This window comes from Williamsia sp. Y721 (assembly GCF_059683565.1).
In genome coordinates this window covers 172,180-228,834 of the sequence record NZ_JCASNH010000001.1, presented here as the reverse complement: position 1 = coordinate 228,834, position 56,655 = coordinate 172,180, and the positions used below count along the sequence as shown (strand labels likewise).

Below are 56,655 nucleotides of genomic sequence, written 5' to 3'. Positions count from 1 at the left end.
CCGTCTCCACGGATTCTCTTGTTTCGGACATAGACCACTGCGGGCCGTCCGGTGTATCGGTGACTTCGATCCCGGCGCGCGCCAGCCGATCACGAACCTCGTCTGCGGTGGTCCAGTCCTTTTCGGCACGGGCCGTGGTCCGCCGCTGCAGCTCGGCCCGGACGAGCACGTCGAGCGCGGCCTTGGTCTCGACATCGCCACCGGAATCAGCCCAGTTCTGCGCCAACGGGTCGACTCCGAGCACACCCATCATCGCGCGGACGGATGCGGCCGCTTCCACGGCGGCCTGGTGATCGCCCGACTCGAGCGCCGTGTTGCCGATCCGCACCACACCGTGGATCTCGGCAAGTGCGGAAGGCACGCCGAGGTCGTCGTCGAGCGCCGCGGCGAATCCGTCGGTGATCTCGCCAACCGGGACTGTCCCGGCCCGCGAAACCGTCCGCTGCACAAAGGATTCCACGCGCCGGTAACCGGCGGCGGCCTCTTGCAGTGCACCTTCGGAGTATTCGAGCATCGACCGGTAGTGGGCGCTGCCCAGGTAATAACGCAATTCGACGGCGCGCACCCGTTGCAGCATGGCCGGGATGGCGACCACGTTGCCGAGCGACTTCGACATCTTCTCACCGCCCATGGTGACCCAGCCGTTGTGCATCCAGTACCGGGCGAACGGGTCTCCGGCGCCATGGCTCTGCGCCTGCTCGTTTTCGTGATGCGGGAAGATCAAATCCATTCCACCGCAATGGATATCGAAGTCCGAACCCAGAAGAGAGGTGGCCATGGCCGAGCATTCCAGATGCCAGCCGGGACGCCCGCGACCCCATGGGGTCGGCCAGGAGGGCTCACCGGGCTTTGCGCACTTCCACAGCGTGAAGTCGCGGGGGTCGCGCTTGCCGGTGCCGGCACTCTCACCCTGATGGACGTCGTCGAGGCGGTGTCCGGACAGCGAGCCGTAATCGGGCAGGCTCAGGACATCGAAATACACATTGCCGTCGGAGGCATAGGCGTGGCCGCGCTCGATCAGCCGTTCCATGTACTCCACCATCTGCGTGATGAAGCCGGTGGCGCGCGGTTCGGCCGAGGGCGGCAGCACCCCGAGCTGGTCGTAGGCCTTGGTGAACTCTCGTTCGTGGGTGGCGGCCCATTCCCACCAGGGACGACCGGCATCAGCAGCCTTGCGCAGGATCTTGTCGTCGATATCGGTCACGTTGCGCACAAACGCCACATCGAGGCCCTTGTACGCCAGCCAGCGCCGCAGGACATCGAAGGCGATACCGCTGCGGACGTGCCCGATATGCGGAACACCCTGGACGGTGGCGCCACACAGGTACACCGAGGCATGTCCGGGACGGATGGGCGTGAATTCACGCAAGTCTCGGGCGGCGGTGTCGTAAAGGCGCAGGGTCACGATCGGCAATCCTACTGGTCAAGCAACAGCGCAGTGGCGACGGCAGCAATGCCCTCGCCCCGTCCGGTCAATCCGAGACCGTCCGTGGTGGTGGCGGAGACCGAGACCGGCCCTCCGAGAAGGTCACTGAGTATCTGCTGCGCTTCGGCGCGGCGAGGCCCGATCTTGGGCCGGTTGCCTATCACCTGGACAGCGGCGTTGCCGACGACAAATCCCTGGGCTTCGCAGAGTTCGCGGACGTGCGCAAGCATCCGGGCACCACTGACGCCCTCCCACTGCGGCTGCCCGGTACCGAACACCGATCCGAGGTCTCCGAGGCCTGCTGCGGACAGCAGCGCGTCGCAGAGCGCATGGACGGCCACATCGCCGTCTGAATGCCCGGCGCATCCGTCTGCGTCGGAAAAGAGGAGTCCGGCCATCCAGCAAGGCCTGCCGACTTCGATGGGGTGGACGTCGGTACCGATACCCACCCTCATGCGTGGGCCCGATCGGTGAGCAGCCAGGTGGCCAGGTTCAGATCCCAGGCAGTGGTGATCTTGAAGGCCAGCGGATCGCCCGGAATGGTCTGCACGGCGAAGCCCTGGGATTCGACGAGACCTGCGTCGTCCGTGAAATCGGTCTCGGCGGCGGCATAGGCAGCGGTGAGCACGGAGTAGTCGAATCCCTGTGGGGTCTGCACCGCACGCAGCAATGACCGGTCGACGGTCCCGGTGACGATGCCTGCGGGGTCGACGGACTTGATGGTGTCTGCCACCGGAAGTGTGGGGACAACCGCGGACGCGCCCGATCGGACAGCGTCGACAACGTCGGAGAACAACGATGCGGGAGTGAGACAGCGGGCGGCGTCATGCACCAGCACCACTTCAGAATCGGACGGCGCGGCCGACAATGCGGCCTTCACCGAGTCCGAACGCTTTGATCCCCCGGCCACCACGATGACCTCGGGAAAATCGGACCGGACCTGGTCAACCAGATCGGCGGGAACCGAGATGACGATACGATCGACGACCCCGCTGGCCAGCGCACCCTGCACACAGTGGTGCAACATGCTCTGACCTGCGAGATCGACAAACGCTTTGGGTAGACCCATGCCGAGTCGCTCTCCGCGACCTGCGGCCGGGATCAATGCAACCGTAGACATTCAGTGAATCAAGCGACGCGCTCAGGAAGCGGCGGCGAGAACCTCGTCGAGAATGATCGAAGCCTTCTCGTCGTTGGTGTTCTGTGCCAGCGAGAGCTCGTCGACAAGAACGCGACGAGCGCGGGTGAGCATTCGCTTCTCACCGGCGGAGAGTCCACGATCTTGTTCACGACGCCACAGGTCGCGAACGATTTCGGCAACCTTGATGATGTCGCCGGAGATCAACTTTTCCTGGTTTGCCTTGAACCGGCGAGCCCAGTTGGTGGGCTCCTCGGTGTGGGGCGCCCGGAGGACGTCGAAAACCTTGCCCAGACCTTCTTCTCCGACTACGTCGCGGACTCCTACGTACTCGAGCTTCGTAGAAGGAATCTGAACTGTCATGTCACCATCGGCCACCTTCAGAACGAGGTACTCTACGGCCTCGCCTTTGATGGTTCGGGTCACAATGTCTTCGACCAGTGCGGCACCGTGATGGGGGTAGACAACGGTGTCACCAACTTTGAAATTCAATGTTCCATGCCCCTTTCGATTTCTCCAGTCTAGCACGGTGCGTTCCGCGCCATCAGTCAACTGCGCAGGTCAGCGGCATCGCGGCAGGATCCGGAGTCTTGACGACGCCCGAAATGTGTGCTGCCGCACCGCCTGAACTCCGAAGGCTCCGGCACTCGAAGCCCCCGTCTGCCAACCGATTTTGGGAACCTGTTCACCACGCCTGCCGCGGGGGCGGATGCGGTCGGCCGGACCGCCCTGGACCCCCCTTCACCGCCTATGGCATCAAATGTTGCCGAAGTGTGACCGTCGTGAGTGCGAGCACGGTGTCGCCTGCACCCGCGTCGACCAACCGGACATCCACGACACTGTGATCGCCGGCGTCGCGGACGACCTCACCGCGGGCTCGCGCCGGGCCGACCCGAACCTGCGACAGATAGTGGATCTGCATGTCGCAGGCCACCATTCCCGGCCGCATGGCACAGGCCGCGGATTCGGCCAGCACCGCCAGAGCGCCACCCTGGATCGTGCCGATCTGGTTGACGACGAAGGGCGTGAGGTCGAGTTCGAGTACACCTGCACCCGCATCGACGACCCGCATGCCGAGCCTCGAATAAACGGTGCCGTCGACCGGGATCGGCGTGCGTTCCCGGATCGTCCCCACCGTCTTCGCGGGTGAATACAGATCGGCATCGACGGCGGCGGTCCGCGGGATGCGGGCGAACACCACCAGGGCCCGTCCGGCCCGGGTCAGCCCGTGGGCACCGCGATCGATGTCATCGGTCAATGTCCGCAGATCGGTGACACCGCATCCGTCGTAGAGATCGACTGAGATCACCACCACCTTCTTGCCTGCCCGGACCAGCTTTGCGTCTGCCACGATCGGCCCGCGGGTGATCGGGTCGCCGGCATAGAGCGACAGATCCTGGGTTGCGGTCCAATCCGGGGAGGCGGCGATCAACGCCGGATCCGATGCGACGATGTCGACAACGGTCATCAGAACCCCTGTCGAGGCCGCCCCACCGGAGTCCCGCAGTTTGTCGGTCAAGGTCGCCCGGAGCACCGAACGTTCCGGCGACGGCTGAAACGACGTCAGCCCGAAGTCCGACGCAAACGACACCGGGCCCGGCAGGACCATCCCCGGCCGTCCGCCCACCTGGGCCGGACGCGAGGTGGAAATCAGATTCTCACTCATGAGAATCATCATGCCAGTTTGAAGGTCAATGCGAAACGAACCGTTTTCGCGACCCGACCGGGATTTCCCGACGGTCGCCCACTACGCTGCGTAGTGCACGCATTGTGGATTTTGGTGGGCGCTGGTTCGAGTACCTGCGTGGCCGCCACACAAGGCGCGCGTCGCATCAGGACCTATCTCGGAGGAAAACCGGTGTCAGTGCAGAAAGAATCGGCCCGGCGTGGTCGAGTGGGAACGATCCTCGCCACCGCAGCCATCGCCGCAGGCCTGCTGATCGGCACCACCGCGTGCGGCGCGGGCCAGATCGCCCAGACGCCCGATCAGGCGCCTGCCATCAACGGCAACGAGATCAACGCCGGAGCGATGGCGTTGCGCAACGTGCACGTTGTCTACCCGAAAGACGGAAGCACCGAAGAGTTCACCAACGGTGGACCGCTCGAGTTGGCATTCCTGATCGCCAACGAGTCGCCCGACACCTCCGACAAACTCGAGAGCATCTCCTTCCCCGACGGCAAGGGCACGGTGACGATCGAGGGAGAGACCACGATCGCTCCCCTCGGCATGCTGCGGGCGGGCAAACCTGCCGAGGTGCTCGGCACGAGCCTCGACCCTGTCAATCCGAACGAGAAGTGGGTCACCGTGACCGTGCAGGGTGAGTCCAAGACCCTCACGCCCGGTCTCACGTTCCCACTGGTCTTCAAGTTCGAGAAGGCAGGCGAGACCACCATCGAGGTCCCGATCGACGCCGGCCCCATCTTGCCGCGGCAAGACCATCCGCGCGGCATCGACGCGGACCACGTCGAAGTGGGCGGCGACCACTAGCATTCGGTCACCATCAGCATGTGAAAGAGGGCCACGGCAATTGCCGTGGCCCTCTTTCGTATCCGGGTCTGCCGCGGCGTTGTCGGACCCGCTGGCTAGAGTCAGCCGGTGGCCAAACAGAAGTCGACATATCGGTGCAGCGCCTGCGGATACCAGGTCGCGAAATGGGTTGGCCGCTGCCCGGAATGCGGTGAATGGGGCTCGGTGAGCGAAGCCGCCCTGGCAACCGTTGGCAGCTCCGGGATCGGCGGCGGTAAATCCGCCACCGTCGCAACCATTCCCAGCCAGCCGGCTCGGCCCATGACACAGATCGACGCGACCAACGCGGCTGCCTTCCCCACCGGCATCGGTGAATTCGACCGGGTACTGGGCAAGGGCATCGTTCCGGGCTCGGTCCTGCTCCTCGCCGGAGAACCCGGTGTCGGCAAGTCCACCCTGTTGCTCGAGGCTGTCAAACAGTGGGCGCTGCAAGGCCGTCGGGCGCTCTACGTCACCGGAGAAGAGTCCGCCGGACAGGTTCGGCTCCGCGCCGAACGCACCGGCGCCGTCCACGACGAGATCTACCTCGCTGCCGAAACCGACCTCGGCGCGGTCCTCGGTCATGCCGAGGCGGTGATGCCGTCGCTGATGGTGGTCGACTCCGTGCAGACGATGATCGCCCAGAATGTCGACGGTGTGAACGGCGGTGTCACCCAGATCCGGGCAGTGACAACAGCTTTGACATCCCTGGCCAAGAACGCCGGGATCGCCGTCATCCTCGTCGGGCACGTCACCAAAGACGGCACCGTGGCCGGACCCCGCTCACTGGAACACCTGGTGGACGTCGTGCTGTCCTTCGAGGGCGACAAACACTCACCCCTGCGCATGGTCCGCGGAATCAAGAACCGCTTCGGATCGGCCGACGAGGTCGGTTGTTTCGAGCAACGCGAAGACGGCATCCACGAGGTCACCGATCCGTCCGAACTGTTCTTGCACCACCGCGACATCGGGGTCGCGGGCACCGCCATCACCGTGGCGATGGACGGCAAGCGGCCGCTACTCGGAGAAGTCCAGGCACTGGTCTCGAAGTCGAGCCTGGCCAATCCGCGTCGGGCCGTTGTCGGGCTCGATTCGGCAAGGGTGGCAATGATTCTGGCTGTCTGCGCGGCCCGGGCCAACCTCCCGACCTACGACCAGGACGTCTACGTCGCAACCGTCGGCGGCATGAAGATCAGCGAACCCGCCGCCGACCTGTCGGTGGCTCTTGCGCTCAGTTCCATTCTCGCCCAACGCTCGTTGCCGGGCTCGATGGTGGCCCTCGGTGAGATCGGTCTGGCCGGCGAGGTACGCCGGGTGGCCGGGGTCGGACGGCGGGTGGCAGAGGCGAAGCGGCTGGGCTTCAAACACGCAATCGTGCCCGCCGGTTCCCTCGATCTGCCGTCGGGCATCAAGATCACGCAGGTCGCCGATCTTCAGACGGCCATGCGCGCGGCACTCAAAGGTCCGGCCGGTCCGTTCTCATTCTGACGATTCGGCACGCCGTCTGCGCTCTGCCTTACGCGCAAGACTTTCGGCGAACTCGTCTGCCGCGCCGCTGTCCGCATAGCTGTCCTTGAAGTGCTCGGCCGGATCGATCCGGACATACATCGCGTGCGCGGCCGCGACGGGCACGGTGTTGTCGCCGAGATACGCGATGCCACTGGTGTAGATCTTGCGCCGCACGGTCCCGTGGGCCACCGCCTCGATCCGCAGTTCGCTGCCCAGCGGGATCGGCTTGGCGAAGTCGATCTCCAGATGCGCGGTCACCGCCGCGAATCCGATCATCCAGTGCGTCATACCGAGCGCTTCATCGAATGCGGCCGACAGGATGCCACCGTGGATGACGCCGGGGCCGCCCTCGAAACGGGGGTCGACCTGCATGCGCGCGGTGACCGCGGCACCCTCGCCCGCGGTGGCCACCATGTGCAGCCCGTGCGGCACGGTCTCACTGCAGCCGAAGCACATGGGGTAATGAGCGCGCAACTTCTCACCGAACGCCGGGGCGCGGGGCGACCGGACTGCGGCGGCGAGCTCATCGGGCAGAACAAAGGATGTTTTCACAGACAGCTAATCTAGTGTGCACTTGCGTTACTACAGAAAGGCGCCTCATGCCAGAGGTTCCGGCCTCCGATCTGCTCCGCACCACGATCGCCCGGCTCGCACCCGGCACTCCTCTACGAGATGGCCTTGAACGCATCCTGCGCGGCCGGACCGGCGCTCTCATCGTCCTCGGGCACGATCCCGAGGTCGAGAGCATCTGTGCGGGTGGCTTCGACCTGGACGTGGCGTTCGCGCCGACCAGGCTGCGAGAGCTGTCGAAGATGGATGGCGCGGTGGTTCTGTCGACCGACGGCGCCCGGATCGTCCGGGCCAATGTGCAGCTGGTTCCGGACCCGTCGATTCCGACCGAGGAATCCGGTACCCGGCACCGCAGTGCTGAGCGCACCGCCATCCAGACCAGGTATCCGGTGATCTCGGTGAGTGCGTCCATGTCGATCGTCTCCGTGTATGTCGACGGGATCCGGTACGTGGTCGAGGGTTCGGATGCCATCCTCTCGCGCGCGAACCTGGCTGTGGCCACGCTCGAGCGATACAAGACGCGCCTGGACGAGGTCAGCGCACAGCTCTCGCGTTCGGAGATCGAGGATTACGTCACCCTGCGCGATGCGATGACCGTGGTCCAGCGCCTGGAGATGGTCCGACGCGTCTCCGAAGAGATCGAATACTACGTCGTCGAACTCGGCGTGAACGGCCGACAGCTCAGCCTGCAGCTCGAAGAACTCGTTGGCGACAACGACTCTGCGCGCGAACTCGTGGTTCGCGACTACTTCGCCAGCCCTGAACCCGCCAGCACACAAGAGGTCGAACAGGCACTTGCGGCCATCGAAAAGCTCACCGACGCCGACCTTCTCGACCTGACCGCACTCGCTCGCGCCTTTGGTTACCCGGACACGGTCGACGCACAGGACACCGCGATGAGCCCGCGCGGATACCGGCTCCTGGCCCGGATCCCCCGACTGCAGTTCGCGCACATCGATCGACTCGTTCGCAGCTTCGGCACCCTGCAGGCGCTGCTCGCGGCGACCGCGGCCGATCTGCAGGCCGTCGAGGGCATCGGCAGCATCTGGGCCCGGCACATCCGCGAGGGACTGTCCCGGCTGGCCGAGTCGAGTATCGAACGTTTCGACTGAGGTCCTCAGCGAACGCCTCGTCGGCGCATCCTTCGACCCCCTACCCTGGGTTCATGGCCACCATCGCGGACACAGTCGTCGACGTCATCCATTCTTCCGGCGTCGAGCGGGTCTACGGCCTACCGGGGGACTCGCTCAACGGGTTCACCGACGCCATCCGCCGCGCCGGGACCGTCGAGTGGAAGCACGTACGACACGAGGAGGCGGCGGCGTTCGCGGCGGCCGCCGACGCCGCACTCACCGGCGAGTTGGCGGTCTGCGTCGGTAGCTGCGGGCCCGGCAACCTCCACCTGATCAATGGGCTGTTCGACGCGAACCGTAGTCGCGTACCCGTCTTGGCCATCGCGGCTCAGATACCGGCGGCCGAGATCGGCAGTACTTATTTTCAGGAGACGCATCCCGAGCAGCTCTTCAACGAATGCAGTGTCTACAACGAGCTGATCAGTGTGCCGGAGCAGCTGCCCCGAGTGCTGGAGATCGCGATGCGGACCGCGATCGAGAAGCGCGGGGTCGCCGTAGTCGTCATCCCCGGTGAGATCTTTCTGAAGAAGAGCTCCGGGCGCAGGCGTTCGGCTCCCATCCGCCATATCCCCCGCATCACGCGTCCGACCGACGATCAGCTCCACGACGCGGCTTCTGTCCTCAACTCCGCGGAACGGGTGACCATTCTCGGGGGAGCCGGCGTCGAAGGCGCACATGAGCAGTTGCTCGCGATCGCCAAGACCCTGCAGGCGCCGATCGTGCATGCCCTGCGCGGCAAGGAGTTCATCGAATACGACAATCCGTACGACGTGGGCATGACCGGTCTGCTGGGGTTCGCCTCGGGTTATCGCGCGATGGAGAAGTGCGACACCCTGCTGATGTTGGGTACCGATTTCCCGTACCAGCAGTTCCTTCCCGAAAAGGCCAAGATCATTCAGGTCGACATCCGCGGTGAGCAGCTCGGGAGGCGTACCCCGATCGACGTCGGATTGGTCGGCAGCGTCAAGGACACGATCGACGCCCTGCTGCCGATGCTCGCGAAGCACGCCGACACCGAACATCTCGAAGCGTCGGTCGCCCACTACCGCAAGGCTCGCACCGACCTGGACGCCCTCGCGACGAATGACCGCAACCGTCGTCCCATTCATCCGCAGTATCTGGCAAAGCTGGTGAACGACAACGCCTCCGAGGATGCCGTATTCATACCTGACGTCGGATCACCGGTGGTCTGGGCGGCGCGCTACCTGACGATGAACGGGCGCCGCCGCCTCATCGGTTCGTTCGCCCATGGCACGATGGCCAACGCGATCCCCCACGCGATCGGTGCCCAGAGCGCGTTCCCGGGGCGTCAGGTGATCACGTTCTCCGGCGACGGTGGTCTGGCCATGCTGCTCGGTGAGCTGCTGACCATCCGCCAGCACAAGTTGCCCATCAAGATCGTCGTGTTCAACAACTCGTCACTCAACTTCGTCGAGTTGGAGATGAAGGCCGCCGGAATCGTGAACTTCGGGACCGAGCTGGACAATCCGGATTTCGCAGAACTTGCTCGGGCACTGGGCATTCAGGGCATCAGGGTCGAACAGCCCGAAGACCTCGAGGCCGCGGTCAAACAGACCCTGAGCCACGACGGCCCCGCGTTGCTCGATGTGGTGACCGCCCGCCAGGAGCTGTCCATACCGCCGACCGTGACGGCGGCCCAGGCGAAGGGTTTCACCCTGTACGCACTGAGGACCATCCTGTCGGGTCGAGGCGATGAGGTGCTCGACCTGGCTGACACCAACGTCTTCCGGCGTTTGTTCGACTGAGAACATTCGTCCCGGCGCAACTACACGCCCGGAAGAGGCTGGATCTGTCGGCGCTACTGCGCGTTGACCCGGTCGATGTTGAATGTGATTGGTGCGCTGGCCTTCTCGCCGATCCTGGCGACGGCCTGGTAGGCACCCGGAACCACTGGCTCGCGTGGGGACTCACAACCCGGGGTACTGGTGGTGCCCGACCACTGGATGGTGTCCTGCACCTGCTGGCCCGGCTTGAGGAGTTGGTTGTTGACGCCTGCCACCGGGGCGCAGTCACCCGACGCCCAGATCCGGCGATCACCGGCGAGGTTCAGGACGGTCACGCTCTGCATCGCCTTGCCGACGTCCCGGGTGCACTCGGAGAGTCCGGCGTTGGTGACCGCGATCGTGAAGATCGGCTGCTCACCCTCTGTGTAGGCGGGCTTGTCGGTGTAGAGGACCACCGAGATGTTCTGATCGGGGCACAGGCCGCTGGCCGGCACCGGGGCCGGGGTCTCACCGGCCGGAGCACCTGCCGGTGTGCCACCGGGTGCGCCAGGCGCTGCCGAAGCGTCCGGGCCCCCAGGCGCGGCTTCGCCGCCGCCGCCGGAACCCGAACTGGGGCTCGCCGACTCCGAACCCGAATCGCTGTATGCCGACGGAAGGACGTAACTCGACGAGCTGGAGAGGTCGGTGCCGTTCGCGGTGTTCTTGTTACTGTCGTCGCCGCCCGTGACCAAGAAGATCAGACCCACGACGACCGCGAGCACAACCACCAGCACACCGACTGCGAGTGCACGTCGACGCCAGTAAATTTCCGGTGGCAGGGGGCCCTGAGGATCCAACACACCCCGACGCTAATGGGAGTGTGCCACCGGCTGTCTGACCTCGGGCGGCGTGTCGCGAGACGATGCTGTGCGGGAGGTCTCAGTTGACCGCGATCCGCCGCTCAGGAAGCCAGGCTTGGCATGGCCGGATCGTCGCCGAGTTCGCCGAGTGTTCCCCGTACGCTGACCGCACCTTCGGCGAGCTCGTAGGTGAGGCCGACGATACCGACCCGTCCGCTCTCGACCTTTTCGGAGATGATCCGGCTGCGCTGCATCAGCAGACGCCCGGTCTCCTTGACGTGACGCGCCTCGAATTCATCGACGCGGGTGAGCCCTTCACTGCGACCGGCCAGGATGCTCGGGGTCACCCGTTCCACCACGTCCCGAATGAATCCGCCCGGGATCTGCAGGTCATCGAGCGCGTCGAGGGTGGCCTTGACCGCACCACAGCTGTCGTGTCCGAGGATCGCGATCAGGGGCACATCGAGTACCTCGACGGCGTATTCGATCGAACCGAGGACCGCTGAGTCGATGACGTGCCCGGCGGTCCGGACGACGAACATCGAGCCGAGGCCCTGATCGAAGATGATCTCTGCAGCGACCCGCGAATCAGCGCATCCGAACAGGACTGCCTGCGGGTGCTGCCCTGCCGCCAGACGCGCACGATCCTCGATACCCTGACTGGGATGATTCGACTTGCCTGCCACAAAACGTTCGTTGCCTTCGCGCAGGTTCTTCCATGCTTGAGCCGGAGTAGTTGGGGACATGACTGACATTCTGCCCTTGTCCGGTTCTGTTTCGCCGGGCAAGCTCCTTTCCTGGTTCGACCGGGCCGAACGAGACCTGCCCTGGCGGGCGCCGGACGTGAGCGCCTGGCACATCCTGATCAGCGAAATCATGCTGCAACAGACCCCGGTGTCGAGGGTGGCTCCGATCTGGGAACAGTGGGTGGCGCGGTGGCCGGTGCCCTCTGCCATGGCGGCGACCCCGGTGGGTGAGGTGGTGCGGGCCTGGGGCAAGCTCGGCTACCCACGACGCGCGATGCGACTGCACGCCTGCTCGGCCGTGCTGGCCGCCGAACACGGGGACATCGTTCCCGCGGACGTCGACGTCCTGCTGACTCTGCCCGGCATCGGCGACTACACGGCGCGGGCGATTGCGTGCTTCGCATACGGGCAGTCGGTGCCGGTGGTCGACACCAATGTCCGCAGAGTCATCGCGCGAGCGGTGCACGGACGTGCCGAACCGGGCAACCCGGCACGATCAGATCTGATCGATGCGCAGGCACTTTTGCCCGATGACGGCCGGGCACCCAGGTTTTCGGCTGCCTTGATGGAACTGGGTGCGTTGGTGTGCGTCGCCAAGAATCCGAGGTGCCAGAGTTGCCCACTGACAGACTGCCTCTGGGTGGCGACCGGATCGCCCGCCCACACCGGCCCGGTGCGCAAGGTGCAGAAGTTTACGGGCACGGACCGACAGGTTCGCGGACTGTTGTTGGACGTGTTGCGCGACAGCACCATTCCGGTACCTCGGGCCGCACTCGACATCGTGTGGACCACCGATACCGCTCAACGCGACCGCGCCCTCGATTCACTCCTGGTCGACGGCCTGGCCGAGATCACCTCCGACGGTCGTTACGCCCTGGCCGGCGAAGGGACCTGAACTCCCGGACGGCGACCGATCACGGTGCTCTGCAGACCACAAAGGAAGGCTTCCACCGCGCCCCGGTACTCGTCGGGCGCGGAGTCGTGGACAAGGTGGTCGGAGCCGGCAACCTGCAACAGGATCGAATTGGCCGCCGCAGCAGCCATCTTCGCCATCTGACCATCGGGAGTCACACTGTTCTGTGCCTCGATCAACAGGGCCGGGACCTCGACGGCCTGCCACTGTTGCCAGAAGTCCCGCCGACCCCACTCCTCGGCTATCTCGGCCCATACCTCCAGACGGCCGTGTAGGGCACCGTCGTCGAATGCCTCGTAGAAGTACCGGCCGGCGACCTCACCGAACATCTTCTGCGCCTGCTCAAGTGAATCGAAACGCTGCGGCCAGGACGAGAACCACGGCTCCCAGCCGGCGGTGGTACGGCCACGGAAGTCGGGCGCCATGTCCTCGATCACCAACGCCGACACCAATTCCGGGTACTCCGCCGCCGTGCACCACGCATGTAGCCCGCCCATCGAATGGCCGATCAGAACCGCGGGACCCATGTCGATCCAGGTGAGGATCTCGGCCAGATCCGCCACAAAGCGTTCCGTGCACAGTTCCTCGGGACCGGCAGGCAGCGCTTCGTCGGCACCACGGTGACAGGCGGCGTCGTAGGTGAAGACCCGGCCATAGCCGCGCAACCACGGGATCTGGCGCCGCCAGGTCCTCCCCCGGCCCATGAGTCCGTGCAGCAGGACTATGGGCGCTCCGTCCGGCCTTCCGCCGTAGTCGATGAATCCGATGTCAGCGCTCACGAGGTAGAACAGTAGCTGCGATGACCGCTCCGTCAGGGATATCCGTCACCGCCGTTCGCCCGACGGCCTGCTGTGCGTTCACGGGGTTCACTGCCGCAATCGACGGCAGTAGGGTGAGCGACATGGCAATTGTGAAGATCAACGCGATTTCTGTCCCCGAGGGCGCCGGCCCCGAACTGGAGAAGCGGTTCGCCCAGCGCGCCCATACCGTCGACGGCTCCAAGGGCTTTCTCGGATTCCAGCTGCTGCGTCCGGTGAAGGGCGAGGACCGCTATTTCGTGGTCACCCAGTGGGAGACCGAAGAAGACTTCGCGGCCTGGGCGGCCGGCCCGGCCCGTGCGGCCCACGCAGGCGAGAACAAGAATCCGGTTGCCTCCGGCGCGAGCCTCCTCGAGTTCGAGGTTGTCATCGACGCCCGCCCCACCAGCTGAGCGCACCAGACTCCTGCCGCAAAACTGGAACGTGTTCTACCATTGGTCCCCAGAGGCAACCACCAACTGGAGGACCAATGACGGACACCGCCAACGCGGCACCAACCACTTCGCGCGACTACAGCGAACTGCTGATCGGCGGACGCTGGACCCCTGCCCACTCTGCTGACATTCTCGAGGTCTTCTCGCCGGCCACCGGGCAGCGCGTGGGCAGTACGCCGCTGGCCGACGCCACCGACGTCGACACCGCGGTGAATGCCGCGCGGGCCGCATTCGAATCGGGCGTCTGGCGCAACACCTCCCCGCAGGATCGGGCAGCGGTCGTTGCCAGGGTCGCCGATCTGATCGATGAGCGCGGCGCGGAGATCGCCGAACTCGTCGCCTCGGAGATGGGCGCGCCACCGATGGCGGTGAGCACTCTGCAGCAGCTGCCCGCGACCGGTGTGCTCCGCGAATATGCCAAGGCCGCAATCAATTACAACTGGCTCGAGTATCGCGACGGATTGTTCGGCAAGTCGCAGATCACCCGTGAACCCGTGGGTGTGGTCGGTGCGATCACCGCATGGAATGTGCCACTGTTCCTGATCTGCAACAAGCTCGGCCCGGCCCTGTCCGCCGGATGTTCCGTGGTCCTCAAGCCCGCACCCGAAACCCCGCTTTCGGCCAACTACATCGCCGAACTGTTCACCGAGGCCGGATTGCCCGAAGGGGTGCTGTCCGTGGTCCCCGGCGGACCGGAAACCGGAAAGGCGCTTGTCGCCCACCCGGACGTCGACAAGATCACCTTCACTGGTTCCACCGCGGCAGGCCGGGCGATCGCCGCCGCCTGCGGTGAGCAACTCAAACGCTGCTCGCTCGAACTCGGCGGAAAGTCCGCGGCCATCGTGCTCGCCGACGCCAACCCGGCCGAGATCGCAGGCATGCTCACATTCACCGGGCTGATGAACACCGGGCAGGCCTGCGTCGCCCAGACCCGCGTCCTGGTCCCGAGCGCCAAGCGCGACGAGATCGTCGCCGCCATGGTCGAGGCCGCCAAACTCCTCAAGCCGGGTCTGCCCGACGACCCGGAGGCCCAACTCGGACCGCTGATCACCGAGAAGCAGCGCACCAAGGTCGAGGGCTACATCCAGCAGGGTAAGGACGCGGGGGCCACCGCCGTCCTCGAGAGCACCCGACCGGAGGGTCTGGAGTCGGGTTACTTCCTGAGCCCCACCATCTTCACCGGCGTCACCAACGACATGACCATCGCCCGTGAAGAGATCTTCGGCCCGGTGATCTCGGTCATCGACTACGAGACCGAGGACGAGGCCATCGCCATCGCCAACGATTCCGAATACGGCCTCGCCGGGACGGTGTGGACGGCCGACGTCGAACGCGGACTCGAGGTCGCGGCCCAGATCCGGACCGGGACCTACGGCGTGAACTGGTACGCCATCGATCCCGGGTCACCCTTCGGTGGCTACAAGAACTCCGGCATCGGCCGCGAGAACGGACCCGAGGGTCTCGAGTCCTACGTCGAGCACAAGTCCGTCATCCTGCCGATGGGCTACGACCCCACCGCCTAGGCCTTTCCCGCAAACGATCCACCTATACGAAGACGATCCACATATTTGTGGATCGTCTTCGTATTACCGGAGCGTTTGCGTCAGGGGGTGGGTGCCGGGGCAGGGGCAGACGATTCCGTTGGCGCGGGGGCCGGGACCGTCGAGGCACCCGCCTTGTCGGCCTCGGTCGCGAGCTGGGCCTTCACCGAATCGTCGGTGATGATGTCGATGTTGGTGACCAGCCACTTGCCGCCGGACCGCTCCATCGAATACTGCAGCCGACTGGGGTTGATCGCCACCACATCTTTGCCGCCCTTGGTCACCGACTGATTCATGAAGATCAGGATCAGCGCGGTGTCGCGGGTATTGGTGACAACCCCGGCCTCCTGGATCGTCACCTCGGATTTGACCTGCTGATCCTTCACTGCGACAACAAGATTCGAGTCGGTGATGATCTGGTCATATTCCTGTGCAGCCGCACCGGTGACCAGCGTTTTTGCCTGCTCCACCTGCTGCGCGACATTGCCCGGGTCGTATCCGAACATCACTGTTGCCGTATGGGTTCCGGCGTCCAGCGCTTCACCACGGGCATCCTCGGTCGCCGTGGCGTCGCGGTAGTTCAACCCGGCGATCGTTGTGATGACCACCCCGGCTACCAGGATCACGACGGTGAGCACCGAGACGGCCCACCACCAGAATTTGCGGGACATCTACGTCACCCACTCGAAGTTGGTCAGCTTTAGTTGTCCGTTGATACGGGTCATGTCGAGCTTCCATCGGAATGTCTGCAACACGGTCTGCTGCTCAGGAACGTTGGGCTGGTTCATCTCCCAGCTCGACACCAGGATCACCGATCCGGCATTTGGTTCACAAACCGTGGCTGCCTGTGAGATGACGGTGCCCTTCGTCGAGACGTTCTCGGACTTGATCATGTTGACGGTCTGCTCCATCGACTGGCTGGTCTGCTCCATGGCCTTGCCACTGGTGCTGTCCTGAAAAGTCTTGATGGCGCCGTCGATGTTCTCGGGGTTCAGCGTTGTCAGGTTGGTGATCATCTGGCGGGCGAAAGCCGAATACTCGGCGCACAATTCGTTGCGCTCGTCAATCTCGTCGGCCCCCGTGATGAACACGGTCGACGCGACGACCATGCCCGCGATCAGCCCGATAGACACAACGGCCGCCAGCACGATTCCCAGTCCACGCAGATTCCCGCGGCTGCGTGGTGAGCGACCTTTGTCGACCGAGGGCCTGTCACCGGATCGGCCCGGACGAACCCGGCCCGCGCGCAGATCCGACTTGCGGCGTCCGGCACGCCGATTGCGGTATGACTCCCCTGCCGAGACCGACGTCGACCCGAAAGACTGCACCGCGCCCGAATCGGTTTCGGTTCCGGTCGGGGCGGTGTCGGACTCGACGATCTCGGCTTTGGGCTTGTTCAGGTCCACCGATGGCTTCGCGGCCGACGCATCGCTCGACTTCGACTTCGGCTTACGGCTCAGCGGCGACGACTTCACCGGAAGACCGGTCGTCTTGCGAACCTTGCCACTCGGTGAACTGCTGCGCACCGACGACTCGGACGCATCCTGCGGCGGACCGGCGGGCCTGCTGGCCCGACGTCGCTGCGGCTTCTGAGGAGCGGGTCTCTGGCGTGCCGCTTCCTGTTCGGTTGGTGTTTGTTCAGTTGGTGTTCGGGCCGTCACTGGACGGTCCCCGTGATCAGGCTCTGCCATTGACTGTTGTCTTTCTGCTGTTCCCCGCTACCACCTGTACCAGATGTGCCAGACGGTACCGCGGTTCCGGCGTTGTACGTCTTGCCGTCCGGGCCGATGTAGTCACCACTGACGGGGTCGTAGCTGGTGGCATAGACGGCGGGGCTGCCGTCGTCCGCGCCGGGTGCGCCGTTGGTCAAAAAGCCTTGTGGCAGATCAACACCCGGTAGCCCGTTCGGGAAGGGCACGTTCTCGCCGATCGGCGTGTAGCCGGTTCGGCATTCGGCCGGCGTCGACGCGCGGCGGCCGGGTATCTCCACACACGGGAAGTTGCGGGTTCCGCGGACCGCGACGTTGGAATCCTGCGGGACGCGGCACAACATCCCGGGCGGAAGATCACGCGGGGTCTGGGCCGACGCATCGCGTTCCGGGGTCATCGGCATGAAGCCGACCGTGCAGGTGCCGGGATCCTGGAATCCCAGCGCAAAGTCGACGTTGGCGCCGTTGCGGTAGTCCTCGCTGTTGAGCGCGGTGATCAACGCCGCCATCAAGCGCGGATAGATCACCACGATCTGCTGCAGGCTGGGATGGTAGATCGCCAGGGTCCGAGCCGTTGTGTTGAGATTCGAGAACAGCAACGGCAGTGACTGATTCATCGAGGCGAACAGCTCTTGACTCTGCTGCGCAACACTCGGACCCTGATCCAGGATCCCCTGGATCTGCGGGTCGTTCGCCCGGAGTTGATCGGTGACCTGCACCAGATTTGCCGTCCACGCGCGGATGTCATCCACCGTGGTGGTCTGCGTCTCCAGCAACGGGGCTGCTTGGTCGATCAGCTTGACGATCGCCTCCGAGTTCTCGTTGGCATCACCCACCAGCAGGGTCATCGAGTCGAAGAGACGCTGCAGGTCTTCTCCGGTGCCGTTGAACGCGTTGAACGCCTCGTCCATCAACCGGCGCAACTTCGTGTCCTGGATCTGCTCGAGAAGGGCATCGGCCTGATCGAGCAGCGTCCCGACCTCCACCGGAACCGTCCCGTTCTCGACCACCGAGCCGTCCTGCAGATTGCCGGTGGACGGTGTGTCGGGATCGGGCGTGAACTGGAGGTACTGCTCACCGACCGCCGAGACACTGCGTACCGCGGCGATCGAATTGTTCGGGATCTTGGTGTCACTGTTGATCGACAACGTTGCCAGAACGCCGGTCTCGGTCAATGCCACCGTCTGGACCTTGCCGACATCGACACCGCGGAAGCTGACGTTGCCGTTCTGATAGAGCCCACCGGTACTGGGCAAGTCCACCTTGACCGTGTACTCCCCGATCCCGACCATCGAGGGCACTCGGATGTAGAAAACCGCAACGGCGAGCATCGACACGACCGTGATGATGGTGAAGATGATCAACTGCATTCGTACGAACGGTGTGATGCTCATGAGCCTGCCTCCCCGTTCGGCATCGGCGAGGGCTGATTGTTGTCGACCGGCATCTCGGCGGTCAGCGGACCGGTGAACGGATCGCTGCTGCGGGACGCGGCGCCGGCCGGCGAGCCGAGTAGACCCTCGGGACCATAGAGCTGACTCTGCCCACCGAGACTGGCCAGCGCGCCTCGCTCCAACCGCCCGAAGGTGAGGTCGAGGTTGATCTCGCCGTTGAGATAGTCGCCTCGGACCACCTGCGGGATGACCTCCTCGGCAAACGGGAAGGTCAGCAAGATGCCGAGCGACTGGGTCAGGGCCGGGCCGGTGGACTGTAGTTGGTCCAGTACCGGCACCAGGTTGCTGACCAGCACCGTGATGTCTTCCGAACTCGCGTTCAAGATGTCATCGGTGGTGCGGCTCAGCGTGCTCAGTGAACCCAGCGCATCGGTGAACTGCACTCGCTGATCCTGGAGCAGGGAGAGGATCTTCGGTCCGTCGGCCAATGCCTTCTCCACCACCGGTGTCTGCTCGTTGATGCGCGAGGTCATGCGGTCCAGACCCTCCATCGCGCGAATGATGTTGACCCGCTGATCGTTCAGCTCTTCCACCAGCGTGTTCAGGCGCGGAATCAGTTCCCGCAGCACATCTTCGCGGCCGGCCATCGAGTTGTTGAGTTCGGTGACGATGTCACCGACCTGCGCCAGACCACCGCCGTTGAGCACCACCGACAGCGAACTGAGCACCTGCTCGGTGGTCGGATAGGTGCAGGCGGCCACCTGTTGTGCCGAATTGATGTCGGGAATCGGTTGCTGGTTCTCCGGCTCCGGAATGTTCTCCGCCTCGGGGCAATCGGCGGCCGGGATCTCATCGCCCGCTTGCAGAGTGCCCGAATCCGCGTCCTCCGGCTGCACGATCTGCAGGTGCAACGAACCGAGAACGCTGGTCATCCCGACCATCACATGGGAACCCACCGGAATCGAGGTCCCCTTGTTGAGCCGCAGCGTCACCTGCGCCTGCCAGTCGTTCACCGAGATCTTTCCGACACTGCCGACAGTGGCGTCGTTGATCATGACGGGTGCGTTCTGAACCAGGTTGGCGGCGTTGGGAATTATGGTCGTCAGCTCGTACGAGCCGCGACCGGTGCCATCCGCACCGGGAATCGGCAACGAGTTGAGTCCCTCGAACCCACAGCCCGACGCCATCAGCGCCGTACTGATCACGGTCGCCCCGACGATGTTGCGGGCGACCACCTTTCGTCTCAACACTGCGCGCATCATCCCTCACCACCGAACGGCACCAGCAGCTGCGCCAAGCCGGGGTTCTTGTACTGAGAGCGGGTCGCGGCGTCCTGATCGCGAATACCCTGCTGCGCCCGCGCTTTCACACTCGCGTTCTGGTACGAGATCTGATCGGGTGTGGCGTTGATACCCGACACCGGATTGGACAGGAACGGCGGATAGTTCATCCCGATCGTCCCGAAGATCGGACCCAGGACATCGACACACTGTTCGACCAGGTCCTCCTGGCCGGGACGGGCCGTACCCGCCATCGAGCCACACAGAAGGTTGATCAGGTTGCCGCCCATACCCAGTCCGAAGATGCCCGACAACGACCCCTGGAGCGGGTTGTAGATGTTGTAGAAGTTCGACAGCTGGGTCGGGCCGGAATGCAGTAGCCCGCGGATCTCTTCGTCTTTCTGCGCCAGCACATTGGTGGCCTCGGAGAGATCACGGACCGACTCACTGAGGGTCGCCCCATTGGTGTCGATGAACGTCTGGATGTCGGTCAGCGCGGTGTTGAGGTTGGTCAGCGCACCGTTCAGGTTGTCGGTGTTGTCGGCCAGAACCTGGCTCACCGACGCGATACGGCCGTTGAACTGCACCAACTGATCATGGCTCTGCGACAGCGCCTCCGTCAGCGTCTGGAGATTGCGAATCGACTTGAAGAGATCGTCGCTGCCACCGGCCAGCGTGCCGGTGACATCCGAAAGTTGCTGGATGGCCTGGCGGATGGCCGTGCCGTTGCCGTCGAGGTTCTGATCGAAGACGTCGACCGCGCGGGCAACCGAACCGGGGTCGGCGCCCTGCGGACCGACCGCCTCGGTCAACCTGCTCAGCTCCGCCTTGATCTCATCCCACTCCACCGGAACCGCGGTGCGCTCCATCGGGATGTCCCCACCGCCACCGAGCGTCGGACCGCCCTCATACACCGGGGTCAACTGGACAAACCGGCCGGAGACGAGGGACTGCGCGACCACGATCGCCTCGACGTCTTCGGGCAGTTTCCGGTTGCGGTCGACCTTCAGTTCGACCTGAACATCGTTGTCCCGCGGGGTGATCGACCCGACCGAGCCCACGTCGACGCCCAGGATCTTCACCGAGTCACCCTCGTACAGCGCATTCACGGTCGAGAAGTACGCCGTATAGGTCTTGTAATTCGCCTTCTGGAGGCCGTAGTACACCGCCACGACCGCCACCATGACGGCCACGACGACTGCGGTGACCTGCCAGAACCGTTTGCTCAAGCGTCCCATTGTCATCCCCCCGCCGGTCCGGTCGGATACGAAGGCGCCGGGGCCGGTTTGTTTGAGTCGGGCGAGTTCGCCATGTCCGGGCGGGTGGTGATGTCCGGCGGAATCTTGAACGCGTACTTGGTGAATGTCTCGAAGGCCTCCGGGTACTTCTGCTGGAACACCCTCATGAACGTGGCGGTGAGGTCACCGAACGTGGTCAGACCCACCAGTGAGGAGAAGTACGGGCCACTGGACACCGCTTCTCCCACCACATTTGCGTAGGGCCCGAGCTCGTCCAGCGTCAGCGCGAGATTCTCCTGGTTGTCGATCAGGATCGCGAGCACGCCGTTCAGCTGATTGAGGACCGGCGTGAGCTGCGCATTGTTGTTGTCGATGAACAAACTGATCTGCGCGGTGACGTTCTCGGTCCCGGTGATCAACTGCTCCAGCGCATATCGGCGGGCCTGGACCTCGCCGAGCAGGGAGTTCGCGTCGACGAGCAGGCTGTTGATCTGGCCGCTGCGCTTCGCCACCACATCGGTGACGCTGCCTGCCCGGTCCAACAGTTGCGACAGCGACTCGTCACGATCGGCAATCGCCTTGGACAACCGCGCCACCCCGTCGACAGCCGACTGCACCGACTCCGGAGTGTCGGAGAAGGTGTCCGACAACGTGTTCAGTGCAGCGTTGAGCTGCTCGGTATCGGTTTCGGCGATCGTGTCGGTGGCACCTTCAAGGGCATCGATCAGTGAATACGGCGCCACGGTCCGCTCGACGGTATCCCCCGGCATCAGCTTTCCGGTGCCCTCGGACACCAGGGTCAGATTGCGTCGGCCGAGCACGGTCTCGGTCTTGATGATGGCCGTGCTGGCACCTCCGAGACGGACGGTGTCGGCCATGTTGAACGTGATCTTCGCCTTGGTTCCGTTGTCGGTGTCGGCCAGCGAGATCCCCTGGACGGTACCGACATTCACCCCGGAGACGATCACGACGTCACCGGTGGACAGACCACCGGCATCGTCGAAGAGTGCGGTGTAGACGCTGCCGTTCGACAGGAACGGGAGCTTGTCCATCTGCAGGGCCACGATCACCACCAACACGGCGATCACCACACCGATGAAACCCACACGGGCGCGGTCGGGTTCGCCACGCTTACGGCGCCGGGCCTCGTCGGCCTGGTCGGTCGCGGTTCGCTCACCTTTGAACAATGCGGACATCACAGCGGGTTACACCTCCCTCCGGGGTTGGTGTTCGGTCCGGTCGCGTCTGTCGACTTCCAGACGATCTCCTGCCCGTCCGGGCCGGTGAACATGATGTTGATCTGGCAGAGCCAGATCTGCAGCCAGGCACCGTAACTACCGAGGTTGGACAGGGCCTTGAAATCGGACGGCAGACGACCGAGCAGACCCCGGACGTAATCGTCACTCTTGAGCACTTCTTCGGAGACCTGCCCGGTGGCGGTGATCAGCGACGTCAGATCGGACTGGTTCTCGGCCAGCACATCGTTCAGGTCGTTGGTCACCTCGGAGGTGTTGGTGATGGCCTCACCGATCACGTTGCGCTGTGAGTCGAGACCCGAGATCAGCTTCTGCAGCTGATCCAGCGACGTGTCCAATCCCTCGTCGTCGGCCTCGATGGTGCCAAGTGTGGTGTTGAGGTTGTCGATGACCTGCCCGATCAGCTGATCGCGGTCGGCAAGTGAATCGGTGAAAGTTGCTGTGTTGCTGAGTAGTTCACCCAGCGCCGGACCCTGACCCTGGAACACCTTGACCAGGGACGTGGACAGCTCGTTGATCTCCTTCGGGTCGAGCGTCCGGAACAGCGGCTTGAAGCCACCGAGGAGGTTGTCGAGATCCAGCGCCGGTTCGGTCTGTGTGATCGGGATCGAACCGTTGTCCTTCAACAGTGCACCCGGTTCACCGGTACCTTCCTGCAACTCGAGAAAGCGGTCGCCGGTGAGGTTTTCGTAGCGGATCAGCGCCTGCACAGAGGTGGGCAGCCGATACTTCTCGTTGACGTCGAACTCGACAACCGCCTTGTTATCGGGATTCAGGCCCACCGAGCCGACCTTGCCGACCTCGACACCGGCGATCCGAACCTTGCTACCCGACTTCAGTTGGGAGGCACTGGTGAACGTCGCCTTGTAGGCGTAGCTCGAACCACCGCGGTACTGGCTGAACACAACCACCAGGCCCACGAAGATCAGCACCATCACCACTGCGAAAGCACCGAGCTTGATGACGGTGGCGCGAAACGCACGCTCTCTGGAAACTGCCATCTCACACCTCCCCTGGCTGACTGGTCATCGGTTGTTCCTCATCCACGTGGCGCCGGCCCGAACATCACGTCGAACAATTTGGACGCATCCAGCTTGGGTGTGGTTCTCGGCTGATAGGGGACCGCGGCGTTGTCCCCGACGTAGAACCCGGCGTGCTCGCGACTACTCGGATCGCTGAGCCCGTATTCACAGGTTGGCGGCCCGTCCATGTTGACCCTCGGCAGGTCCTCCGGGTAGCGGTACGGTTCCTTACCCGGCAGCAAGCCCGCGTTCAGATGCACTCGCGCGTCGTCGACGCCGAACACCGGTAGCGCTTTCTGGCCGGCACTGGCGGTGGCCGTGATGAAGCAGGCCAGCCCCGGGGCCTGGTATCCGAGCAGTGTCGCGGTCGGGTTCAGGTTCGCCAGCGTCGAGATGATGTTCGCCTTGGACGGCGCGATGACACCGTTGATGGTGTCGGCCATCCCGGTCACGTTCACCAGTAGCGCATCGAGGTCGGATGAGTTGTCCACCAACGTATTACCCGTGGCCGTGAAGTTGTCGACGATCTTGAGCAGGTCGGGCATCACGTCGGCATAGACGTTGGTGAACTCGGCCGTGGCCTCGATGTCGCGGCTGAGTTCGTCCAGGTGCGGGTTGACCTTGCCCAGCAGTTCGGACAGGTCGGCGAACCCCTGACCGATCTGATCACCTCGACCGGACAGTGCGGTGTCGATCGCGCTGATGGTGGCGTTGAGCTTCTCGGGCTGGACCGCCGCCAGCACACCGACCAGCCGCTCGTAGATCGTGTTCAGTTCGACCACAACACGATCGGTCTCGATGGCCGAACCGCCGTGCAGTGTCTCCTCGCTGGGATCCTCCGGGATCTCGAGGTTGACCGACTTGGCGCCGAACACCGTGTTGGATTTGATGTCGGCCCGGACGTTGGCCGGGATGTATTGGAGCTGGTCCGGATTCATGTCGAGGACGAGTTTGACACCGTCCTCCGACTCCGTGATCGCACCGACGCGGCCGACCACCACACCACGCAACCGGACCTTCGCATCCGGGCTCATCACGAGTCCGGCCCGGTCGGCGGTCAGCGTCACCGGCACCGTCGACGCGAACGAGCCGAGGAACTGCAGGGATGCCAACGCGCAGGCCAGTATCAGCGACATCACCAGCACGGTGGCCGCAATCTTCTTCGCCCAAGCGGGGCGTTCGGTTCTCTGTGACATGGCCTACCCCGAGAGGTTGAACTTTCCGTCGACGCCGTAGATGGCCAGTGAGGTCAGCAGGGTGATCACCACGACGACCACGAGCGACGCCCGCACGGCGTTGCCGACCGCGATACCGACGCCCACCGGACCGCCCGAGGCGTTGAAGCCGTAGTACGTGTGGATCATCATGACCGCCACCGCCATACAGATCGCCTGCACGAACGACCACAGGATGTCGGTGGGAATGAGGAAGGTGGAGAAGTAGTGGTCGTACACGCCGGACGATTGTCCGTAGAGGAACACCGTCGCAAAGCGACTGGCGAGGAACGAGGCGACCGAAGCCAGTGAATACAGCGGAATGATGGCGATCAGGCCCGCCACGATGCGGGTGCTGACCAGGTAGGGAATCGACTTGATCGCCATCGCCTCGAGAGCGTCGATCTCCTCACTGACACGCATCGCACCGAGCTGTGCCGTGGCGCCGGCGCCGATCGTTGCCGCCAAACCGATTCCGGCGATGACCGGCACGGCGATACGGACGTTGATGAAGGCGGAGAAAAATCCGGTGAGTGCCTCGACGCCGATGTTCGACAACGAGCTGTAGCCCTGGACTGCGATGGTGCCGCCGGTGAAGAGCGTGAGGAACCCGACCACCACGACGGTGCCACCGATCATGGCAAGTGCGCCCGACCCCATGCTGATCTCAGCGATCAGCCGCAGCGTTTCCTTCTTGTACGCCCGCACCGCGCGGGGGATGTTGATCAGGCTGTCCCAGTAGAAGAATGCCTGATCACCTATGCGGTCCCAACCGGAACCCGCTCGTTTGAACGCCACGCGCGTTGAGCGTAGTCGGACGGTATGCGGAAGGATCATGGCGTCACCCTGCAGTCGCTTTGAGGCCAACCGCGGTGACCACGACGTTCACGACGAACAGCGCCATGAACGAATAGACCACGGTTTCGTTGACGGCATCGCCGACGCCCTTGGCGCCACCGGCCACGTGTAGACCGCGGTAGCAGCCGACCAGGCCGGCGGCGAGGCCGAACAGCGCGGCCTTCACCATCGAGATCATCAGTTCGGGAAAGCCGGTCAGCAGGGTCAGATTCGCGATGAACGCGCCCGGGTTCACATCCTGCAGGTACACCGAGAACACGAAGCCGCCACCGATACCGATGGTGCACACCAGAGAGTTGAGGAGGATCGCGACCAGCGTCGAGGCGATGACCCGGGGTACCACCAGGCGGTGGATCGGATCGATGCCGAGGACCTGCAGGGCGTCGATCTCTTCACGGATCGTCCGGGCTCCGAGGTCGGCACAGATGGCGGTCGCGCCGGCTCCGGCAACGATCAGCACCGTGACGATCGGGCCGATCTGGGTGATGGTGCCCAGTGCGGCGCCTGCGCCCGAGAGATCCTGGGCGCCGAGTTCGCGCAACAGGATATTGAGAGTGAAGCTGACCAGAACGGTGAACGGGATGGCCACGAGGACTGTGGGAACCATCGAAACACGCGCAATGGCCCAGGACTGCTCGACCGTCTCGCGCCACTGGAACGGTGCCCGGAAGAGCTCCCGCGCCGCGCTGACACTCATGGCAACAAAATCCCCGACGCCCTCGAACGGACCTGCCAGCCTGCGGTTCACCAACTCTCCTTCAGCAAAAGACTTCCCCCCGGACCGGACTGAGCTGTCTGATCATAACGTGTTCTAGTTCTGATTTGGGTGATTCGCAGTACTTGCCAACAGGAACTTTTCACTCGAGACGTCCGTCCAGAAGCTTTCATATTGAAACACGTTCTACACCCGCAGCGCCCTACGCTCCCCCAACGGAGGCCTGCCAGTTTGACCGCGAACTTATCACACGTCCAGTTCACCCAACGGGAAGAAACGACCAACCCGAAGGTCTCGAAATGGCTACCCGAACAGGGCTTTACCAGCAGAGAACGTGTCTGCAGGATCGCGGCCGACGAAGTACTCGGCCAGACTCTTCGTGAGATCGCCTCGATCCCAGGCATCACCGCCTGCGACAAAGCTCTGCTCCACCGTCGGCGCCGCCATCAGCGTCACCTTGGGTCCGTAGACCACGAACACCTGACCGTTGACGCCGTCCGATTCCGGACTCGCCAGGAACTGCACCAGCGTGACGACATGATCGGTCGAGAGCGGATCGACCGAGCCCTGCGGCGCATCGCCAAAGGTGCCCTCGGTCATCGCGGTACGAGCTCGCGGGCAGATCGCGTTCGAGCGCACGCCGTAGGCGGCCAGGCCGCGCGCGGCGGTCAGCGTCAGCGACGTGATCCCCGCCTTCGCCGCACCATAGTTGGCCTGCCCCACCGGACCCGACAACCCGGCCTCGCTGGAAGTGTTGATCAAGCGGCCGAAGACCGGCCCGCCGGCCGCCTTCGACTGCGACCGCCAATACGCCGCGGCATTGCGGCACATCAGGAAATGCCCTCGCAGATGCACTCGGATCACCAGATCCCAGTCATCGTCGGACATGTTGAAGAGCATCTTGTCCCGGACCAGGCCGGCATTGTTCATCACCACATGCAGACCGCCGTGCGATTCGGTGGCAACCCGCATGATCTCGGTGGTGGTGGCCGAGTCCGAGATGTCGCCTGCCACCGGCACGCCGACACCGCCTGCGGCCTCGATCTCGGCGAGGACATCACTCGAATCGAGCGCGCCGGCGAGGTCGTTGACGATCACGGTGGCACCGAGGGCGCCGAGCCCGATCGCCTCCGCCCGCCCCAACCCGGCTCCGGCACCGGTCACAACCGCCACTTTCCCGGCGAGTTCCGGCCCGGACCGCGCATCCTGGTCGAGCTCCGCATTCGGCTGCGTCTTCGAGATTGCGCTCACAGATCCTCCACTCGATGTCACCAACCCGGATGAGCCCTGAGGGGCACACTCCGGGTGCGTCGAGACAAATGTAGAACGTGTTCTCGATTTACGGCAACTATCGGGTCTGCGATCCCAGGTTCTGGTATCCGGTGCGCCGCAACTCGGCGCACCGGATCACAACCCTTCAGTCCTCGACGGACAACGCCGACTTGGGGCAGCTACTGGCCACCTGGCGCATCTCCTCGCGCCGCTCTTCGGGCACATCCTCTTGCAATATGACCAGGTAGTCGTCGTCATCGAGATCGAAGACGTCTGGCGCCATACCCACACAGACACCATTGGACTCACACAGGTCGAAATCAGCCTTGATCTTCATCGTCACGAGCTCCCTTCCCTTGCCGTCTCAGACGGCCCCAGTATTGACGGACACCTACCAACAGGTTAGAACGTGTTATAGAACGAGTCGACCGGGATCCCCCCGCCCCGACTCCTTCTTTCCCACCCGCAACCCCCCTGGAGCACCGATGCGCATCGCATATACCGACCAGCAGCAAGAGCTTCGGCGCGAACTCCGGGCGTACTTCTCCCATTTGATCACGCCCGAACGTCGATTGGCACTGTCTTCCACCAGCGGAGAGGTCGGCGAGGGCAACGTCTATCGCGAGGTCGTGAGTCAGATGGGCCGCGACGGCTGGCTCGCGCTCGGCTGGCCCAAGGAGTACGGCGGCCAGGAACGGTCGATGATGGATCAGCTGATCTTCACCGACGAGGCAGCCATCGCCGGTGCACCCGTCCCGTTCCTCACGATCAACTCCGTCGCGCCGACGATCATGCATTTCGGTACCCCTGCGCAGAAGGCAAAGTACCTGCCCGCCATCGCATCCGGTGATGTCCACTTCGCCATCGGCTATTCAGAACCCGGCGCAGGCACCGACCTGGCGTCGCTACGCACCTCAGCGGTCCGGGACGGCGACGACTTCGTCATCAACGGCCAGAAGATGTGGACGAGCCTGATCCAGTACGCCGACTACATCTGGCTCGCGTGCCGCACCGATCCGGAGGCGAAGAAGCACAAGGGCATCTCGATGCTCATCGTGCCGACCGATGTCGAGGGATTCTCGTATACGCCGGTGCACACGATGGCGAGTGTCGACACGAGCGCCACCTACTACCAGGACGTGCGCGTACCCGCCGATTCCCTGGTGGGCGAGCTCAACGGCGGCTGGCCGCTGGTGACCAACCAGCTCAACAACGAGCGGGTGTCCCTGTGTAGCGCGGCACCGATCCAGACCGCCCTGCGCGAGACGATCGAGTGGGCCCAGAACACGAAGACCGCCCGTGGTGGCCGGGTCATCGACTCCGAATGGGTCCAGATGAATCTGGCCAAGGTCCATGCCAAGGTCGAGTTCTTGAAGCTGATCAACTGGAACATCGCGTCGGAAGCAACCGGCGGTGGATCTCCGTCACCGGCCGACGCGTCGGCCACCAAGGTGTTCGGTACCGAGTTCGCCACCGAGGCCTACCGGTTGCTGATGGAGGTGCTGGGCCCCGCGGCCACACTGCGACCGGGCAGCCCCGGCGTCCACCTTCGGGGCCGCCTCGAACGCTTCCACCGTTCGTCGCTGATCTTGACCTTCGGCGGCGGAACCAATGAAGTCCAGAGAGACATCATCGCGATGCTCGCCCTGGGCCAGCCCCCTGCCCGCCGCTGATACCGCCCGCTGATCACGGACCAAAGGAACCTTCACCATGGACTTTCACCGCAGCGAGCAGACCGCCGATCTGGCCGGACTCACCCGCGACATCACCAAGAAGTTGGTCACCACCGACCGACTCGAGGCCCTCGAGCACCGCGGCAGTGCACCCGGCGCCCAGCAAGGGAGTTTTGATCGCGAGTTGTGGACCCAGCTCGCCGCCTCCGGGCTTCTTGCTCTGGAACTCGACGACGATCTGACCGTGCTCGACAATCTGGCGATAGCAGAAGAATTGGGCCGGACGTTGGCGCTTGTCCCGTTCGGTCCGTCGGCCTTCACCGCGGTCCCGGCCATCGCCAGGTTCGGCACCGAGGTGGTCAAGGCGCGCTGGCTCGAGGGTTTGTCGGATGGCACCGCGATCGTCACCGTCGGCCTCGATGAAGATCTGGCAGACGATCCGCTGGCACCGGTGGCATCGGCGACGCCAACCGATGACGGGTGGGTCCTGGCCGGCGCGAAACTGAATGTGCCGTATGCCGAAGACGCCGACGCCATCATCGTCAATGTCGCCGGACCACAGGGTGCGGCGGTGTTCATCGTGCCCACCGATCGCGACGGCCTCACGATCACCCCGGCCTTGTCGACGGGCCAGGGCCCCGGCGCATTCGTCGAACTCGACGGCACCGTGGTCACCACGGACGACCGGCTCGGCGAGGCCGGCACCGCGGTGATCGATTTTCTGCGCGACCGGATGACCCTCGCCCTGTGCGCCGAACAGACCGGCATTCTCGAGCGCGCGCTGGAGCTGACCGCCGAATATGGCCGGGACCGTGAACAATTCGACCGCAAGATCGGGTCGTTCCAGGCCGTTGCGCAACGACTTGCCGACGCCTACATCGACGTACGGGGTCTGAGACTGACCACCCTGCAGGCCGCCTGGCTGCTGTCCGAAGGCCTCGAGGCAGGTAAGGAACTGGCGACCGCGAAATTCTGGGCGGCCGATGCCGGCCACCGGGTCGCGCACACCGCCGTCCACATCCACGGTGGTGTCGGTATCGACGTCGATCATCCCGTGCACCGATACTTCCTGCGCGCCAAGCAGAACGAGTTCAATCTGGGATCCGCGCCGGTGCAACTGCGCCGGATCGGTTGCGCACTTGCCGGCGAACCAGCCTGAGGCGATGACCACCCCGAATCAGATCACGCCGGCTCCGGGCACTGTCGGTGCCCTGTTGGCACCGTTGACCGACACCGTCGACTCCGGCCTCTACTTCGAAGACGAGTTCGTCTGTTGGCGTGACCATCTGAAGTTGTCGGCGACTCGCGCGGCGGCCCTTCGAGGGGTGATCGACACCGACCGTCCGCCGCACGTGGCCCTGCTCCTCGAGAACATTCCCGAGTTCAGTTACCTACTCGCGGCCGCCGTCCTCGGAGAGCTTGTCGTGGTGGGCCTGAACCCGACGCGTCGCGGATCGGCTTTGGCCGCCGACATCGCCACCGCCGACTGCCAGGTCGTGATCGTCGAGAACTCGACGGCGCACCTGGTCGATGCCACGGTCGTCCCGAATGTGTTGGTGTTCAACGTCGAAGATCCACAATGGGAGAAGTTGCTCGACCCACACGCCGGTGTCGAACCTCGTTTCGGCGTCGGCGATCCCGACGCCCTGTTGATGCTGATCTTCACCTCCGGTACGAGCGGCGACCCGAAAGCTGTGCAGTGCAGCCACCGGAAGCTGGCGGCCAGCGGCGTGATGCTCTCGCAACGGTTCGAGTTGGGCCCCGAAGACGTCGCCTACCTGTCGATGCCGATGTTCCATTCGAACGCGATCATCGCCGGCTGGATGGTGGCGGTCGCGGGGGGTTCATCGGTTGCGTTGCGGCGCAGGTTCTCGGCGGGTGCGTTCTTCGACGACATCCGTCGATTCCGCGCGACCTACGCGAACTATGTCGGCAAACCGTTGTCGTACGTGCTGGCCACCCCGGCCCGGCCCGACGACACCGACAATCCGCTGCGGATCCTGTACGGCAACGAAGCCTCGGCGGCCGACATCGTCGCCACCACAACACGTTTTGATGTCCGGGTGGTCGACGGCTTCGGTTCCACCGAAGGTGGGGTCGCCATCACCCGCACCACCGATACGCCGCCGGAGGCCCTGGGCCCACTGGTCGCGCCGAATCAGGTGCGCAACCCCGAGACGGGCGAGGTCTGTGCCGTCGCCCGATTCGATGAGTCGGGACGGCTCACCAACGCCGACGAAGCCGTTGGCGAAATCGTCAACAGCTCAGGCGGCGGACTGTTCACCGGTTACTACCGCAATCCGGCCGCCGACGCCGAACGGATGCGCGACGGCATCTACCACACCGGCGACCTCGGCTACGTCGACGAACACGGATACGTGTATTTCGCCGGACGCCTGGGTGATTGGGTCCGTGTGGATGGAGAGAACATGGGCACCGGCCCCATCGAACGGGTGCTTCTGCGGCATCCATCGATCACCATGGCCGCGGTCTACGGTGTCCGGGCCGAGATCGGAGACGAACTCGCTGCGGCGCTTGTCGCCCCCGGCCTGAGCGCTGAGCAGCTGACGGATTTTCTGTCCGCACAACCGGATCTGGGTCCCAAGCAGTGGCCCAGTCGAATCCACATCGTCGACGATCTTCCGCAGACCGACACATTCAAAATCCTCAAACGCAACCTTGCCGCGGACACCACCGCACCCACCTGGATCCGCCCCGACCGGACCCTCGAATACGTCCCGACACCACCCTGACCCGAAACTGTGCCCTTTTGGCGAACAAAAGCCCAGGTCGGCACCGCCAAAAGGGCACAGTTTCGGGGTGCGGGGGTCAGCTGCGGTTGACCCGGTCGAGGTACTTGGCCCGCTCGGTCTCGTCGAACTCCATGAACATGGTGTCGAAGCCGAAGTACTTGCCGTACAGGTTCTTCATGAACCGCGGCGTCACCATCCAGCCGAGCACCGACATGCTCTGGCGCGGAATCACCACCCGGTCCCGATTGCTCTCGATACTCCGGACGATCTCCCGCGCAACATCAGCGGGCTCGATGGGCGGCATCATCTTGGTGGTCTGCAGGCCGTCGATGAGCCCGGTCTTGGTGAAGTTGGGCATCACCGCGAGCACTCGGACGCCACTGGAGCTCAATTCACCATCCAAAGCCTCGGAGAACGCGATCACCCCGGCCTTGGCCGCGCTGTAGATACTCAGTCCAGGAAGGGGAACCAGTCCGGCAACCGAGGAGACGTTCAGGATCTGGCCCGAACCCCGCGCCACCATGCGACGGGCGGCCAGCCGAGTGCCCCGCACCACCGCGAGCAGATCGATTTCGAAGTTCCGGGTGATCACCGCGTCGGAGAAATCGAGGAACGGCCCGGTCGGCATGATGCCTGCGTTGTTGATCAGCACGTCGAACTTGCCGAACTCGGCGTCGACCCGATCGAGGAAGGCGGCGAACGATTCGTCGCTGGTGACGTCGAGGGGATAGCCCTCGCACCCGAGGTTGGCCGCGGCCTTGGCGACAACTTCTTCGTCGATGTCGCCGAGCACCACCTTCGCACCCTTTTCCTGCAGCTCGGCCGCCGTGGCCAGCCCGATGCCGCGAGCACCACCGGTGATCACAACCACCTTGTCCCGCAACGAGATCGCGGCGCCCTTACGGCTCCGCACCACTGCTCGCAGGTTTCCCGACTTCCCCATCTGGTCCCTCACTTCATCTGCTCGCGGCCACGATCGATGACCGCCTTCCGTGCCGCCTCGACGGACGCCGGATCAAACGCGGCCATCCAGGCAGTGGAGTGTGTTGCCTCGGTGTCCAATTCCGGACCGAGTCCGTGCTGTTGCGCCTCGCGATACGAGGCGAGCAGGGCCGCGACGGCTCTGGTGTTGTTGCCACCGATGTCGGCGGCCAGGGCCAGCGCGGTCGGCAGCAGATCCTCATGCGGCACGACCTCGGTGACCAGTCCGACCCTCAGGGCAGTCTGCGCGTCGACGAAGTTGCCGGTCAGGCTCATCCGGCGGGCAAAACCCCAGCCGACCGCGGCAGGCAGGCGTCCGGTCAGACCCCACGCAGGCACCATGCCCACCCGCGCATGGGTGTCGGCGAAACGGGCCCGATCCGAGGCGATGAGGAAGTCACAGGCCAAGGCCAGTTCCAGACCGCCGGTGACCGTGGCACCGTTGATGGCCCCGATGACCGGTTTGCGGAGCGGAACCCACGGGAAGCCCGTCGGCGGGCCGGGGATGTTGACGTCGTCCCATCCACCCTCTGAACCGAGCCCCTTGAGGTCGACACCCGCAGAAAATGCGGGGTCGGTCCCGGTGAGCACCACCGCGCCGACCGAATCGTCGGCGTCGGCAGCCGCCAGCGCCGCCCGCAACGCCGTGACGACCTCTCCGGTCAGGGCATTTCGCGCTTCCGGCCGGTTGAGCGTGATCAGCACAACGGTCACACCCGCCTCGGTGTCGACCCGCGCCGTGAGCACCACCGGCTCATTCAACTCCGCCATGCCCCACCTCCTGCCCCTGAGATCTTTGCCATGAATTCACTCGACGGCTGTGACCATATCTGATCACAGCCGTCGGCAAAATGGATCTGCGCAGTGACGCGGTACTAGCGGGCCTTCTGCAGTCGTTCCACGGCCACGTCGTACTCGCTGACCAGGTCATCGATCAGGTCTGCCGTGGGAGTGATCGCATTCATGCGGCCGACGATCTGTCCGGCAGGCATGGCCACGACACCGGGGTCGTCAGCGGCCGAGATCCGCGCGTGGGCCTCGGCGACCAGGATGTTCTGCAACGGCATCGGCAACGCCTCCGGGGCATCCGGCGCATCCCACGCGTCGGTCCACTTGGTCTTCAACAGGCGGGCGGGCTTACCGGAGTAGATCCGCCTGCGCACGGTGTCCTTCGACGTGGCGTTCAGGATCGCCTGTTGGATGACCGACGGACCCGCACCGCGTACACCGAGCTGATACTCGGCCGCGGTGAGCCAGTAGGTTCCCATCCACACACCGCTGGTACCCATGGCCAGTGCGGCAGCGATCTGACGACCGCTGCCGACCCCTCCAGCCGCCAGCACATGTGCCGAGTCCCCCACGGCATCAACAATTTCCGGCCACAGGATCATCGAGGTGACCTCACCTGTGTGACCACCTGCCTCATAACCCTGCGCGATCACCAGATCCACCCCGGCGGCGACATGCCGCAAGGCGTGCTCTTTGGCCCCCGCCAGCGCCGCCACCTTCACCCCGTGGGCGTGCACGTTCGCGATCACGTCATCCGGGGGTGAGCCCAGTGCGTTGGCGATGAGCTTGATCTGCCCGTACTTGTCGGCGTGCGCCATCGACACGTCGACGTGGGACCGCGCGACCGAATGCAGCCATCCCAGAACACCGGCGTTGACGCGGTCACCGCCGGGCAGCGGCGGTACACCGAGGTCGTCGAGGGTGCGCTCGACGAAGGCGCGGTGCTCCGGCGGGATCATTGCGTCGAGGTCGATCTGCGAACCCTCGGTGGGGATCTTGGCGGGCATCACCACGTCGACACCAAACGGTTTGCCGTCGGTGTTCTCGCGCATCCAGTCAAGGGTGGCGTCGAGTTCCTCCGCCTCGTTGAACCGCACGCAGCCCAGCACACCGAGGCCACCGGCCCGGCTGATCGCCGCCGCCACATGCTCGGACGGGGTGAACCCGAATATCGGGTATTGGATTCCGAACTCGTCGGACAGTGAAGTACGCACCGGTGTCAGGCCTTTCGTGAGCTGGTTGTCAGATTTTCGTCGGCAGAGCGGGATTCGGCGATCTCCGCCGCCCAGCGATAGTTGGGCTTGCCGGCCGGGGAACGTTTGATCTCGTCGACGAACCACACCGCCCGTGGGCACTTGTAGCCGGCGATGTCCTGTCGGGCAACGGCATTGATCTCATCAAGCGTCGGACGCACGCCGTCCCGGGTCGCGATGATGGCGGCGACCCGTTGTCCGTATCGCTCGTCGGGCACCCCGACCACCACGGTGTCGAAGATGTCCGGATGCGCCTTGAGTGCCGACTCGACCTCTTCGGGGTGGATCTTCTCGCCACCGGAATTGATACTCACCGAACCACGTCCGAGCATCGTCACCGTGCCGTCGTCCTCGACACGCGCCTGATCCCCCGGGATGGAATACCGGATGCCGTTGTAGGTCTTGAAGGTCTTGTCCGTCTTGACCGGGTCGTTGTAGTACCGCAGCGGGATGTGCCCGGTCCGGGCCAGAATCCCGACCTCGCCCTTACCGGGCTCGATGACGGAACCATCATCGCGCAGAACAACTGTCGACAGGTCGGCCTTGACGCGCGGGCCGCCACCGCTGTGCGAGGTCTCCTTCGAGATGACACCCATCCCGGAAAAGCCGGTCTCCGATGAACCGATGGCGTCGATGATGACCGCATTCGGGAACTTCTCGACGAACTGGTCCTTGACCGAGGCCGAGAACAGCGCGGCGGACGATGCGACCGAGAACACCGAGCTGACGTCGTAGTCCTTTTGCTCCAACGCGTCGATCATCGGACGCCCCATGGCATCTCCGGTGATGAAGATGACGTTCACTTTGTGTCGCTCGACGATCTCCCATGTCTGATGGGCGCCGAACTCGGGGTAGACGATGGCCTTGCCGCCTGCGAACAACGCCTGGAACACCGCCCACTGCGATCCACCGTGGATGAACGGTGGGATCGGAAATCTCACCAATTGTCCGCCCTGCGCCCCGGTCTTCGCGAAATGCCACTCGTCGGCGACCGCCTCGCCCGTGTACCAGTCGATACCGCCGCCGAGGACCCGGAACACGTCCTCCTGCCGCCAGACCACGCCCTTCGGATTTCCGGTGGTGCCACCGGTGTAGAGCATGTACAGGTCGTCGTCGGAGCGCGGCTCGAAGTCGCGCTCGATCCCGCCGTCGGCAACCGCCTGCTCGTAGGGGATTCCGTTCACCACCGAGATATCGAGGTCGGAGCCGTCCTCGATCACGATGACCGACCGCAATTCGGGCACCTTCGGTAACACGTTCGCCACCCTGTCGACGTACTGACGCTCGACGACGAGCGCCTTCATGTCGGAGTCGGTGAAGATGTGCTCGAGTTCGCTCTCGACGTACCGGAAGTTGACGTTGACCATCACCGCACGGGCCTTGAAGATGGCGACCATCGATTCGACGGCCTCGATACCGTTTCTGCTGTACAGGCCCACAGAATCGCCCGGACCGACCCCGAGGCCCCGTAGGGTGTGGGCCAGTCCGTTGGCCCGCTGATCGAGTTCGGTGTATGTCTCGCTGCGCCCGTCTGTTTCCAGCGCCACCCGATCGCCCATCGAATCGACGGCATGCTCGATGAGGTCGGCAATGTTGTAAGCCATACCGACAAAACTAGAACGTGTTACCGTTTGATGGCAAGGCCCCACCAGATACAGGTCACGCCGCGCCCACGCGCGCTCTGTCATGCCAAAAAATCACACAGCCGTGCGAGAAATCAGGAGCAAATCATGTCGGACGCTGCCCCCCACTGTCTTGTCGAGAAGCGCGGGCACACGTTGATCGTCACGATGAATCGGCCCGAGGCGCGCAACGCACTCTCGAGCGACATGCTCGCGATCATGAATTCCGCGTGGGATCAGGTCGATTCCGACCCCGATATCCGGGTCGCGATCCTCACCGGAGCCGGCGGCTACTTCTGCGCGGGCGCCGACCTGAAGAGCATGAACAAGAAGGCTCCCGGCGACTCCTTCAAAAAGGGTGGCTTCGACCCGACGATGCTCGACGCACTCCTCAAAGGCCGCCGCCTGACCAAGCCCCTGATCGCAGCCGTGGAAGGCCCGGCCATCGCAGGCGGAACCGAGATCTTGCAGGGCACCGATATCCGGGTCGCCGGACAGAGCGCCAAATTCGGTGTGTCCGAGGCAAAGTGGGGTCTGTATCCGCTTGGCGGTTCGGCGGTCCGGCTGGTTCGGCAGATCCCGTACACCGTCGCCGCCGACATCCTGCTCACCGGACGTCACATCACTGCCGCCGAAGCCCTCGAATACGGCCTCATCGGGCATGTCGTCGCCGACGGCACCGCGCTCGACAAGGCCCTCGAGCTCGCCGACCAGATCAGCGCGAACGGCCCTATCGCGGTGCAGGCGATCCTCAAGACGATCCGGGACACCGAGGGCATGCACGAGCAGGATGCATTCAAGATCGACGCCGATCAAGGCATCAAGGTCTTCATCAGCGACGACGCCAAGATCGGCCCGAAAGCCTTTGCGGAGAAGACGATCCCGGACTTCACCGGCAAGTAGCCCGGCCAGGGGCCAACCGTCGAGCCCCTGCGACTAGGCCGTCGGGGTGCCGTAGCAGAGGAATCCGACCACGGTCTCGACCGTTTCTTCGACGTCGAACTCGGCGGAGTTGTCGAGCAAACGCGGCAGTACCGCGCCGAGAAGGCACGACACCATCGCCTCGCCCGCGAACTCCACGTCGAGGTCCTCTCGTAGGTAACCGTCGGCGACGCCGTGCCGGAAGTACTGTCCACACAACTGGCCGAGTTGAACGTAGCTACCGGTCAGCAGTTCGAGGGACGCCTCGTCGATACCCGGCGCCTCCATCATCACGAACGTGAGCGCATCGGGGCGTTCGTTCACGTGGTCGACCAGCCTGCGGACCAGCGACCCCATCGCGTCGACGAACTCGGCCGCATCACGGGGGCGCGGACGGTGCAACTCGGCAATCGCGGTGAGCTCGGCGAGTTCCCTGGCCAGGACTGCATCGAGCGCATCCCGCTTGTTGTCGAAGTAGTTGTAGAACGTGCCGTGACTGCAGCCGATCCGGGCGACGATCTCGGCGACTCCCACGTCGCTGTAACCATTTTCGATAAAGGTTCGCAGTGCGGCGTCGAGCAGTTGGCCTCGGCGAAGCCTGGTCCGCCGGGTGTCGGGGCGGACCGTCGGTTGAACCATCACTCCCCATCCATCGTCGGTGGACGCTTCATCATTCCGTGGAAGGCCAAATCGGCGGCGCCGCTGACAAACCGCTCACGCTTGCCCGGATCGTCGTCCGCCCGCAGCGACATGACAAGCCCGGGCAGCGCCAACATCATCAACAGCCGGGCAACGATCTGCCGCTGCGGCATGGTCAGGACGAACCATCCATTCTCGACAGCTCGCGTCAGTGCCTTGACCACCAGAGAATTGATCATGTACTCGAGCCCGACAACCCGCGCCTTGAGCTCCTTGTCGATTGCGCTGGCCTGCACGCCGATCAGCTTGAGCATCGCCGGATCCTCGTCGACCATCCGGTGGAGCCGATCGCCGATGACCCTGATGTGCAGCGCCATGTCTTGCGCCGTTTGCGCCTCGGCCGCGAGCAACTCATTGGGATCAATGGTTGCGAATATCCGCTCCACAGACCAGTCGAAGACCATGTCCAGCAGCTCTCGCTTACTGCTGACATAGCGGTAGACGGTCCCCTGGCCGATACCTGCGCGTTGCGCTATCTCCGCGATACTCGTTCCGTCATAGCCTTTTTCAGTGAGTACGGCATAGGCTGCCTCGACGATCTGGGTACGACGGTGATCGGCAAGACCCTCGACTTTGGGGCGTCCGCGGCGTCTGCGCACGGGAACGTCAGATGTCATCGCCCGGCGGTCACGCTTTCACGACACGGCTGGCGAGGAATCCGATGTACCCGATCAATCCCACGTAGCCGATCTTCCGGGTCCGCTTGTTCGCAATCGCCAGACCGACCAGGGTCTCGGTTGCCCCGTTGGAGTACGTCCATTGCGTCGTGTTCTCCGGAAAGGCCGCCTTGGTGATCGGTTCGAAGACCTGCGGACTGATGAAGTGCGCCAACCCGGTTGCGGCAAGGCCGAGCCCGGCCACACGGGGCAAGACCGCATCCCGCGATCCGGTATCGCCATCTTGATCGGGGGCCTGTGAACCTCGGGCCGCCGACAAACCTGCACCAGCAGACTTCTTCAACACCCGCGCGAGCACGATTGTCATTCGTTGCCTTTCGTTGATTTCAACACTATCGAAGCCTTTACCCAGGGCAAGCGTTCTGTGAACATCACCGGGTCACGTCACCGAAACGCCCGCCCCCCACCACCTCCGCCGGCATGGTGCCAACTCTCGATCGCGGCGCCCATCGGCGTCGCCGGTGCGACATCGTCGTAGATCCACTCCCGGACGATCGAACCCCACGGTGCCGTCGCCTCCAGGCGGCCGAGGAGTTCGCACACACTGAGCTCCGTCCGTCGCGAGAACACATGCGTCTCGACCAGGTCCTGGCGCTGGATCTGTCGATAGTGCCCGGATCCGGGCAGCACCGCGCCTGCGAATGCGGAGCCCGCGATCTGTCTGGTCACCGTCGACCGATCCGGCGACAGATGCCATCCGGCCACCTTGCGGGTGTACTGGGCGACCTGTTCCATCGACATCGCGTCCTCGTCGGGGACGAAGCCCGCGTCGATCGCCAACCGATAAACCTCCTCGTCACGCCCCTCGAGCAGTGCGCGGAACGCATTGCGCTGCAGCGCGATATCCGGCGCTGCCATCGACACGTAGAGTCCGAAGTCCAGGAAGCCGACCTTGCCGTCCGGCATCACCAGCACATTCCCCGGATGGGGGTCGGCGCAGAACTCGCCGCGCTCATAGACGCCACCACAGTAGAACCGGTACACAGCTTCACCGATCCGGTCCCGATCCTCGACCGGGAGCCCGCAGGCAGGGGTGAACGGCATCCCGTCCAGATATTCGGTGACGAGAACCCGATCGGTACTGAACTCGGCGTACGGCCGAGGAATGGTCCAGACCGGATGGTCGAGGTAGAAATCGTGGACGCGTTGATGATTGGCCAGTTCGGTCTCATAATCCAACTCCGCGAGCATCTGCCGGGAGACCTCTGCCACCACATCGTCCAGGTTGGCACCGGGCATCCTGCCACGCCCCATCCTCACCACCAGCGCAAGATTCTTCAGATCCGCCCGGACCGCCGATTTCACATGGGGATATTGAACTTTCACGGCAACCCGCTCACCGTCCAGCGTTGCGAGATAGACCTGGCCGATGGATGCCGCGGCGATCGGTGTGTCTTCGATGTCCAGGCGCGCCATCCGGGCCGGCCCCAGTGAGGATTCCAGGACCGCCATCATCGCCTGGTTGTCGACGGCCGGTGCGCGGTCGAACAGCGGGGCCAGGCGGGCCCTGAACTCCTCCCGGGTGGCCTCCGAGCTCAGGCCCAGATCGAACATGGCCAGCATCTGGCCGAGCTTGAGGGCCGCGCCCTTCATGCTCCCGACGACGGTGACCAACTCGTCGACAAAGCGGAGTATCTGTTCATCCTGCTTGCGCGCCTTCGCGTCTGCGTCGGCCGACGAGCTGATGAACTTGCCGGTCGCCGTGCGGACCGCGTGACCGGCGACGACCCGTCCGATCTTTTGACCTCTCCCGAGACGGGCACCGAGCTGTCGTGCCGATCCGCCGTCTGTGGGCGGCTTGGCGTCTGCGGGCGGGTCCGACACGCTCGGGACTCTACGCATCGCCGACCTCGAACGTCGCGACTTCGACACGCCGATCAGATCTAGAACATGTTCGCCTCAGATGAGGCGACCCAGACGGGCAATCTGATCGGGATCACGATTGGTCACCATCAACATGCTGACCCCGGCTTGTTCCCACCTCTTGATCTGGCGCCGCACCTCGTCCTCGTCGCCCACGATCATCGTCTCCAGAACCATCTCGTCGGGCACCGCCGCGACCGCCTCGTCCTTGCGACCGGCCAGGAACTTCTCACCGATCTCGCGGACCACTTCGCCGTATCCCATCCGGGTGTAGACCTCGGCGTGGAAGTTCTGCCCCTTGGCCCCCATGCCACCGACGTAGAGCGCGGTCGACGGACGGTAGGTGTCGATGACCGCGGGAACGTTGTCGGTGATCTCGACCTGGACCGTGGCGGCCACCTCGAACGTGTCACGGGTGCGACGCGCCCCTGGCCGCGCGAAGCCCTCGGCAAGCCACGACTCATACATGTCCGACAGCCGCGGCGTGTAGTAGATCGCCATCCAGCCATCGGCGATCTCCGCCGTCAGCGCGACGTTCTTCGGGCCTTCTGCGCCCAGCCAAATCGGCAGGTCAGCGCGCAGTGGGTGGGTGATCGGCTTGAGTGATTTCCCGAGCCCGGTCGATCCTGTGGCATCCGATGGGTAGGGCAACGGATAGTGCGGTCCGGCGTTCGTGACCCGCTCTTCACGGGCCAGCACATCCCGGATCACCCGAACGTATTCACGGGTCCGCGCCAGGGGTTTGGCAAAGGGCTGGCCGTACCAGCCCTCGACAACCTGAGGCCCGGACACCCCGAGCCCGAGGATGTGACGGCCGCCGGACAGATGATCGAGCGTCAGCGCCGCCATGGCCGCCGACGTCGGCGGCCGTGCCGACAGCTGGGCGATGCCGGTACCGAGCTTGATCGTCGATGTCGCAGAGCCCCACCAGGCCAGCGGCGTGTACGCATCGGACCCCCACGATTCAGCGGTGAACACGGCCTCGTAACCCGCCGTTTCGGCGGCCGCGATCAAAGCCGGCGCATCCGGGATCGGCGACGCTCCCCAGTACCCCAATTGCAGACCGAGCTTCATGCCTGGCGACCTCCCGTTCGGCCTAGTCCTTGCGTGACAATCTAGAACCTGTTCTACTCGATTCTGTGAGCGTGAGCCAGATATCAGCAGGATTTGCCGCCGTAGTCGCCCCCATCGAGAACCCCGACGACCCCGTTCTGTCCGCACCACTGCACAACGCCTTCGACTACACCCGCTCGCTCGGGCCGGTCCTGGGACGTTTTGCACGTGGGCTGCTGGACGGCAAGGTGATCGGAGGTCGCGCCGCGGACGGAACCGTGTACGTCCCACCGGTCGAGTTCGATCCCGTCACCCGGGGGCAGATCGACGACTTCGTCGAGGTCTCGCCCGTGGGCACCGTGACCTCATGGACCTGGATGGCGCAGCCCATCAAGGGCCAGCCATTGTCGAAACCGTTCGCGTGGGCCCTGATCCGGCTCGACGGCGCCGACACCGCCCTGCTGCACGCCGTGGCCGCAGGTGGTCCCGCCGATCTGAGTACCGGTGCCCGCGTGCATGCGGTGTGGAAGTCCGCACGTACCGGCCGCATCGACGACATCGACCACTTCGCACTCGGCGAAACCCCAGAACCCGCGTCTCCCAACACCTCCGAGCCTTCGGCTTCGGACGGTGTGATGATCACGACTCCGATCGAATTGACCATCGACCACACCGCCTCCATCGAGGAGACCTGGTATCTGCAGGGCCTCAAGGAGGGCAAGCTCTACGGCGGGCGCACCGGCCCGGGAGCGCCGGTCTACTTCCCACCGCGCGGCGCCGACCCGACCAACGGGAATCCGACCGGAGAGAAGGTCGAACTCACCGACAAGGGCGTGGTGACCACGTTCTGCATCGTCAACGTCCCGTTCCTCGGGCAGCAGATCAAGCCGCCGTACGTGGCGGCCTATGTCCTGCTCGACGGCTCCGACATCCCGTTCCTGCACCTCATCCTCGAAACCGAGGCTGCCGATGTCCATATGGGCATGCGAGTCGAGGCCGTCTGGCGCCCGCGCGAGGAGTGGGACCACACGTTGCGCAACATCAGCCATTTCCGTCCGTCGGGTGAACCCGACGCCGACTACGACTCCTACAAGGATCATCTGTGAGCACATACCGCGACATGCCCCCGATCGCCGTGATCGGATTTGCGCACAGTCCCCACGTCGATGCGACGTTCGGAACCACCAACGGCGTCGAGATGCTGGTGCCGTGTTTCCAGAAGCTGTACGCCGACCTCGGGATCAGCCGCACCGACATCGACTTCTGGTGCTCGGGTTCCTCGGATTATCTTGCCGGGCGAGCCTTTTCATTCATCTCGGCGATCGACTCGATCGGCGCCGTCCCGCCGATCAACGAATCGCACGTCGAGATGGACGCCGCCTGGGCCCTCTACGAGGCCTGGGTGAAGATCGCCACCGGCGAGGTCGACGTTGCTCTTGCCTACGGATTCGGAAAGCCGTCGGCTTCCAATACCGATCAGGTGCTGGCGCTGCAGACCGACCCGCACACCGTCGCCCCGCTGTGGCCCGACGCCCGGTCTCTCGCTGCACTGCAGGCCCGGGCCGGCCTCGATTCCGGGGCGTGGACCGAAGCCGACATGGCGGCAGTGGCCGCCAGGGGTTCCGGAGCCTCGGTGGATGAACTCCTCAAGTCCGACTACGTCGCCGATCCCCTTCGCGCCCACGATGTCTGCCGCTACACCGACGGCGCCGCCGCGATCATCCTGGCCAGCGAACATCGCGCCCGGGAGCTCGTGGCCAATCCGGCATGGATCACCGGCTGGGATCATCGCATCGACACCCCCAACTTCGGGGCCCGAGATCTGACGAAGTCGCCATCGACGAAACTCGCCGGCGACACTGCGCTCGGCAAGAATCGCACGTTCGATGTCGCCGAATTGCATGCGCCGTACAGCCACCAGGAACTGATCCTCAAGTCCGAACTCGGATTGGATGATTCGGTGATCATCAACCCGTCAGGCGGCGCGCTGGCCGCCAACCCGCTGTTCTCGGCCGGACTCGAACGGATCGGCTACGCGGCGACCACGATCCTGGCCGGCAACGCCGGGACCGCACTGGCCCACGCCACCAGCGGTCCACTGTTGCAACAGAACATGGTCGTCGCGCTGGCCGGCGACGCAGCCGGATCCTCGAAAGGTAGAAACTGATGGGCCGCTATCGCGCTGCGGTGCTCGGCACCGGGCAGACCAAATACGTTGCCAAACGCCATGATGTCTCGATGGCCGGCCTGTGCCGCGAAGCCATCGACAAGGCACTCGAAGATGCCCAGGTGTCGATGGACGACATCGACGCCATCGTGATCGGCAAGGCACCCGACCTGTTCGAGGGCACGATGATGCCCGAACTCGCACTGGCGCAATCGCTGGGTGCAGAGGGCAAACGACTGATCCGCGTCCACACGGCCGGATCCGTGGGTGGTTCGACCGCCAACGTCGGGGCCTCGCTGGTCACCTCCGGCGTGCACCGGCGGGTGCTGGCGATCGCATGGGAGAAGCAGTCTGAATCAAATGCCATGTGGGCATTGTCGATTCCGGTGCCCTTCACCATGCCGGTCGGCGCAGGCGCGGGTGGTTTCTTCGCCCCCCACGTCCGCTCGTACATCCGAAGGTCCGGCGCTCCCGATCACATCGGCGCGATCGTCGCCGCGAAAGACCGGCAGAACGGCGCCCTCAATCCCCTGGCGCATCTCCACCAGCCCGACATCACGGTCGAGAAGGTGATGAGTTCACAGATGTTGTGGGATCCCATCCGCTACGACGAGACCTGCCCGTCGTCCGACGGCGCCTGCGCAGTGGTCATCGGTGACGAAGAAACCGCAGACGACGCAGTGGCCCAGGGCATTCCGGTGGCCTGGATCCACGCCTCGGCCATGCGGACCGAACCGCTGTCGTACTCCCACCGAGACACCGTCAGTCCGCAGGCCGGCCGTGATGCCGCCGCCGCACTGTGGAAGGCGGGCGGGATCTCCAATCCACTCGAAGAGATCGACGTCGCCGAGATCTATGTCCCCTTCTCGTGGTTCGAGCCGATGTGGCTCGAAAACCTGGGTTTCACGCCCGAGGGCGAGGGCTGGAAACTGACCGAGTCCGGCGACACCGCCATCGGCGGGAAGCTGCCGGTGAATCCGTCGGGCGGCGTGTTGTCGTCGAATCCGATCGGCGCTTCCGGCATGATCCGTTTCGCCGAGGCCGCCATCCAGGTCCAGGGCAAGGCGGGCGATCACCAGGTGGCCGGCGCGCGTAAGGCACTCGGCCATGCATACGGTGGTGGATCGCAGTACTTTTCGATGTGGCTCGTGGGCGCCGACAAGCCCACGCACTGACATCGACGCGACGACCGACACGACGGAGACATCATGACGAAGGCACAACCGGCCTACATGAACATCGACCGCGCCAACAACCCCGCGGTGGTTGCGGGGCGGATGTCCCGCGAGTACGTGGGATCACGCAACAAGGCCGCCTGGGTGAACCTGTTCGCCACCGACGGGATCGTACAAGATCCCGTCGGCCCCTCGATGTTCGACGAAGAAGGCATCGGCTTCACCGGGCACGACCGCATCGGTCAGTTCTGGGACATGTCGATCGGCGCCACCGAACAGATCGAGTTCCTCTTCGATGAGGAGATCATCTGCGGCAACGAGGTGGCCTATATCGGCAAGATCGTCACCCACATCGCCGGACACGTCTCCGAAGCCCGGGGCGTGTTCACCTATCGCGCCAACCCCGACGGCAAAATCGCTGCGCTACGCGCTTTCTGGGAAGTCGAGAAGACGATCAACTCAGTCCGCAAGGCCTGATCGACCCTTTCCCGCTCGTTCTTCTCGGTCCCGCGTACTCCACGGAGTACGCGGGACCGAGTTTTTGCGCGCGCGAGTCCCCTGTATCGACACGCGCGCGAGTCCCTTGTATCGACAGCAGTGTGGTTGTGCCGACAGCAGTGTGGCCCCACCCTTTCAAAGGGTGGGGCCACACTGGATGTTCGTGACTAGTGGGCGACGGGGCAACCGGTCCCGTAGTTGACCGTCATCTCCTTGACGCCGTTGATCCAGCCGGACCGCAGGCGGCGCGGCTCGGCGAGCTTGGTGATGTCCGGCATGTGGTCGGCGATGGCGTTGAAGATCAGGTTGATCTCCATCCGTGCCAGGTTCGCTCCGACACAGTAGTGAGCGCCGTGACCACCGAATCCCACGTGCGGGTTGGGGTCTCGCAGGATGTCGAACTCGAAGGGATTCTCGAACACTTCTTCGTCGAAGTTCGCCGATGCGTAGAACATCCCGACGCGCTGGCCCTTCTTGATCTCGACATCGCCGAGAACAAGATCGTGGCGGGCGGTGCGCTGGAAGCAGTTGACCGGCGTGGCCCAGCGGACGATCTCGTCGGCCGTGGTCGCCGGACGTTCCCGCTTGTACAGCTCCCACTGATCCGGGTTGTCGATGAAGGCGTTCATCCCGTGACTGATCGCATTTCGGGTGGTCTCGTTGCCTGCCACCGCGAGGAGCAGCACGAAGTAGCCGAACTCGATCTCCTCGAGGGACTGCCCGTCGATGTCGGCATTGACGAGTGCCGTCACGATGTCGTCTTTCGGGGAGTTCTTGCGCTCCTCGGCCATCGTGTAGGCATAGCCGAGCAGTTCGGCCGAGGCGATCTGCGCCGGACTGAGCTCTTCACCCTCGAGGGGCTCGTTGAACTCGGGATCGTCGGTGTTCATCATCGTGTTCGACCAGTGGAACAGCCGCTCACGGTCTTCGGCAGGCACGCCGAGCAGATCGGCGATGGCCATCAGCGGCAGATTGACCGCGACATCCTCGACGAAGTCGCCTTCCCCTTTGGCAGCGGCATCACGGGCGATCTTCTGGGCCGCCTCTTCGAGGGACTCCTCAAGCGCGTGCACGGCCTTGGGCGTGAACAGCTTCGCCACGAGCTTGCGCAGACGGGTGTGCTCCGGCGGATCGTGGTTGATCAGCAGCGCCTTGGTGATGTCGAGCTGCTCCGAGGTCATCTCGTCGTCGAACCGCATGATCACACCGTTTTCGTTGGTGGACCAATCGTCGTTGTTCTTCGACACCGCCCGAATGTGCTCGTGCTTGCTGACAACCCAATACCCACCATCGTGGAAGCCACCACCCTTGCCCTCTTCCTGGGCGTTCCACCAGACAGGGGCGGTCTTGCGCAATTCCGCGAATTCCCGGACCGGGATACCCTGCTCTAACAGGTCAGGACTGGTGAAGTCGAACCCCTTCACGAACGGGCACACCTGCTCGGCCTGCGTCATTGCATTCCCCTCAATCCTCTGCATGAACGTGTTCTAGTCGATCGTAGAGCACAATGGTCAGCAAGGCCACTACCTGCTGTAATAGGACTTGTGTCCAGTTGGCAACTTGTTCTAGTTTCGTATGGACAACGACCTTTTTCGCGGTACGAAAGGAAATGACATGGGAACACCGGTGATCGTCGAGGCGACCCGCTCCCCGATCGGCAAACGAGCGGGATGGCTCTCCGGACTCCATCCGGCGGAACTGCTCGGAGCGACCCAGAAAGCTCTGGTGGAACGCGCCGGAATCGACCCGAACGAGGTCGAGCAGGTCATCGGCGGCTGCGTCATGCAGGTGGGTGCGCAATCGAACAACGTCACCAGGACCGCGTGGCTGCATGCCGGGCTCCCGTGGCAGACCGGGGCGACCACAGTCGATTGCCAGTGCGGTTCTGCCCAGCAGGCCAATCACCTGATCGCCGGCCTGATCGCGACCGGCACCATCGACGTCGGGATCGCCTGCGGTGTCGAGTCGATGACAGCAGTTCCGCTCGGCGCCAACGTGATGCTCGAAGGTGCGGGCAAACGACGCCCCGAATCGTGGGATATCGACATGCCCGATCAGTTCGGGGCCGCAGAACGTATCGCGAACCGGCGCGGGATCACCCGCGCGGACGTCGACGCGCTCGGACTGCGCAGCCAGCAGCTCGCCAAGCAGGCCTGGGACGAGGGCCGCTTCGACCGGGAGATCTTCTCGCTGAAGGCACCCGAGCGGACAAAGGAAGGCGAGCTGACCGGCAACATCCTCGATGTCGCACGCGATCAGGGATTGCGCGAGACCACCCTGGAGTCGCTGGCCAAGCTCAAGCCGGTGGTCGAGGGTGGCATCCACACCGCAGGCACCTCGTCGCAGGTCTCCGACGGCGCCGCCGCCGTTCTGATCATGGACGAGGACAAGGCAAAGGCGTTGGGGCTCAAGCCTCGTGCGCGCTTCGTCGCGCAAGCACTGGTCGGCGCCGAGCCGTACTACCACCTCGACGGACCGGTCCAGGCCACCGAGAAGGTCCTGGCCAAGGCCGGGATGTCCATCTCCGACATCGACCGTTTCGAGGTGAACGAGGCCTTCGCCTCGGTGCTGCTGTCCTGGGCCGCGGTTCACAACCCCGACATGGACAAGGTCAACGTCAACGGCGGCGCGATCGCGCTCGGCCATCCGGTCGGATCCACCGGGGCGCGCCTGATCACCTCCGCGTTGCATGAATTGGAGCGTTCCGACTCGTCCACCGCCCTGATCACCATGTGCGCCGGTGGAGCGCTCTCCACCGGAACCATCATCGAACGGATCTGAGCTCCTATGCCGCCGCAAGAAACCCCCAAGGCCCTCAATTCGAAGGCCGTCGGCACGATCATCAAGCTCGGATCACGCATCAACACCCGCGTCTACAAGATGAGCGGGGGCAAGGTCGGGGCGAACTGGAGGGTCGGCGCCGGTTTCAAGAAGCCGGTCCCGGTCATCCTGCTGACCACCATCGGCCGCAAATCCGGGAAGCCGCGCACTGTTCCGCTGCTGTATCTGCGCGACGGCGCCGACATCGTGGTGGTCGCCTCCCAGGGTGGCATGGCATCGAACCCGGCCTGGTACCTCAATCTGAGGGACAACCCCGACGTCACCATCCAGGACGGCAAGCACACCACGGTGATGCGAGCCCGCGAGGCCACCGACGCTGAGCGCGAACGCCTGTGGCCGCAGCTGGTGGAGATCTACGCCGATTTCGACACCTATCAGGGCTGGACCGAACGCAAGATCCCGGTGGTCATCTGCGAACCGAAATGAGTTGACGCGCGGCGGCGCAGGGGGCCACACAGCCAAGTGTTCACCGGTGGGTCGCAAAGAATTCTTTGCGAAGGTGACCCGATCGGATGCTCGGGGTCGCCGGGTATGCCAGGATTTGTGCGCAATGACAATTACCTCAGATCCCCAGCCGGCGGTGCCGGCGCCCACCTGGACTGCGCCGTCTCGTCGCGCATTTCTCGGCGGAGCCGCAGTCGGAACCGTTGGCATCCTCGGGACGGTCTATGCCGGGCGCGCGGGCGCCGATAGTCCAGCGCCCCAAGCGGCATTCCGGCACGGCATCGCGTCGGGTGATCCGCTGCCGGACCGCGTGATCCTGTGGACCCGTGTCACTCCCACCCCCGACGCCACCCCGGGGTCCGGTCGCGGCGGTGCCACCTCCGTGGCCTGGGACGTCGCCACCGATCCGGGGTTTGCGTCGGTGGTCTCGTCCGGGACCGCCGATACCGGACCCGACCGCGACCTCACCGTCAAGGTCGATGCCGGTGGTCTGGCACCAAATACCCGCTACCACTATCGGTTCCGCGTGGTCAGCGGTCCGGCTGCCGGTGCCGTCTCCCCGACCGGGCAGACAAAAACAGCACCCGCGACGGCCGCCGACGTGGCCGAGGTGCGGTTCGGTGTTGCCTCCTGCGCGAACTATGAGGCCGGCTACTTCAGCGCCTACCGGCATCTGGCCGCACAACCGGACCTCGACGCGATCGTCCACCTCGGCGACTACATCTACGAGTACGGGGTCGGCGAGTACGGCGGACATGACGGGTCGGTCCGCACCCACGAGCCGCCACACGAGATCGTCTCGCTCACCGACTACCGAATCCGGCACGGCCAGTACAAATCCGACGTCGACCTGCAGGGTGCGCACCGCAATGTGCCGTGGATCTGCACCTGGGACGACCACGAATCGGCCAACGACGCCTACGCTTCGGGCGCCGAAAATCACAGTGCGGCCGAGGGTGATTGGCAGGCCCGCAAAGCCGCCTCCGAGCAGGCCTACTACGAGTGGATGCCGGTCCGGCCCGAAGTCGACGCCGGCGGCCGCCATCTCTACCGCCGCCTTCGCTTCGGGAACCTGCTCGAACTCACGATGCTCGATCTGCGGACGTACCGCAGTGCACAGCAATCGATGACGTCCGCGAAGACCGACAGCCCGGCCGCCACCATCACCGGCGCGGCGCAGATGTCCTGGCTGACCGGTGGTGTCGTCTCGTCGCCTGCCACGTGGCAGATCATCGGCAACCCGGTGATGATCAGCCCCATCCTGATCCCGCCGCTCGAACCACGCACCACCGAGGCACTGACCGAACTACTCGGTGTCCCGCAGGCCGGGGTCCCGTTGAACGCCGATGCGTGGGACGGCTACACCGCCGACCGCAAGCGGCTCTACCAGGCGTTGCAAGACAACAACATCGACAACGCGGTGTTCATCACCGGCGACATCCACATGTCTTTCGCCTGCGACCTACCCGTCGACGCCGCGAACTATCCGGGCGCAGGCACCGTTGGTACCGAGTTGGTGGTCACCTCGGTGACCTCCAACAACGTCGACGACATCGTCGGGGTCCCCGAATACACCGCCGGCGCGGTCGCTTCGGCCGCACTCACCAACATCAATCATCACCTGCGCTGGGTCGACACCGATGCCCACGGTTACGCGGTCCTGACCGTGACCCCGGCTGCCACACAGATGGATTGGTATTTCATCGACAACCGCAGTGATCCACGCTCGGGTCAGCGATACGCTCAGTCCTGGCGGGTGCCGGGCGGCTCCAAGCACGTTCACCCCGCCACCGGTCCAGCTCGTTGATTCGCAGAAAGACACCCCGCCATGAGTGAGCAGCCCACACCATCTCGTTCCGGCATCCGCCGGCGCACGTTCCTGGCCGGGACCGCGGCAGCGGCAGGCGCCGGAATCGCCCTGGCAGGCACAGCGCAGGCTGCACCCGCGAACAACGGCCGGTTCCCGTTTCCCCAAACCGGTTCGACGGCACGGATTCTGATCACCGGCGACGCCGGAACCGGTGAGGCGCCCCAGTACGCGGTGACCAAGGCGGCCCGGGCACTGCACGCGCAGAACCCGTTCGGGATGGCAGTCGGGCTGGGCGACAACATCTATGAGACCGGCCCCAACGGCCCCGACGACCATCAGTTCGACGAGAAGTTCGAAAAGCCCAACACCGGCCTCGACTTCCCGTGGGTGATGGCATTGGGCAACCACGACAACTCCGCGGTGTTTCCCGGCGACGGTGGCTGGCTGTTGCGCGGTGATGCCGAGGTGGCGTACCACTCGCGGTCATCGCGCTGGTACATGCCCAGGCGCTACTACTCGGTGGCGGTACCGCAGCAGACCCCACTGGTCGAGTTCTTCATCCTCGACCTCAATCCGATCGCGGCGTACATCCCGCCCTTCCTCGCGCCGTATTGGGAACCGCAGGGCACGTACATGACACAGCAGCGTCAATGGCTGCGAAAAGCACTCGCCGAGTCCAAGGCGACGTGGAAGATCGTCGGAACGCACCACCCCTACCTCAACAACGGACCTCACGGCAGCGCCGGCCACTACGACGGCATCCCGATCCCCCCGATCAACGGCATCCTCGTCAAGGAATTCTTCGAACAGGAGATCGCAGGCCGCGCGCACTTCTTCCTGTCCGGGCACGATCACTCGCTGCAGGTTTTCGATCCGACCACCTTGTCGAAGGGCACCCGCCAGCTCGTGTCGGGCGCCGCGTCCAAGTCCGTCGAAGACCGATCGTCCAAGGAAACCCCGGCGCTGTACGAGAACTATTCCAACCGCGGATTCATGACCATGGACATCACCGAATCGGCCGTCGACCTGAGGGTGTTCACCGTCGATCTGGCGAGCGGAATCCCGTCGCAGGCCTTCGGAAAGGTCTATTCCGGCTGATCGGACGCCTGGCCCAGATGCAGGTGGTTTCCGTCCGGATCAACGACCTCGGCGACCCGTTCGCCCCAGGGCATGTCTGCCGGCGGGGAGACCGCGCTCGCACCGGAAGCAACCGCCGCCTCGAAGGCGGCGTCGCACGCCTCGACGTACAGCCACAGCGACACCCGTCCACTCGTGTCGGCAGTCGGCGCGGTCGGATCAGGCGAGATACCGAGACTTTGTGCTCCGAGCTGCAACGACACGAACTGCGGCTCACCTTCCTCCGGGAACTGGTAGGCGAGCTCTGCTGCGAAGACCGCACGATAGAACGCCACCAGCCGGGCGAGGTCGCGACTGGACAAGATCGGGAACAGATCATGAACCGCTGCGGGCATGGTCGATCTCCTCGTTCGCCGGTTCCGGCACGTAGAGCGTACCGGGGTCAACAGGCCCGACGAGCACATTCGCAATAGACTCACACCATGACTGATCCAGACCGCGCCGCAATTCGTCGCGACATCACCGCCGCACTCGAAGCCGCTTTCGAACAACGCCATGCCGTACTCGACGCCATCGTCGGGGCCGAAGACCGTCCAGCCGCCGTGGCAGCCATCGCAGACCTGCTCTCGGTGCCTGCCGTCGGTGCAGAGGCCGTCCTGGGGATGTCGTTCGATCGTTTGACGGTGTCGGCACGGCGCGCCAATGCCGCCGAGCTCGAGGACCTCAACAGCAAGCTCACGTTCACCCAGACCGACCGTCCGGCCGCGACCGCCGAGACGCTCTTCCTGCGGCCGTTCAAAGACAGCGATGCCGACCTGTTCGCAGCCCGGACCGCCGATGTGGGTGCGGCAGGCGACGGCAGCGGCACACCGGCCGCCGAGATCAGCGAAGAGCTCTCCTCGGCCAACAGCCGGATGGACAACGAAGAAGCCGTGTGGCTCGTGGCCGTCGAGGGTGAGCAGAAGGTGGGCATCGTCTTCGGCGAACTGTCCGACGGAGAGGTCGACGTCCGGATCTGGATCGCACCCGACCACCGCAAGCACGGCTACGGCACCGCTGCGCTCCGTCGCAGCCGCTCCGAACTCGCCGCGTACTTCCCCGGTGTCCCGATGGTGGTCCGCGCCCCCATCGCATAATTCGTAAACGCTCCACCTATGCGAAGACGCTCCACATATTTGTGGAGCGTCTTCGTATTTGTGGAGCGTTTGCGGGTCGGCGGTGTCACCGACGGTGCGGGACTCCGAACTTCGCGAGGATCCTGATGATCCGGCCGGTCTCGTCGAACTCGAAACTCTCGGTCACGGACGCCCGTAGCCGCAGTGGCTTCGGATGCACATGCACATAGAACGTCGCGTGGACGACGCGCCCCGTTGAGATCGTGGCCTCGAAGTCACCGATCGCATGGATGAGACGGAACTGCGGTCCGCGAGCCAGACTGCGCCGCAGGTGATCTCCGTTGCGGCCGGTCTTGATACCCATCTCGATCCGAACACAGTCCGGATGAAACGGCACCCCCGATGGGTCATGGCTGACCAGGGCGTCGACATACGACTTCGCCGCCGCGATCAGCTCTCCATCGGTGGGCGCGGCGGTCATCGTGCCCCGTAGACCGGCATCGGTGTGGGTGCTTCTTCCAGGATGTCTTTCACCACGGGTCCGAGTTCAGCCGGATCCCACTTGGCGCCCTTGTCCCGCTTGACGCTTCGCTGCCAGCCATCGCTGACCGAGATGGTTCCACCCTCGACCTCGAAGACCCGGCCACTGACCTGAGCCGACTCCTCGGAGCCCAGCCAGACCACGAGCGGGGACACGTTCGCCGGATCCATCGCGTCGAACGAGCCGTCCTCGGGCGCTGCCATCTGCGCGGCCATGGCCTCACCGGAACCGGTGGTCATGCGGGTACGAGCCGACGGCGCAATGGCATTCACCGTGACACCGTAACCCTTCATCTCCGCCGCGGCCTGGATGGTGAGTTCGGCGATCGCGGCCTTGGCGGCGGAGTAGTTGCCCTGTCCGACCGAGCCGTACAGCCCGGCGCCCGACGAGGTGTTGATGACACGGGCCGCCCGGGTGTTGCCTGCCTTCGACTCGGACCGCCAGTACGCGGCGGCATGGCGCAGCATCGCGAAGTGCCCCTTGAGGTGGACGCGGATGACGTTGTCCCAGTCCTCTTCGCTCATCATCACCAGCATCTTGTCGCGCAGGAAACCAGCGTTGTTGACCAGCACGTCGAGGCCGCCGAACGTGTTGATCGCGGTCGCCACCACGTTCTGCGCACCGGCCCAATCAGCGACGTCGTCGCCGTTGACGACCGCTTCGCCGCCCGCAGCGATGATCTCGGCGACGACCTGCTCGGCGGGAGACTCCCCGGTGGCCGTCCCGTCCAGGCCGGCGCCGATGTCATTGACCACCACTTTCGCGCCTTCGCGGGCGAAGGCCAGCGCATGTTCGCGGCCGATCCCCCGGCCGGCGCCGGTCACGATGACAACGCGTCCGTCAACAATTCCACTCATCATTATCTCCTCAGGTTCAGGTGTTGGTAGGGGTGACCGAGTTCGCGGCGGTGGCGGCGTCCAGGAACGCCAGCTTCTCTCCGCCGCCATGCACGGTCAGTGTCGAACCGGTGATGTAGGAAGCCAACGGCGACAACAGGAATGCCACCGCATTGCCCACATCCTCGGGTGAGGCCAGACGGCCCATCGGGATGGTCTTGCCGACGGCATCCACCCCGGCCTGGTCGCCGTAGTGCAACTCCGCCAACTCGGTGCGTACCGCCCCGGCGACCACCGAGTTGATCCGCACGGTCGGTGCCCATTCGGCGGCCAGTGAACCGGTCAGCGAATCGAGCCCCGCCTTGGCCGCACCATAGGCCGCGGTCCCGGGCGACGGCCGATGGCCGCTCATGCTCGAGACGTTCACGATCGAGCCGCCGCTTTGCTGTTCACGCATGATCTTCTGCGCTGCCTGAGAAATGATGAGCGGCGCGAGCATGTTCAGTTCCACGATCTTCGAGTGGTAGCGAGGTGAGACGTCCGCGGCAAGTGCAAACGGTGCCCCGCCTGCATTGTTCACCGCCCCGTCGAGACTGCCGTGGCGCCGGGTGATGTCTTCCAGCATCGCGGTGACCGCGTCAGCGTCGCGAATGTCGCAGCTCACGAAGTCCACCCGCGGATCGGGTACGTCGGCAGGCCGCCGAGCACACGCCACCACGGTGGCTCCCAGGTCTGCCAGCACCGCACTGATACCGGCACCGACACCTCTGACGCCACCGGTCACCAGTACCACCTGGCCTTGCAAGCCGAGGTCCATCCACGCTCCGTTCCGAGTCAGCAATTTGAGTGTTAAGGTACCAAGCAATTGCTTGGTTGGTCTACACCAGGACAGTACGCGAGGAGCATTGATGCCGATCACCACATCCACAGTTGAACCGGGAGTCGTCACGGTCACCGTCGACTACCCACCGGTCAACGCCCTGCCGTCGGCGGCATGGTTCGAACTCGGCGAGGCGATCATCGCCGCCGGTCAGGCGCTGGACACCCACGTTGTGATCCTGCGAGCCGAGGGCCGGGGGTTCAATGCCGGCGTCGACATCAAGGAGATGCAGGCCACCGAGGGATACGACGCCCTTGTCGCCGCCAACCGCGGATGCGCTGCCGCTTTCGCCGCGGTCTACGACTGCGCGGTGCCCGTCATCGTCGCGGTGAACGGATTCTGCGTGGGCGGTGGCATCGGTCTGGTCGGCAACGCCGACGTGATCGTGGCCTCCGACGACGCCATCTTCGGGCTGCCCGAGGTCGATCGCGGGGCACTGGGCGCCGCCACTCACCTGGCCCGGCTCGTCCCCCAGCACACGATGCGCACGCTGTACTTCACCGCGCAGAACGTCACCGCCCAGCAATTGCTGCACTTCGGTTCGGTGCAGGCAGTGGTGCCGCGAGCCGAACTCGACGAGGCCGCACTGGAGATCGCCCGCAAGATCGCCGCGAAGGACACCCGCGTGATCCGGGCGGCCAAGGAAGCCATCAACGGCATCGATCCGGTCGACGTGAAGAACAGCTACCGCCTCGAACAGGGCTACACCTTCGAACTGAACCTCGCCGGCGTGGCCGACGAGCACCGTGACGCGTTTGTCGAAACCGGCAAGCCAAAAACCGCAACAACCAAGGGGGCTTGAGCCCAGATGGCAACCGACAAGACCAGCACCCTCGACGAGATCATCGGCGAGATCGAAAGCGGAATGACCATCGGTATCGGTGGTTGGGGTTCGCGGCGTAAGCCGATGGCACTGGTACGGGCCCTGGCCCGTTCGAGCGTCACCGACCTGACCGTGGTCACCTATGGCGGGGCGGATCTCGGTTTGCTCTGTGCCGCAGGCAAAGTGAGCAAGGCCTACTACGGCTTCGTCTCGCTCGACTCCCCGCCGTTCTACGATCCGTGGTTCGCACACGCGCGCACCACCGGGGCCATCACGGTCCGTGAGATGGACGAGGGCATGGTCAAGTGCGGCCTCGAGGCCGCCGCTGCACGCCTGCCCTTCCTGCCGATCCGCGCCGGACTCGGCTCCGACGTCCCGAACTTCTGGGATGGCGAATTGAGCACGATCACCTCGCCCTACCCCGACGAGGACGGCCGCCACCAGACCTTGATCGCGATGCCTGCCCTGGAACTCGACGCGGCGTTCGTCCATCTCGACATCGCCGACAAGCACGGTAACGCCGCCTACACCGGCGTCGACCCGTACTTCGACGACCTCTACTGCGGTGCGGCCAAGCGGCGTTACGTCGAGACCGACCGCCTGGTGACCACCGAGGAGCTGGTGGAAAAGGTTCCGGTGCAGCGTCTTCTGCTCAACCGGCTCAATGTCGACCGGGTGGTGCACACCCCGAACGGTGCGCACTTCACCTTTGCAGGCGAATACGGGCGCGACGAGGCCTTCCAGCGGTTCTACGCCGAGTCGGCCAAAACCCCCGAGGCCTGGCAGGCGTTCTCCGACCGGTTCCTGACCGTGCCCGAAGACGTCTATCAGGCAGAGGTCGAAAAATGGAACTCCGAGCGAGAGGCCGCACAGTGACTACCCCGATTA

At 64.5% G+C, this 56,655-nt stretch carries 58 protein-coding genes (2 of these 58 cut by a window edge); 23 read left to right on the top strand and 35 right to left on the bottom strand.

All coding sequences use genetic code 11. The features are described from left to right. The 5 genes from cysS to AC56PL_RS01040 all read right to left on the bottom strand — a co-directional run. On the bottom strand, positions 1-1,405 hold the 5' portion of the coding sequence (gene cysS, locus AC56PL_RS01060) for a cysteine--tRNA ligase (RefSeq protein WP_495514588.1). Its footprint begins 8 nt before the window's first position; only the first 1,405 of its 1,413 coding nucleotides appear in the window; it begins with the start codon at positions 1,403-1,405; its stop codon lies beyond the left edge, outside the window. 11 nt (positions 1,406-1,416) lie between these two features. After that, positions 1,417-1,881 (bottom strand): 2-C-methyl-D-erythritol 2,4-cyclodiphosphate synthase, encoded by a 465-nt coding sequence (gene ispF, locus AC56PL_RS01055; protein ID WP_495514587.1) that lies wholly within the window; start codon positions 1,879-1,881, stop codon positions 1,417-1,419. Further along, on the bottom strand, positions 1,878-2,546 hold the full coding sequence (gene ispD / locus AC56PL_RS01050; protein ID WP_497152772.1) for a 2-C-methyl-D-erythritol 4-phosphate cytidylyltransferase: 669 nt from the start codon (positions 2,544-2,546) through the stop codon (positions 1,878-1,880). Before ispD ends, ispF begins: the two co-directional genes overlap by 4 nt. Positions 2,547-2,567: 21 nt before the next feature. Further along, complete coding sequence (locus AC56PL_RS01045) at positions 2,568-3,056, bottom strand: CarD family transcriptional regulator (RefSeq protein ID WP_020107769.1); 489 nt, start codon at positions 3,054-3,056, stop codon at positions 2,568-2,570. A 256-nt stretch (positions 3,057-3,312) separates the two neighbouring features. Continuing rightward, positions 3,313-4,230, bottom strand: coding sequence for a hotdog domain-containing protein (locus AC56PL_RS01040; protein ID WP_495514585.1), 918 nt, complete (start codon positions 4,228-4,230; stop codon positions 3,313-3,315). 192 nt (positions 4,231-4,422) lie between these two features. Here AC56PL_RS01040 and AC56PL_RS01035 point away from each other — a divergent pair, with 192 nt between their 5' ends. Beyond that, on the top strand, positions 4,423-5,052 hold the full coding sequence (locus tag AC56PL_RS01035; protein ID WP_497152771.1) for a copper chaperone PCu(A)C domain-containing protein: 630 nt from the start codon (positions 4,423-4,425) through the stop codon (positions 5,050-5,052). 108 nt (positions 5,053-5,160) lie between these two features. Then, a complete protein-coding gene (radA, locus tag AC56PL_RS01030; protein WP_495514583.1) occupies positions 5,161-6,558 on the top strand; it encodes a DNA repair protein RadA in 1,398 nt (465 codons plus the stop codon). Here radA and AC56PL_RS01025 read toward each other — a convergent pair. Further along, positions 6,550-7,131: a PaaI family thioesterase gene (locus AC56PL_RS01025; protein ID WP_497152770.1), complete on the bottom strand. Its 582-nt coding sequence runs from the start codon at positions 7,129-7,131 to the stop codon at positions 6,550-6,552. The genes radA and AC56PL_RS01025 overlap by 9 nt on opposite strands. A 47-nt stretch (positions 7,132-7,178) precedes the next feature. On the opposite strand from AC56PL_RS01025, the gene disA reads away from it, so the two are divergent. Both disA and poxB read left to right on the top strand, forming a co-directional pair. Continuing rightward, positions 7,179-8,261, top strand: a complete 1,083-nt coding sequence (gene disA / locus AC56PL_RS01020) for a DNA integrity scanning diadenylate cyclase DisA (RefSeq protein WP_497152769.1) — start codon at positions 7,179-7,181, stop codon at positions 8,259-8,261. A gap of 53 nt (positions 8,262-8,314) precedes the next feature. Then, entirely contained in the window at positions 8,315-10,048 is a 1,734-nt protein-coding gene (poxB, locus tag AC56PL_RS01015; RefSeq protein ID WP_495514580.1) for a ubiquinone-dependent pyruvate dehydrogenase, read from the top strand. 53 nt (positions 10,049-10,101) lie between these two features. On the opposite strand, the gene AC56PL_RS01010 is transcribed toward poxB, so the two are convergent. After that, on the bottom strand, positions 10,102-10,866 hold the full coding sequence (locus tag AC56PL_RS01010) for a hypothetical protein (protein WP_497152768.1): 765 nt from the start codon (positions 10,864-10,866) through the stop codon (positions 10,102-10,104). 101 nt (positions 10,867-10,967) lie between these two features. Next, on the bottom strand, positions 10,968-11,612 hold the full coding sequence (locus AC56PL_RS01005; protein WP_495514578.1) for a carbonic anhydrase: 645 nt from the start codon (positions 11,610-11,612) through the stop codon (positions 10,968-10,970). On the opposite strand from AC56PL_RS01005, the gene AC56PL_RS01000 reads away from it, so the two are divergent. Continuing rightward, positions 11,611-12,507 (top strand): HhH-GPD family protein, encoded by an 897-nt coding sequence (locus AC56PL_RS01000; RefSeq protein WP_497152767.1) that lies wholly within the window; start codon positions 11,611-11,613, stop codon positions 12,505-12,507. The two genes, AC56PL_RS01005 and AC56PL_RS01000, sit on opposite strands and share 2 nt — an antisense overlap. On the opposite strand, the gene AC56PL_RS00995 is transcribed toward AC56PL_RS01000, so the two are convergent. Next, the gene (locus tag AC56PL_RS00995; protein ID WP_497152766.1) at positions 12,480-13,304 is read right to left on the bottom strand and encodes an alpha/beta fold hydrolase; all 825 of its coding nucleotides are present in this window, start codon (positions 13,302-13,304) and stop codon (positions 12,480-12,482) included. The two genes, AC56PL_RS01000 and AC56PL_RS00995, sit on opposite strands and share 28 nt — an antisense overlap. A gap of 122 nt (positions 13,305-13,426) precedes the next feature. Between AC56PL_RS00995 and AC56PL_RS00990 the strand changes: the two genes are divergently transcribed. Both AC56PL_RS00990 and AC56PL_RS00985 read left to right on the top strand, forming a co-directional pair. Next, entirely contained in the window at positions 13,427-13,735 is a 309-nt protein-coding gene (locus AC56PL_RS00990; protein WP_495514575.1) for an antibiotic biosynthesis monooxygenase, read from the top strand. Between the two features lie 77 nt (positions 13,736-13,812). Beyond that, positions 13,813-15,300, top strand: coding sequence for an aldehyde dehydrogenase family protein (locus AC56PL_RS00985; RefSeq protein WP_495514574.1), 1,488 nt, complete (start codon positions 13,813-13,815; stop codon positions 15,298-15,300). A gap of 80 nt (positions 15,301-15,380) precedes the next feature. Here AC56PL_RS00985 and AC56PL_RS00980 read toward each other — a convergent pair whose 3' ends face one another. From AC56PL_RS00980 to AC56PL_RS00925, 12 genes are all read right to left on the bottom strand, one after another. After that, entirely contained in the window at positions 15,381-15,989 is a 609-nt protein-coding gene (locus AC56PL_RS00980) for a hypothetical protein (protein WP_495514573.1), read from the bottom strand. After that, positions 15,990-16,844, bottom strand: a complete 855-nt coding sequence (locus AC56PL_RS00975) for an Rv1363c family protein (RefSeq protein ID WP_497152765.1) — start codon at positions 16,842-16,844, stop codon at positions 15,990-15,992. Positions 16,845-16,975: 131 nt separating this feature from the next. Further along, on the bottom strand, positions 16,976-18,421 hold the full coding sequence (locus AC56PL_RS00970; protein WP_495514571.1) for an MCE family protein: 1,446 nt from the start codon (positions 18,419-18,421) through the stop codon (positions 16,976-16,978). Beyond that, the gene (locus tag AC56PL_RS00965; protein ID WP_497152764.1) at positions 18,418-19,680 is read right to left on the bottom strand and encodes an MlaD family protein; all 1,263 of its coding nucleotides are present in this window, start codon (positions 19,678-19,680) and stop codon (positions 18,418-18,420) included. Before AC56PL_RS00965 ends, AC56PL_RS00970 begins: the two co-directional genes overlap by 4 nt. Beyond that, positions 19,680-20,939, bottom strand: coding sequence for an MCE family protein (locus AC56PL_RS00960; protein ID WP_497152763.1), 1,260 nt, complete (start codon positions 20,937-20,939; stop codon positions 19,680-19,682). Before AC56PL_RS00960 ends, AC56PL_RS00965 begins: the two co-directional genes overlap by 1 nt. A gap of 2 nt (positions 20,940-20,941) precedes the next feature. After that, the gene (locus AC56PL_RS00955; RefSeq protein WP_497152762.1) at positions 20,942-22,135 is read right to left on the bottom strand and encodes an MCE family protein; all 1,194 of its coding nucleotides are present in this window, start codon (positions 22,133-22,135) and stop codon (positions 20,942-20,944) included. Next, positions 22,135-23,196: an MCE family protein gene (locus AC56PL_RS00950; RefSeq protein ID WP_497152761.1), complete on the bottom strand. Its 1,062-nt coding sequence runs from the start codon at positions 23,194-23,196 to the stop codon at positions 22,135-22,137. Before AC56PL_RS00950 ends, AC56PL_RS00955 begins: the two co-directional genes overlap by 1 nt. 38 nt (positions 23,197-23,234) lie before the next feature. Beyond that, positions 23,235-24,413: an MCE family protein gene (locus tag AC56PL_RS00945; RefSeq protein WP_497152760.1), complete on the bottom strand. Its 1,179-nt coding sequence runs from the start codon at positions 24,411-24,413 to the stop codon at positions 23,235-23,237. 3 nt (positions 24,414-24,416) lie between these two features. Beyond that, a complete protein-coding gene (locus AC56PL_RS00940) occupies positions 24,417-25,268 on the bottom strand; it encodes an ABC transporter permease (protein WP_495514565.1) in 852 nt (283 codons plus the stop codon). Between the two features lie 4 nt (positions 25,269-25,272). Further along, the gene (locus AC56PL_RS00935) at positions 25,273-26,037 is read right to left on the bottom strand and encodes an MlaE family ABC transporter permease (RefSeq protein WP_482135834.1); all 765 of its coding nucleotides are present in this window, start codon (positions 26,035-26,037) and stop codon (positions 25,273-25,275) included. Between the two features lie 270 nt (positions 26,038-26,307). Then, complete coding sequence (locus AC56PL_RS00930; protein ID WP_495516001.1) at positions 26,308-27,246, bottom strand: 3-oxoacyl-ACP reductase; 939 nt, start codon at positions 27,244-27,246, stop codon at positions 26,308-26,310. Between the two features lie 175 nt (positions 27,247-27,421). Continuing rightward, positions 27,422-27,613, bottom strand: coding sequence for a ferredoxin (locus AC56PL_RS00925; protein WP_495514564.1), 192 nt, complete (start codon positions 27,611-27,613; stop codon positions 27,422-27,424). Positions 27,614-27,761: 148 nt separating this feature from the next. On the opposite strand from AC56PL_RS00925, the gene AC56PL_RS00920 reads away from it, so the two are divergent. The 3 genes from AC56PL_RS00920 to AC56PL_RS00910 are packed head-to-tail and all read left to right on the top strand — an operon-like array spanning position 27,762 to position 31,702. Further along, positions 27,762-28,949, top strand: a complete 1,188-nt coding sequence (locus AC56PL_RS00920) for an acyl-CoA dehydrogenase family protein (RefSeq protein ID WP_497152759.1) — start codon at positions 27,762-27,764, stop codon at positions 28,947-28,949. A gap of 37 nt (positions 28,950-28,986) precedes the next feature. Continuing rightward, positions 28,987-30,108, top strand: a complete 1,122-nt coding sequence (locus AC56PL_RS00915; RefSeq protein WP_497152758.1) for an acyl-CoA dehydrogenase family protein — start codon at positions 28,987-28,989, stop codon at positions 30,106-30,108. Between the two features lie 4 nt (positions 30,109-30,112). Next, positions 30,113-31,702, top strand: coding sequence for a long-chain-fatty-acid--CoA ligase (locus tag AC56PL_RS00910; RefSeq protein ID WP_497152757.1), 1,590 nt, complete (start codon positions 30,113-30,115; stop codon positions 31,700-31,702). Between the two features lie 76 nt (positions 31,703-31,778). On the opposite strand, the gene AC56PL_RS00905 is transcribed toward AC56PL_RS00910, so the two are convergent. The 4 genes from AC56PL_RS00905 to AC56PL_RS00890 all read right to left on the bottom strand — a co-directional run bounded on the left by AC56PL_RS00905 (position 31,779) and on the right by AC56PL_RS00890 (position 36,329). After that, a complete protein-coding gene (locus tag AC56PL_RS00905) occupies positions 31,779-32,645 on the bottom strand; it encodes an SDR family oxidoreductase (protein ID WP_497152756.1) in 867 nt (288 codons plus the stop codon). Between the two features lie 8 nt (positions 32,646-32,653). Then, entirely contained in the window at positions 32,654-33,445 is a 792-nt protein-coding gene (locus tag AC56PL_RS00900) for an enoyl-CoA hydratase (RefSeq protein WP_495516000.1), read from the bottom strand. A gap of 113 nt (positions 33,446-33,558) precedes the next feature. Then, positions 33,559-34,686: an NAD(P)H-dependent flavin oxidoreductase gene (locus AC56PL_RS00895; RefSeq protein WP_497152755.1), complete on the bottom strand. Its 1,128-nt coding sequence runs from the start codon at positions 34,684-34,686 to the stop codon at positions 33,559-33,561. A gap of 5 nt (positions 34,687-34,691) precedes the next feature. After that, positions 34,692-36,329, bottom strand: coding sequence for an AMP-binding protein (locus tag AC56PL_RS00890; protein ID WP_495514558.1), 1,638 nt, complete (start codon positions 36,327-36,329; stop codon positions 34,692-34,694). A 126-nt stretch (positions 36,330-36,455) separates the two neighbouring features. Between AC56PL_RS00890 and AC56PL_RS00885 the strand changes: the two genes are divergently transcribed. Continuing rightward, positions 36,456-37,250: a crotonase/enoyl-CoA hydratase family protein gene (locus tag AC56PL_RS00885; RefSeq protein WP_497152754.1), complete on the top strand. Its 795-nt coding sequence runs from the start codon at positions 36,456-36,458 to the stop codon at positions 37,248-37,250. A 33-nt stretch (positions 37,251-37,283) separates the two neighbouring features. Here AC56PL_RS00885 and AC56PL_RS00880 read toward each other — a convergent pair whose 3' ends face one another. The 5 genes from AC56PL_RS00880 to AC56PL_RS00860 form a co-directional block, all read right to left on the bottom strand. Continuing rightward, complete coding sequence (locus AC56PL_RS00880; protein ID WP_497152753.1) at positions 37,284-37,907, bottom strand: TetR/AcrR family transcriptional regulator; 624 nt, start codon at positions 37,905-37,907, stop codon at positions 37,284-37,286. After that, positions 37,907-38,584 (bottom strand): TetR family transcriptional regulator, encoded by a 678-nt coding sequence (locus AC56PL_RS00875; protein ID WP_495514555.1) that lies wholly within the window; start codon positions 38,582-38,584, stop codon positions 37,907-37,909. Before AC56PL_RS00875 ends, AC56PL_RS00880 begins: the two co-directional genes overlap by 1 nt. Before the next feature lie 10 nt (positions 38,585-38,594). After that, a complete protein-coding gene (locus AC56PL_RS00870; RefSeq protein WP_495514554.1) occupies positions 38,595-38,951 on the bottom strand; it encodes a DoxX-related protein in 357 nt (118 codons plus the stop codon). Between the two features lie 77 nt (positions 38,952-39,028). Then, positions 39,029-40,381 carry an ABC1 kinase family protein gene (locus AC56PL_RS00865; protein ID WP_497153543.1) on the bottom strand — a complete coding sequence of 451 codons (1,353 nt, stop codon included), beginning with the start codon at positions 40,379-40,381 and terminating at the stop codon, positions 39,029-39,031. Between the two features lie 162 nt (positions 40,382-40,543). Beyond that, a complete protein-coding gene (locus tag AC56PL_RS00860) occupies positions 40,544-41,581 on the bottom strand; it encodes an LLM class F420-dependent oxidoreductase (RefSeq protein ID WP_497152752.1) in 1,038 nt (345 codons plus the stop codon). 65 nt (positions 41,582-41,646) lie between these two features. On the opposite strand from AC56PL_RS00860, the gene AC56PL_RS00855 reads away from it, so the two are divergent. The 4 genes from AC56PL_RS00855 to AC56PL_RS00840 are packed head-to-tail and all read left to right on the top strand — an operon-like array spanning position 41,647 to position 45,379. Next, positions 41,647-42,666: an OB-fold domain-containing protein gene (locus tag AC56PL_RS00855; protein WP_495514552.1), complete on the top strand. Its 1,020-nt coding sequence runs from the start codon at positions 41,647-41,649 to the stop codon at positions 42,664-42,666. 14 nt (positions 42,667-42,680) lie between these two features. Beyond that, positions 42,681-43,727, top strand: a complete 1,047-nt coding sequence (locus AC56PL_RS00850) for a thiolase family protein (protein ID WP_497153542.1) — start codon at positions 42,681-42,683, stop codon at positions 43,725-43,727. Beyond that, positions 43,727-44,902, top strand: a complete 1,176-nt coding sequence (locus AC56PL_RS00845) for a thiolase domain-containing protein (RefSeq protein WP_495514551.1) — start codon at positions 43,727-43,729, stop codon at positions 44,900-44,902. Before AC56PL_RS00850 ends, AC56PL_RS00845 begins: the two co-directional genes overlap by 1 nt. 33 nt (positions 44,903-44,935) lie before the next feature. Further along, on the top strand, positions 44,936-45,379 hold the full coding sequence (locus tag AC56PL_RS00840) for a nuclear transport factor 2 family protein (protein WP_495514550.1): 444 nt from the start codon (positions 44,936-44,938) through the stop codon (positions 45,377-45,379). Between the two features lie 188 nt (positions 45,380-45,567). On the opposite strand, the gene AC56PL_RS00835 is transcribed toward AC56PL_RS00840, so the two are convergent. Next, positions 45,568-46,854: a cytochrome P450 gene (locus AC56PL_RS00835; protein ID WP_495514549.1), complete on the bottom strand. Its 1,287-nt coding sequence runs from the start codon at positions 46,852-46,854 to the stop codon at positions 45,568-45,570. A 160-nt stretch (positions 46,855-47,014) separates the two neighbouring features. On the opposite strand from AC56PL_RS00835, the gene AC56PL_RS00830 reads away from it, so the two are divergent. The 4 genes from AC56PL_RS00830 (at position 47,015) to AC56PL_RS00815 (ending at position 51,593) form a co-directional block, all read left to right on the top strand. Next, positions 47,015-48,181: a steroid 3-ketoacyl-CoA thiolase gene (locus AC56PL_RS00830; RefSeq protein WP_497152751.1), complete on the top strand. Its 1,167-nt coding sequence runs from the start codon at positions 47,015-47,017 to the stop codon at positions 48,179-48,181. Positions 48,182-48,187: 6 nt separating this feature from the next. After that, the gene (locus AC56PL_RS00825) at positions 48,188-48,667 is read left to right on the top strand and encodes a nitroreductase/quinone reductase family protein (RefSeq protein WP_495514547.1); all 480 of its coding nucleotides are present in this window, start codon (positions 48,188-48,190) and stop codon (positions 48,665-48,667) included. A gap of 124 nt (positions 48,668-48,791) precedes the next feature. Beyond that, positions 48,792-50,492 (top strand): alkaline phosphatase D family protein, encoded by a 1,701-nt coding sequence (locus tag AC56PL_RS00820; RefSeq protein WP_495514546.1) that lies wholly within the window; start codon positions 48,792-48,794, stop codon positions 50,490-50,492. A 21-nt stretch (positions 50,493-50,513) separates the two neighbouring features. Beyond that, on the top strand, positions 50,514-51,593 hold the full coding sequence (locus tag AC56PL_RS00815) for a metallophosphoesterase (protein WP_495514545.1): 1,080 nt from the start codon (positions 50,514-50,516) through the stop codon (positions 51,591-51,593). On the opposite strand, the gene AC56PL_RS00810 is transcribed toward AC56PL_RS00815, so the two are convergent. Beyond that, a complete protein-coding gene (locus AC56PL_RS00810; protein ID WP_497152750.1) occupies positions 51,581-51,967 on the bottom strand; it encodes a VOC family protein in 387 nt (128 codons plus the stop codon). The two genes, AC56PL_RS00815 and AC56PL_RS00810, sit on opposite strands and share 13 nt — an antisense overlap. A gap of 87 nt (positions 51,968-52,054) precedes the next feature. On the opposite strand from AC56PL_RS00810, the gene AC56PL_RS00805 reads away from it, so the two are divergent. Further along, positions 52,055-52,708, top strand: a complete 654-nt coding sequence (locus tag AC56PL_RS00805) for a GNAT family N-acetyltransferase (RefSeq protein WP_497152749.1) — start codon at positions 52,055-52,057, stop codon at positions 52,706-52,708. A gap of 85 nt (positions 52,709-52,793) precedes the next feature. On the opposite strand, the gene AC56PL_RS00800 is transcribed toward AC56PL_RS00805, so the two are convergent. Genes AC56PL_RS00800 through AC56PL_RS00790 form a run of 3 tightly spaced genes read right to left on the bottom strand, consistent with a single transcriptional unit; the run spans position 52,794 to position 54,881 of the window. Further along, entirely contained in the window at positions 52,794-53,168 is a 375-nt protein-coding gene (locus AC56PL_RS00800) for a DUF8021 domain-containing protein (RefSeq protein WP_495514542.1), read from the bottom strand. Then, on the bottom strand, positions 53,165-54,085 hold the full coding sequence (locus tag AC56PL_RS00795; protein ID WP_495514541.1) for an SDR family oxidoreductase: 921 nt from the start codon (positions 54,083-54,085) through the stop codon (positions 53,165-53,167). The genes AC56PL_RS00800 and AC56PL_RS00795 overlap by 4 nt, the downstream gene beginning before the upstream one ends. 16 nt (positions 54,086-54,101) lie before the next feature. After that, a complete protein-coding gene (locus AC56PL_RS00790; protein ID WP_495514540.1) occupies positions 54,102-54,881 on the bottom strand; it encodes an SDR family oxidoreductase in 780 nt (259 codons plus the stop codon). Between the two features lie 91 nt (positions 54,882-54,972). On the opposite strand from AC56PL_RS00790, the gene echA20 reads away from it, so the two are divergent. The 3 genes in view from echA20 to AC56PL_RS00775 are tightly spaced (at most 6 nt apart) and all read left to right on the top strand, a layout consistent with a single transcriptional unit that may run on beyond the window. Next, the gene (gene echA20, locus AC56PL_RS00785; protein WP_495514539.1) at positions 54,973-55,746 is read left to right on the top strand and encodes a (7aS)-7a-methyl-1,5-dioxo-2,3,5,6,7,7a-hexahydro-1H-indene-carboxyl-CoA hydrolase; all 774 of its coding nucleotides are present in this window, start codon (positions 54,973-54,975) and stop codon (positions 55,744-55,746) included. A gap of 6 nt (positions 55,747-55,752) precedes the next feature. Beyond that, positions 55,753-56,643 carry a CoA-transferase gene (locus AC56PL_RS00780; RefSeq protein ID WP_495514538.1) on the top strand — a complete coding sequence of 297 codons (891 nt, stop codon included), beginning with the start codon at positions 55,753-55,755 and terminating at the stop codon, positions 56,641-56,643. After that, positions 56,613-56,655: the start of a CoA-transferase subunit beta gene (locus AC56PL_RS00775; RefSeq protein WP_495514537.1), read on the top strand. It continues 773 nt past the right edge of the window; 43 of the gene's 816 nt are visible here — the first part of the coding sequence; its start codon is at positions 56,613-56,615; its stop codon lies off the right edge, out of view. Before AC56PL_RS00780 ends, AC56PL_RS00775 begins: the two co-directional genes overlap by 31 nt.

Bases quoted from the DNA above. Each gene is read 5' to 3' on its own strand.
- AC56PL_RS00815 (WP_495514545.1), top strand. From the start codon at position 50,514: ATGAGTGAGCAGCCCACACCATCTCGTTCCGGCATCCGCCGGCGCACG.
- AC56PL_RS00925 (WP_495514564.1), bottom strand. From the start codon at position 27,613: ATGAAGATCAAGGCTGATTTCGACCTGTGTGAGTCCAATGGTGTCTGT.
- AC56PL_RS00980 (WP_495514573.1), bottom strand. From the start codon at position 15,989: ATGTCCCGCAAATTCTGGTGGTGGGCCGTCTCGGTGCTCACCGTCGTG.
- AC56PL_RS00955 (WP_497152762.1), bottom strand. From the start codon at position 22,135: ATGTCCGCATTGTTCAAAGGTGAGCGAACCGCGACCGACCAGGCCGAC.
- AC56PL_RS00845 (WP_495514551.1), top strand. From the start codon at position 43,727: ATGGGCCGCTATCGCGCTGCGGTGCTCGGCACCGGGCAGACCAAATAC.
- AC56PL_RS00860 (WP_497152752.1), bottom strand. From the start codon at position 41,581: ATGAAGCTCGGTCTGCAATTGGGGTACTGGGGAGCGTCGCCGATCCCG.
- AC56PL_RS00940 (WP_495514565.1), bottom strand. From the start codon at position 25,268: ATGATCCTTCCGCATACCGTCCGACTACGCTCAACGCGCGTGGCGTTC.
- AC56PL_RS00985 (WP_495514574.1), top strand. From the start codon at position 13,813: ATGACGGACACCGCCAACGCGGCACCAACCACTTCGCGCGACTACAGC.
- AC56PL_RS00810 (WP_497152750.1), bottom strand. From the start codon at position 51,967: ATGCCCGCAGCGGTTCATGATCTGTTCCCGATCTTGTCCAGTCGCGAC.
- AC56PL_RS00945 (WP_497152760.1), bottom strand. From the start codon at position 24,413: ATGTCACAGAGAACCGAACGCCCCGCTTGGGCGAAGAAGATTGCGGCC.
- AC56PL_RS00790 (WP_495514540.1), bottom strand. From the start codon at position 54,881: ATGGACCTCGGCTTGCAAGGCCAGGTGGTACTGGTGACCGGTGGCGTC.
- disA (WP_497152769.1), top strand. From the start codon at position 7,179: ATGCCAGAGGTTCCGGCCTCCGATCTGCTCCGCACCACGATCGCCCGG.
- AC56PL_RS00990 (WP_495514575.1), top strand. From the start codon at position 13,427: ATGGCAATTGTGAAGATCAACGCGATTTCTGTCCCCGAGGGCGCCGGC.
- AC56PL_RS00805 (WP_497152749.1), top strand. From the start codon at position 52,055: ATGACTGATCCAGACCGCGCCGCAATTCGTCGCGACATCACCGCCGCA.
- AC56PL_RS00875 (WP_495514555.1), bottom strand. From the start codon at position 38,584: ATGACATCTGACGTTCCCGTGCGCAGACGCCGCGGACGCCCCAAAGTC.
- AC56PL_RS00835 (WP_495514549.1), bottom strand. From the start codon at position 46,854: ATGACGCAGGCCGAGCAGGTGTGCCCGTTCGTGAAGGGGTTCGACTTC.
- AC56PL_RS00920 (WP_497152759.1), top strand. From the start codon at position 27,762: ATGCGCATCGCATATACCGACCAGCAGCAAGAGCTTCGGCGCGAACTC.
- poxB (WP_495514580.1), top strand. From the start codon at position 8,315: ATGGCCACCATCGCGGACACAGTCGTCGACGTCATCCATTCTTCCGGC.
- AC56PL_RS00885 (WP_497152754.1), top strand. From the start codon at position 36,456: ATGTCGGACGCTGCCCCCCACTGTCTTGTCGAGAAGCGCGGGCACACG.
- AC56PL_RS00840 (WP_495514550.1), top strand. From the start codon at position 44,936: ATGACGAAGGCACAACCGGCCTACATGAACATCGACCGCGCCAACAAC.
- AC56PL_RS00960 (WP_497152763.1), bottom strand. From the start codon at position 20,939: ATGGGACGCTTGAGCAAACGGTTCTGGCAGGTCACCGCAGTCGTCGTG.
- AC56PL_RS00870 (WP_495514554.1), bottom strand. From the start codon at position 38,951: ATGACAATCGTGCTCGCGCGGGTGTTGAAGAAGTCTGCTGGTGCAGGT.
- AC56PL_RS00830 (WP_497152751.1), top strand. From the start codon at position 47,015: ATGGGAACACCGGTGATCGTCGAGGCGACCCGCTCCCCGATCGGCAAA.
- AC56PL_RS00965 (WP_497152764.1), bottom strand. From the start codon at position 19,680: ATGCGCGCAGTGTTGAGACGAAAGGTGGTCGCCCGCAACATCGTCGGG.
- AC56PL_RS00950 (WP_497152761.1), bottom strand. From the start codon at position 23,196: ATGGCAGTTTCCAGAGAGCGTGCGTTTCGCGCCACCGTCATCAAGCTC.
- AC56PL_RS00890 (WP_495514558.1), bottom strand. From the start codon at position 36,329: ATGGCTTACAACATTGCCGACCTCATCGAGCATGCCGTCGATTCGATG.
- AC56PL_RS00795 (WP_495514541.1), bottom strand. From the start codon at position 54,085: ATGAGTGGAATTGTTGACGGACGCGTTGTCATCGTGACCGGCGCCGGC.
- AC56PL_RS00850 (WP_497153542.1), top strand. From the start codon at position 42,681: ATGCCCCCGATCGCCGTGATCGGATTTGCGCACAGTCCCCACGTCGAT.
- ispF (WP_495514587.1), bottom strand. From the start codon at position 1,881: ATGAGGGTGGGTATCGGTACCGACGTCCACCCCATCGAAGTCGGCAGG.
- AC56PL_RS00820 (WP_495514546.1), top strand. From the start codon at position 48,792: ATGACAATTACCTCAGATCCCCAGCCGGCGGTGCCGGCGCCCACCTGG.
- AC56PL_RS00915 (WP_497152758.1), top strand. From the start codon at position 28,987: ATGGACTTTCACCGCAGCGAGCAGACCGCCGATCTGGCCGGACTCACC.
- AC56PL_RS00780 (WP_495514538.1), top strand. From the start codon at position 55,753: ATGGCAACCGACAAGACCAGCACCCTCGACGAGATCATCGGCGAGATC.
- AC56PL_RS00970 (WP_495514571.1), bottom strand. From the start codon at position 18,421: ATGAGCATCACACCGTTCGTACGAATGCAGTTGATCATCTTCACCATC.
- AC56PL_RS00880 (WP_497152753.1), bottom strand. From the start codon at position 37,907: ATGGTTCAACCGACGGTCCGCCCCGACACCCGGCGGACCAGGCTTCGC.
- AC56PL_RS01000 (WP_497152767.1), top strand. From the start codon at position 11,611: ATGACTGACATTCTGCCCTTGTCCGGTTCTGTTTCGCCGGGCAAGCTC.
- echA20 (WP_495514539.1), top strand. From the start codon at position 54,973: ATGCCGATCACCACATCCACAGTTGAACCGGGAGTCGTCACGGTCACC.
- AC56PL_RS00825 (WP_495514547.1), top strand. From the start codon at position 48,188: ATGCCGCCGCAAGAAACCCCCAAGGCCCTCAATTCGAAGGCCGTCGGC.
- AC56PL_RS00800 (WP_495514542.1), bottom strand. From the start codon at position 53,168: ATGACCGCCGCGCCCACCGATGGAGAGCTGATCGCGGCGGCGAAGTCG.
- ispD (WP_497152772.1), bottom strand. From the start codon at position 2,546: ATGTCTACGGTTGCATTGATCCCGGCCGCAGGTCGCGGAGAGCGACTC.
- AC56PL_RS01005 (WP_495514578.1), bottom strand. From the start codon at position 11,612: ATGTCCCCAACTACTCCGGCTCAAGCATGGAAGAACCTGCGCGAAGGC.
- AC56PL_RS00905 (WP_497152756.1), bottom strand. From the start codon at position 32,645: ATGGGGAAGTCGGGAAACCTGCGAGCAGTGGTGCGGAGCCGTAAGGGC.
- AC56PL_RS00910 (WP_497152757.1), top strand. From the start codon at position 30,113: ATGACCACCCCGAATCAGATCACGCCGGCTCCGGGCACTGTCGGTGCC.
- AC56PL_RS01040 (WP_495514585.1), bottom strand. From the start codon at position 4,230: ATGAGTGAGAATCTGATTTCCACCTCGCGTCCGGCCCAGGTGGGCGGA.